Raw genomic sequence first — 41934 nt, forward strand, 5'->3', positions numbered from 1 at the left:
TATGCTTCCACATCTTGGACAATCCATAGTTTTTTTCAGCAAAGATAATAGTACTATATGAATTTAACAATACCATTAATTTTTGCTCTTTTTCCTTGGAGATCATACATCATACTTGGAATAATTAGTGAAATTTTTCTTCCAAGATAATGATTTTCAAGGAAATGAGCAAAGAAAATAACGCTTATTTTACTGATTATAAGCAAATTAAATTAACATTGAATTGAGAGTTTTCAACTCTGGATTCGCATTCATAATTAAAAAACAGCCCTGCAAGGGTACATTTATTCACCCTAATGCGAAGCGTTGGGAGAATGAATGTACCCCGATAAGGGCTGTAAGCCTGATATAATACTTGTTTCAATCTGAAAATATGATTGAAATTGTCTGATTTATACCAGATACATCTAAGCTCTTTTTATATACGGTTTGTGCTGTTATATTTAATGGAGTAAATCAGTCGTTTTACAGAAGAAGGCATTAATCCAGTTTGAATTTGACTAATTTGATCCCCTCTTCTTTTTTATCTCCCATGATTGCGTAGCCGTACTTATCGTTATTTTCGATAACGAAATCATACAGATCTTCGTCAAAATGCAGCATTTCGGCTGGATTTCCTTCCCAGTCGAAGACAGCAATCAGGGGACCGGATTTTTTATAGCGACTATCGTCCGTGTACTTAGCATAGATGCAAGCGTCAGTACATGCCATTCCCCAAATTCCGTTTACGACGTTTTCGGCACATTGAACAAAAGGATATTTTACGTTCTTTTTCGTTACTTTGTATTCAGGCTCAAAGAAACGTTTTGTAACCGAAGGCCGGATTGTTTCGTTACAGTCGAAAATTTCGAGGATACATCCGCTCCATGTGGCATGGACGAATTTTTTGCCGTCGGGCTTTACGGCTAATCGCCCCATGTAGGAGAAATAGGCATGTTCGACCGCTATAAATTCGTCCGGTTCGTTTAAACGGGGATATTCGTTACACGTACTGACCGTATCGATGGAGGCTGTTTTGATAAACCGGTAAGAATTCCCGAAGAAACTGCTATAGGCTGTGATAAACTGACCGTTTCCGATCGAAAAACACATATCGCCTCTGGTGTTCTTTGTTTCGGGAGGCAACATACATTCATTAGCTTCGATGATAATCTCGCCGTTGTGGTTACGAATAGCGTATTCCACCATCTTGGTTTGCATTTCATCGTAGCAGTACACTTTGCTTTCTTTCCGATCGGTCGAGTATCCCATAACAGGCCATAAGATTTCGCCGGGCCCCTGTCCGATGGTTCCGAAACTTTTTATATAGGCCCCGCTGTTTTTCGAAAACAAGTGAAAGACATAGTCATTCATATCTGTCTTTCCGGAGCAGATAAGCAATGTGTCGAGTTGATCGATGCTCCCGACATCGAAAATAAACGAATCGTTCAGGCATTCGACGGTTATCTCCTTTGTTTCGGGAAATACGGGAGCAGCATAGCCTTCATCTACCGATTCTGCAGATTTCTTGCACTGAACGAAGGCAAAGCAGGCAAGAAACAGAAAAAATACATGTTTCTTTTTCATATCTTATTTATATTTAGTGCGGCAAACTTACGATTTTTTCGTAATATAGACAAAAATAGCGTGCTGTTTTTTGCCGTATTACCGAATAGATTTCATAAAACGTTCTTATTCGGTTTCCGAAAAAGACATATAGAGGAGCAATTATAGTTCATACTCTACCCATATTCCTTCGGGGTTATAGGCAATTCCATAGATGGAGTGATTTTGGGGATTATACCTCATGGAGAAGAGAGGAATGTCTAATAGATAGCATTTCACCGGGTTTCCGTCCCAGTCGTATACGAGCAAATTGTCGCAATGATGATTTAAAAGTCCCGACTGATTGAATGTTTTGCCCGAATACAGCACATAAACGTATTGATCGTCGCAATCTACGGCACAAAATCCTGCTTTATTGTCCTTTGAAAGAGCGACAATTCCTCTCTCCCGAATTTGAAACAGCGGCGCATAGTAACATAACCGCTTGTACTCTTTCACGTCGTTTTCACGGATATGACAAAAAGAAAGAACACCGTGATTTTGCGTGGCCGCAATCATTTTTTTATTGTCGGGAGAATGAGCCATCAAAGTGCTGATATATAATATGGAAAGTTGGGTCTTCGGAATGTCTTTTGTTTCTTCAAATATCGGAAAGTCGACGGTTGAAATGACTTCTCCCTGTTTGTTTATAAGCGCCAACCAGTAATCGTTGAAGATACCTGTCGCCATATAGTTCGTATCTACGCAGTTCACCATAAACAACCGATTCGGCGACTTAATCTTCTCTACTTCTTGTATTTTTAACTGTGTGGAAGTGTCTGATGAAAGTAGAATTTCATTGATTCTCTTTTGCGATATGTCGAAGAATACGATTTTATCGTTTTTGTATTGAAAACTGCCGGGCATCTCGACATCGTGAGGCCCGGAACCTCTTTCTCCTCCTTTTCTTACGTTGCGCGATAAAGGATCGACGAGGTTAAATATATCCTTCAATTGATCATCGTAGATGAAACAATGACTACCGACTTGGATGGCATCGACCGGTTTTAATATCTCGTACTCTTCTAATTGAATAATCCTTGTGGGTTTGACTTCTATGACTTCTTTTCCGTTGAAATGAGCAACAGGATCGTCGACCTTGTTTGCACAAGAGAAGCAAACAGAAAGACACAGCAAATGCAAAATGTATGTTGCTTTACATAATTTCGTGATTTTCTTTTTCACTCTGTTTGTCTGAGGATACATAAAGCCCAATCACCCTTATTCGTCTTTTCTTTTTGCTTTATTGTGCTATTTACAAACTGCTTACTGCCCGATTTTTGTCAGTATCTCGCTGATATCGTATTTGTGAAGGACTTCATCCTCAAGATCGAACGTGTAAAGCGTACGGTTGCGGAGATCAATATCGAATGTCGTGATAAAATGTTGTAATTTTAGCTCGGCTAAAGGCTTACCTTCCCAATCGAACAAATAAATGCAGGGTAATTTTTTTCTGCCGGTTTCATATGTCTTTTCATCTTCACCAATGTAAAAAACTCCCCAAAAATCAGGAAAAGCTCTTATGTCGCCAAACGTATAAATTCTTTCCCATCGCTTTTTGTCTTGAATATCTTCGATATCATCTACCTTATTGCCGACACAGAGGGTTCGGGTAAACGTTCCGTCGAGCGAATACATGTTGATATAATTTAGTATGACAGGCATTTCTATGACGATGTTGCGATCCGGATTGAATTTGGTGATGGTCGACAAGATGTTGATATCTTGCATTTCTTCAAGTTTAATGCAATTCAATGAATCAAAAACAGCCGGATGCAGTTGTTTGTCTCCTTCGATAAGATATCTGGTCTGCTGAGTCTGCTGATGGTTGGGTTCTCTGCAAAAATAACGCGCGGAATCGATGATAAAGAAATTGAACAGAAAAGGCGGCAATGAATCGCGCATAAGACGCATGTCGAGCTTTCCGGTCTTAAGCGTTTGCGTTATATTGGCATTGAATACTCTCCCTCTTTGAAAGTCGTAGATGCCGGCATGCAACTCATCCCGCTCGTTGAAAAAAGTAGCCGAACTTACCCAAGGAGCCTGAATAAATTCATTCGGCCCGTTTCCTTTCGTTAGCAGGCTACCCAAGTAATCGTATCCAGGCAAGGAATAACAAGCCCAAAGATTCTTTTGTCCTTTTCCGGAAAAAATAATCATCGTATCGCAAATCTGAATATCCTGTATACCGATGATGTCGATATCGGGAACCGTCTCGCCCGAAAGGGTAAACGTCTGAGGAAATTCTTTTACATAAACGATCCGATCTTTGAACCCCATAAAGGAATTGGGAGCAATGTCGTGCGAAATTTGACAACTTGAGAACATGGAAAAAACCATGATAACGAAGCATAAAAATACGTTTTGTCTCATCTGTTTCAGGATTTAATTTATCGTGAAGTGTGTGTATGATGTTAGTTAATCCAACAATCCGTTTAAGTCGAGGTATGCGAATTGAATCTCATCGTCTAACGACATGATGATCCGGTTATGGTCTTTGTCGTAACACATGTCGGATATGCGATAATTTATTCCCAATGTTTTGAGGTGGTTACCTTTCCAATCAAAGACGACGAGTTTTGTTGGGAAATATTCGTCGGTAAGTCTGTCTCCACCTGAATATGAGGCTATGATTCTATTTTTGCATAAAACGACATTTCCATAATGTTGAAGTTCGTTTTCCTCCCTGCTTCCCCAATTATTCCCATAGATATTGAACTTTAGATTGCCGTCCAAATCTAAGACCGTTATCAAGTCGCGATTATGAAAAGCTTCTGCATAGATATTATCTTCAATCGATACGTCTAATGTAATGCGTCTTTTCCCCACTTTAGGATGGGAATAGTTCATCGGTTTTATCTCTCCCGTTTGCATGTTCCATTTTGCGGCAAGCTCATTGAATTTGCTTACTCCCTCAGGGACAATAATCCTTGCATAACATAGCGTATCATTGATATATTGATATTCAGATGGAAATTGTGTTTTATTCATTTTTAGTTTAACAAACGGCATATAATTCGGATTTTGGAAGATGCTGTCGAGATCGTATCCGAAGATTTTTTGTTTGCCGTGATCGGAAACAAAAATCTTCCGGTTCTTTTCATCGATACCGATATGTCCGATATTGGCAATCTCTCCCGGTCCCTGTCCACGAAAGGCCGTACTCGTCAAGTATTTGTATGTTTGCTTGTCGAACAGTAAAACCTGCTCTAAGTTAGACATGTGATCTGCTATGATTAAGTACTTGTCGGAAGTGTATAATCGAGCTGAAGAACTGATGAGTACATCTTCTTCGGGAATGTGAATTTCTTTGACCCGATCATGCACATTGACAACATGATCGTTGACGTTATAATATTTCTCGGTTACTTCATCCTGTACGCAGCGAGAAAATGTAAAGATTAATCCCAGACACAAGGTAAATGCGAATGTTTTCTTGAAAAAGTTTGTTTTCATTGTATTTTATTTTTAATCTAATAATCCTTCCAAGTTGAGGTATGCAAACCGAATATCTTCGTTTAAAGATATAATGAGCCGGTTATTGTCTTTGTTTCACGAGAATTTAATGATGCGATGATGGCTCTCCATGTTTTGAGACAATTGCTTTCTTGCTCGAATACAATAAGTTCGGCTGAGTCATTTGACTCTTCCTCAAAAGGCCACGTTTCCATCATGCTGAATGAACGATGCTCAGATACCGCTGAAGTCTACCCCCTCGAAGAGCAGCGAGGGGATACGCCAGCTTGACGAGAGGCGCGGGTCGTTGCCTATCTCGGCCAGACTCGACCAGAGCGTGAGCATGTTGCCCGTGATGTTCATCTCGTTGACCGGCTGCGTGAGTTGCCCTTTCTCGATCAGGAATCCTTCGATGCCGTAGGAGAAATCGCCCGTTGTCGTGTTGCAGTTGCCCCCGTTGAAACCGGTAACGAGAATGCCCTTGTCGACCGATGCGACGAGTCCGTTCATATCCTTCGTACCGAGCGGCATGGTCAGAATCGAGGGAGAGTTGACGGTTGGCTGTGTGCCCAGCTTATTGGCATAGTACGTATCGATGTAGTACGTCTGCAAGGTCCCTTGATCGAAGACTTTCCGTTGCTGCGTGGCGATGCCTTCATTGTCGAAGTAACGCGCGCCGGAAGATCGCAACAGATGCGGCTCGTCCGTAAGCGTCATTTTTTCGCCGAGCGCCTTTTGGTTAAGTTTGTCTAACAAGAACGAATTTTTCTGCTGGATGGATGATCCGTAGAGCGCGCTGATGACGGGCGAGAGCAGACGGGCAGAGCTTAAAAAGTCCACGACCATCGGCATACGTGCCGAAGCGACTTTGCGTTGCCCGAGTTTGCGGCGCACACGTTCCAGCGCTTTCGTGCCGATGCCTTCCTTGATCAGCGTATCGTAATAAAGCGAGGCATCGTACCAAAACGATTCGGGGCGCGCATCGCCTTCCCCTTTGATGCTTGCTCTGCCGCTGAGCGAGAAGAAGGAGTTGGAAGACTCTCCCTCGAAGCCATTGCTGGCCACCATGTAACGAAAGTTATCCCCATCGTTGTAAGATGACCCGGCCGAGAGAACACGTTCGTCCTTACCCATGATCTCGTCGCAAACTTTCATCGCTAATGTGACTTTATCGTCCGGACGAACAGATTCGAATTTTACATCGTAAAGTTGCAGGTCGGCTCCTCCTCCCTTGTAATACAGGGACGGATCGGGCAAGATACGCGCCTTGTCTTCGGCCAGATAACGTATCGAATCGATACCGTTACGGATAAACGTCTCCAGATCCTTCCGGTCTAACCGGTTCGTCGAAAACGAGCCGTAACGACCGTCGACGAAAAGATGGATCGACATGCCGTTTTCCGAAGCCTGCTGTAACTGGTCGATCTTCATATCGCGGATATCGAACGAGGTGTTCGAGTTGTTGTAAAGCGAAACGCGAGCGGCCTGACAGCCGTTTTTCAGGGCGTATTCCATAGCCCATCGCGCCAATTCTTTCTGAGTGTTCGTAATCATATCAACTTTCTCCTCCTACCGTTAATTTACTGACTAAGGCCGACGGCATCCCGACCGTCACGGGGCATGACTGTCCGTCCTTGCCGCACGTCCACGTTCCGTCGTCCGTCTTGAAATTGGAACCGACCATCGTAATATCGGCCAGTGCTTTCGGGCCGTTACCGATGATGTTGATGTCTTTGATCGGCTGTGTCAGTTTTCCGTCTTCGATCAGGTAACCGCTCTTGACGAAGAACGTAAAGTCGCCGGCGCCGATCTGTACCTGTCCGTTCGTGAAGTTCGACACGTACACGCCTTTCTTCACAGCCGCGATGATTTCTTCTTCGCTGTATTTGCCCGCCTCCATGTAAGTGGAGCGCATGCGCGGAAGCGGAACGTTGCGGAACGATTCACGCCGTCCGTTACCCGTCGGGGTCACCTGATAATGTTTCGCGCTGATGCGGTCGTGCAGATAGCTTGTCAGCACACCGTTGCGCACGATGTATGTTTTCTGTCCTTCCGTCCCTTCGTCGTCAATATTAACGGCTCCACGATTAAACGGCAATGTGCCGTCGTCTACGATATTGATGTTATCGTCGCACACTTTCTTATTCAGTTTGTCCGAGAAGATCGATGTCTGTTTACGGTTGAAATCGGCCTCGAATGTATGTCCGATCGCTTCATGCAGCAGAATGCCCGAACCTCCGGCACCCATCACGACCGGCATCTCACCGCCTTTGGGTTTGATGGATTGAAAGAGAATCGAGGTTCGCTCGATTGCTTCTTTGGCCAATGTTTCGATGACGTCGTCCGTCAGAAATTCAGCCCCCATGCGGAACGATCTCGAGGCGTAATTGCTTTCGATCTTGTCGCCCTCCTGCATGATACATAGCGCCGAGAGGCTGACCATCGGCCGATAATCGTAATACATCTGTCCTTCCGAGTTGCAGAACAAGATGTGTGAGGTCGTATCACTTAATCCTGCCGACACCTTCGTCACACGCGAATCGAGCGCAAAGATACGGTCGTTAAGTTGTTGGACATGGGGCATCTTTTCTTTGACGATCATCTCCTCCCACGACTTTTGTACGGCATAGTAGTTATGCTTGATCGACATGTCTGTCAGAGCTGCCGGCTCTTTCGGGATAGCACTCTCGGCGATGCGGGCAGCCGTGCGGGCGGCTTTCAGCATCTCATCGAGCGTGATGTTCTCAACATAAGCGTAGCCGGTCTGATCGCCGGAGAGTACGCGCACGCCCATCCCAAAGTCGATGTTCGAGGCAACCCGGTTGACTGCTCCGTCCTGAAGCCCGATACTGTTTGAATACGAATACTCGAAAAACAGGTCGGCATAGTCTCCTCCTTTTTCCAGCGCGGCGGTTAAGACTTGCCCGAGCTGTTGCTCCGTGACTCCGAACAGGTTCATCGCGAACGACAGCGTTCCCGAACTCTTAGCCACCGAAGCATTCAGGTCGCAGGCGGATAGGAGAGAAGGAGCAGCGATCGAACTCAACATCGCCCATCCTCCCGCTTTGATAAATTCACGTCGATTGATTGGCATAAATAGATCTTTTTTGGGTTCATGTGTGCAAAGGTAGAAAAGAAAAAGAAAAAATATAGGGTAGAGAATGTTAAAGATTCATCTTCGTCTGAAAACGGAATATACCCAACCGCTCTTTTTTCTCGATAAGAAGCCCTTGGTCCGTTTGGCATTCTGCCGGAGTTCGCTTATCTTTGCCCAAACAAAAAACAGAAAAACATTATGAACAGAAAAAACGTAATTATGCCCGTCGCAGCATTGTTGGCCGGAAGCCTTTTATTCTCTTCGTGTATCGGCTCCTTTAAGCTGACGAACGGACTGTTGAGCTGGAATCGCAGCCTCGACAATAAATTTGTAAACGAACTCGTCTTTGTCGCATTCTGCATCGTTCCTGTGTATGGCGTTACGATTCTGGCCGATGCGCTCGTGCTGAACTCCATTGAATTCTGGAGTGGAGACAATCCGATCGCCTCGATTCCCGAAACGCAAACCGTCGAATCCGAAAACGGACGATACACTATTCGCACCCAACCCGATGGCTACCACATCCAAAAAGAAGGTGAAACCGAAGGTATCGACCTTGTGTTCGACAAGGCTAACCGTACTTGGAGCGTGGTGAGCGGCGATCAATCGCATCGACTCTTCCGCTTCACCGATAAGCGTGATGAAGTGGTGATGTACCTGCCCGACGGCAGGGAGATAAACGTTGAACTGAGTCGTGCCGGGACACTCGCTTTCCGTCAGGCCGTAGAAAAACAGACTTATTTTGCAGCAAATTAATTTAACCCTATTTTATTTTCTATGAAGAACTATTTCTTGACGGGCATGTTCTGCCTTTCTCTTGCCGGATCTTTGTGCGCACAATCGTCCGGTCTGCCGTATTGGCAGGACATACAAACCGTAGCGGTAAACAAAGAAAAACCGCGTACCGAGTTCATGAGTTACGACGACGCGCAGGCTGCGTTGAGCACACCTTTCGAGCAGAGCAAGTATTACTTATCGCTTAACGGTACATGGAAGTTTCTGTTTGTCGACGGATACAAAAAACTGCCGGCCGATGCCACCTCAGCCAATGTCAATACCGCATCGTGGAGCGACATCAAGGTACCCGGCAACTGGGAAGTGCAAGGCTTCGGCACAGCCATTTACACGAACCACGGCTACGAGTTCAAACCACGCAATCCGGAACCTCCCACCTTACCCGAAGACAATCCGGTAGGCGTCTATCGTCGTGATTTCGAAATTCCCGCAAATTGGGACGGACGTGACGTGTATCTGCATATCGGTGGAGCCAAATCGGGACTGTATGTCTACATTAACGGCAGGGAAGTCGGATACAGCGAGGATTCCAAAAATCCGGCCGAGTTTCTGATCAATCCGTATTTGAAACAAGGAAAGAATATCGTGACCCTGAAAATATTCCGGTGGAGTACCGGATCGTACCTCGAATGTCAAGACTTTTGGCGCATCAGCGGTATCGAGCGCGATGTCTATCTCTGGTCACAGCCGAAGATCGCCGTGAACGATTTTCGTATCGTTTCTACGCTCGACGATTCGTACACGAACGGCATTTTCCGTCTTACTGTCGATGTAAAAAATCATTCTTCGAAAACCGAAAATGTAACCGTATCGTATCGGTTGACCGACAAAAACAAGAACGAAGTTGCGACAGGCAACCATACGCAGTCCGTAGAGGCCGGCATGACGCAGACTTTCTCGTTTGATCAAATGCTGGACAAAGTAGCACGATGGAGCGCCGAACATCCGAACCTGTACCGCGTCGTTATGACGGTCGAGGCCAATGGCAACGTATGTGAAGCCGTGCCTTATCACGTCGGCTTCCGCCGTTTCGAAATGAAGCAGACCGAAGCGCTTGCTGCCAACGGAAAGCCTTACACCGTGATGCTTTTCAACGGTCAGCCGATCAAGTTTAAAGGAGTAAACATCCACGAGCATAATCCCGAGACGGGGCATTACGTTACCGAAGCGTTGATGCGTCGCGATTTTGAACTGATGAAACTTCATAACCTGAACGCCGTACGCCTGTGTCATTATCCGCAGAGCCGCCGTTTCTACGAATTATGTGACGAATACGGACTTTATGTGTACGACGAGGCCAACATCGAGTCGCACGGAATGTATTACAACCTGCGTAAAGGAGGTACGCTCGGCAATAATCCCGAATGGCTTCTACCGCACATGGATCGGACGATCAACATGTACGAACGCAACAAGAATTTCCCGAGTATCACACTCTGGTCGCTCGGCAACGAGGCCGGCAACGGATACAATTTTTATCAAACTTACCTGTACATCAAGGATAAGGAGAAAAACGGAGCAGATCGCCCCGTGAATTACGAACGTGCGTTGTGGGAATGGAACACGGACATGTATGTGCCCCAATACCCGAGTGCCGATTGGTTAGAGAAAATCGGTCGTGAAGGGAGCGATCGTCCGATCGTGCCGTCGGAATATTCGCATGCCATGGGAAACTCGAGCGGGAATTTATGGAAACAGTGGCAGGCGATTTACACATATCCGAACCTGCAAGGCGGATTCATTTGGGACTGGGTCGATCAGGGTATTCAAGAGACCGATAAAAACGGACGCACATACTGGTCTTACGGAGGCGATTACGGCGTCAATGCGCCGAGCGATGGCAATTTCCTTTGTAATGGTATCGTCAATCCCGACCGGACTCCTCATCCGGCCATGGCCGAAGTGAAGTATGCTCATCAAAACGTAGGTTTCGAACTCGTCAACGCCCAAACAGGCGAAGTTCGTATCACCAACCGCTTCTACTTCACCTCCATCGATCACCGGTACAAAATTATCTGCCGACTCATGGTCAACGGAAAAACCTTACAGGAAAAGGTGTTGCCTATCACTCTCAGACCGCAGGAATCGACAACAGTCCGCACGTTTGTGCCTAAAGGCTCGTCGGAATGTTTTGTAAATCTGTCTGTCGTAACGAAAGAAAAAGACGGCTTAATCCCTGCCGGACACGTGATCGCCCATGATCAGTTCCGTCTTTCGGAACAGACGAATCGACCGCAATACAAAGCCGGAGGTGCTAAACCGCAGATCACGACCGAAGGTGACCGGATCGTCGTTTCGTCGCCGAAGGTGCAATTCGTCTTCGATAAAAAGAGCGGCATCGTCACCTCCTATAAAGTCGGCGGCAAGGAATATTTCCATGACGGTTTCGGTGTTCAACCCAACTTCTGGCGTGCTCCGACCGATAACGACTACGGCAACGGCGCTCCCGAACGCGAACAGATCTGGAAGCAGAGCAGCCGTAATTTTAACGTCACCGACGCAACGGCTCGTATCGAAGGGAATCAGGCGATCGTCAGCACGACGTTCCTGCTGCCTGCCGGAAATCTGTATATCGTAGATTATACCATTTCTCCGAGTGGGGTAATGAACGTATCGGCACGTTTTACATCGACCGAGATGAGCGCCGCTGAGGTAGAAGTGTCCGAAGCGACTCGCACGGCAACGTTCACTCCCGGCAAAGAGGCTGCCCGTAAAGATGCATCGAAGCTCAACGTGCCGCGCATCGGCGTACGTTTCCGCCTGCCCGCATCGATGAATACGGTGCGATATTTCGGACGTGGGCCGGAAGAGAATTACTGGGATCGGAAAGCGGGTACGCTTGTCGGACTCTATCAGTCGACGGCCGATCAGCTGTATTTCCCGTACGTCAGACCGCAAGAGAACGGACATCACTGCGATACGCGCTGGCTCTCCCTTACCGTCGGAAATGGTGGCGGATTGCTTATCGTGGCCGACAGTTTGATTGAGTTCAATGCGTTACGCAATGCGATCGAAGATTTCGACGATGAAGAAAAGACGCATCTCCCGCGCCAGTGGAGCAACTTTACTCCCGAAATGATCGCCGAACGCGATGAAGCGAAAGCGAAAAATCGCCTTCGTCGGCAGCATCACATCAACGACATCACACCACGCGATTTCGTAGAAGTATGTATCGACCTCAAGCAACAAGGCGTAGCCGGATACGACAGTTGGGGAGACCGTCCGTTGCCGGAACATTCTTTACCGGCTAACCGCAACTATCGGTGGGGATTTACTTTTGTTCCTGTCGGCAGTGCATCGGAAGCGCAGACAAAAAGCCAGATGAGCTACATGGGTAAAAGTCAATGATCCCGTTTAAGCAAGAGGTATTAAAGTTATCCGTATTTTAGGTCGCATTATTCAATAAGATTGTGCGCCTTGCTTATAACAATGAGTGAAGCAAAGCCCCGTCGTAACCCTCCCGGTCTGGTTATGCGGGGCTTCTCAATATAATGCTTCCACCGAGAGAGCGTACTCACCTGTATCGTCACTGAAAGTTTCCTTGCGAGTAACGCGGGGAATGCTGTCGAGTATCGCAAAATCAAGAGTTCTTGGGATGGGTTTTTTCGCGCAAAGTGAATATTAATCGGACACCGTAGGTAGCTCTTAACCGCGGTGTTCTATCATATAGCGGAATGCAGATTGGCAAAGGGGCAAACGTATCGGAGGTCATAAAGAAGATGTTGAGAAATGAATAGAGACTTGTTATTTCTTGTATGAAAAGCGTATAAGAACACTGTTGTTAATTTTGAAAAGAATATTCAATCAACAACAACTACACATTTGTTCTTGATTCATTTTGTGCTTTTATAGACTGCGCAGATAAGGCAAATCTATTATAAAAAACAGAAAACGTCATATCTCATCTTGTCGTCGTCGGGAGATTCCGCGTTGGGATGGTCTTTGATGATAAAAAAGCCTTTTTCAAAAACGCCCTATCCTCCGTTCAGATTGTACGTATCATTCGATAGCGGAAACTCATCTATCACGTTAAAGTCCTGATCGAAGACCGTCAGAAATAGTTGCTTCTTAAAAAACTGCTTGTCTATCGGCATTCCGGTGGTGAAATCGATTCCGTTTACATGAAGCCTGTAATAACGTTTCTTGTACGGGTCGTAATTGACCTCGTAGAAGTGCACGTTTTCGATCAAATGCCGGTACCAGTCTTCCATCGTGGTCGAATGCGTTTCCGACGCCGTATTACGCGTATAGCGGCTGTCTGCTCCGTAGCTTTTCACGATACCGCTATGCAGGTCGATGGTGTACACATTCGAGTTGAAAGGAAAATTGTAGATGACCAGCGGAAAATGGTAAGTGACGTTGAGATGTTGCATCCATCCGTACAAATGTCCGACTCCTTGCTCGGCACCGGTATAGGGAAGGACTGTTTTTTTGTGTTTCCTCTGCCGTAAATCGGCCTCATTGATGTAAAATATAGATTCGTCTCCCATTTTAACGGTAACATAATACATGGATCGGCTGTGTGTGTCGAAATATAATTGGATCGAAGCGTTCGAATAGTTCGATGTATTGATGATGTATTCTCCTTCGTCGACCGTTAATTCGTGTTTTTCGTGTATGATGCCGGTCGTGTCGAGCAAGTAAACGGTTTTGTCGGCCAAAATCCAGATCGAATCCGGCGATGTGGCGTATAATCCGTTTATTTCGCCGGCAACCGCTTGTCTTCCTTCGCGGTAGATTCTTATATCGCGAACCACCTTGTTCGTAAAATCAAAAACGTCTAAAGCATGCGTTTGATCGTTATAACCGATTAAATAATCGTTCGTATTCAGGCTGAATGCCGTTAGGGTAGGATAGTGGGGTAATGACGTATCGTCAAGGTCGATAGACAATGTATCCCGCTCCATTCCGATGATGGTTTGCGGGCTTTTCTTTCTCTCGATCACTTTCTTTTCGTGCGAACACGCGAGTGCCATCAACACGCCGGCAAGGATTAAACAGAACTGTTTCATTTCGTTTTATTTATACGTATGTCTTTTATTGTAGGGGTTGTACCGTGTGCCGCTTGCTTTCGGCGCGTCAAAGATACGTATCAAAAACGTTTTGCGTATCGCTATGGAGATATTATTCTGTCGCTTGTCGATGATGTGACCGCTCTCTTTGTCGACAGGCGCTCCAGCTTCTCTCTTTAGCGTGTTGTTTTTCAATCCTTCCTCTATATATCGAAAGGGTGTGCCCGAAACGTTTTTTCGGCACACCCTTTTGAAATCGATCGCTTAGTAATCTAAGAATTAATTATATTTATTCTTAATTGCTTCGTTTTGGGCGCATTCCTCGACTGTCGCGTTCGATGTGGTGACGATGATAACTTTCGGATCGTTTTTCCCGCTATCTTTCATCTGCCGGCTCTCCGCGTTCAATACGTGTATGTTTTCAATCTCTGCGGGAGGAATGCTTTTCATCCGTTCGGCGGAAATTTCTTTGCCGTTCAGATAGTACTTGATAGCCTTGTCGTTGTGATTGGTCTGCCGCGCCGGATCGTTCTTTATGGAGCATACGGCTCCTTTGGTTAAGCGGAAGTTAATCGGTACGGTATATTCGACCGATACGGGTTTGCCGCGTTGCTTTCCGGGTTTCCAGCGGGGCATCTCTTCGATGAGGCGGATCGCTTCTTTGTCTAACGACGGATCGACGCCCTGAACCACCTCTACATCGGACGTATTTCCCTGTTTGTCGATGATGAACTGACAAACAACGCGTCCCTGAATGCCGTTTTCCTGCGCGATCGCCGGATATTTGATATTCTGGGCGATGTATTGCATCAAAGCGCCTTGTCCGCCCGGAAATTGAGGCATCTCTTCCACAACGACAAAGAGCGATTCGCCTTCCGATTTAGTCGAGGGCCGGCGGTCGTTTGGCTTGTTTTTCTCGGAGGAGGCATATCCTACCACGACGACTTCGTCGAGGTTTTGTTTTTTACGCTTCATCTCGATTTTCCCGACATCGCCCGAAGTCTTCGGCACAAGAACCGCGGACGCCATCCCGACATACGAAAAGTTCAGCGTATCTCCGGCCTGCATGCGAATCTGAAATCGTCCGTTCTCGTCGCTGATCGTGCCGCTGTGTGTCCCTCTGACGACGATGCTCACGCCGTGCAGCGCTCCCCGCCCGTCGACTACGGTACCCGATACGACAAGGGTATCTCCTTTGTTCGTGTCGGACGGGTTTTCGGCATATCCCTGCAACATGGGCAGAGAAGCGTCGAGCAACCCGGACACGCGCTCGGTCATCGCGCCCGCGTTATTGGCTACGAGCAGCAACAAGGCCAAGGGCAGCACTAAGGTGTAGGCCACCAGCTTCACTTTGGGCGATTGCTTGGCGTTAAGCATCCGGATGCGCTTTTTCAGCGGCGAGGTGTTGAACTGATTGGCGAGCGCGGCCTGCACGGGCTGATGCGCCATGCGCAATAAATGATATTGGTAGCTGCGGGCGTCGGCGCCGTCCTTCACCACGCGATGGTCGACGAGAAATTCGAGGTTGCTGTGAATTTCTTTCTTGAGCATCCATGCCATCGGATTAAACCAGCAGACGGCACAGAACAACTCGGCCAGCAAGATGTCGAACGAATGGTGCTGACAGACATGTACCCGTTCGTGTGCCAAGATCTCTTTCAGCTCTTCTTCCCTGTGCATCTCGGGATGTATAAAAATCCAGTTGAAAAACGAGAAAGGAGTAGCCGGCCGCTGCAATCGACTGACGCGTGCGCCCTCCATCTCTATCTGTGGACTGCGCCACCGTAACCATACGAGCTGCGTCAGACGAACCATCAGCCGCAACAACAGCAATCCCGTCACCGCAAGATACAGCCATAGCGCGTAATCTCCCAGTGAATAGGTCGCGGGAGCTTCGACCGACGGCGTCACCGTCAGTTCCGGCATATATTGCGTATATGTAAATGCCGCTTCGGTCAGTGTGTGGCTATGCACAAACCATTTCGAGAAGTCGGTAAACGGATATACGACCGACAAGAATAAGATGCCTTGAAGCAAATACCGTCGCAAGGTAAAAAACGTGTCATTCCGATAACACCATCTGTATACCATATAAAACACGGCGATTGCCGCGTTCACCTTCAATAAATAAGTCCATGTTTCCATTGTTTTCTATTTTTGTTTTTCAATAATACGGATAATTTCTTTCAAATCATCGGCCGAAATCTTTTCTTCGCGAGCGAAGAACGAGACCATTTCTTTGTACGAGTTCTGAAAATAATCGCGAATAAATCCCGACATGAATTTACGTTTGTATTCTTTCTCCGAAATCAGCGGTTTGCACAAGTTCGTCGTTCCTACACGCCGCATCTTCAAATATTTCTTGCGATCCAAGTTTTTAATGATGGACGCAAAGGTCGTATAAGGCATCAACGGCTTCCCGCTTTGCTCGTGATAGCTGCGAATCGTGCCTTCTCCCTGTTGCCATACAATCAACATGGCTTCTTCTTCCTGCTGTGTTAATTTTTCCATGATTACAATTGTTTTATATTACTAATCGACCGCAAATATACGAAAGTTTCGTAGTGTTGGCGCGAAAGTAGTGTTAAAAGATGTTGTAGGCCGATCTTTTCTTCGTATCGCCCGTGAAGAAGCTATGAGATGACAGGTAATGTTTCGATAAATTCGCGGAATGTTCCGAACGGTACTTTTCGTTTCCGGAAGAAACCGATCAACTTATCCAAACGTACTTCGGCATTATTTCCGGCATTGTGCGTGACTGTGTACGGTAGTCCTTTGATTTGCTGTATGGGCATGAATTCCCACGGATGGAAGTAGGTGAGCAGGTAGCCATCGTGTTTGTATGTCCGAAGCGCCAGTCGTCGGTAGAGGGCACCGGGCAGATGATGAAAAGACAGCCAGAAAAGCGGGAAACGTATATTCGGTGTCGTTGAAGCAGGTAGCTGGAGCAGCCCGTTCTGCCAAAACCACGTGCGAGGTTCGTGCCAATGATTGTATCGTCCGGGCAAGTAAGTGGGGTTGAGGGAAGAGTTGTAGCGGTAGCCGGCCTCGAAAAGCGCGGCATCCGAGACGTTGGCCATGCGGGGCATGCGGAATCCTTCGACACGTTGGCCTGTGAGCGTCTCCAAAAAGTCTTTCGAACGTTTCAGGTGTGCTTCTTCAAAGGCGCTGTGCTCGTAACCGTGCGAGGCGATTTCGTGCCCGCTCTCACCGATCTCACGGATCAGCTCGGGAGCGTTCTCCGCGAATCGCGCGGTGCAGAAAAACGTCGCTTTTACCTCGTGGCGAGAAAGACAATTCAAAATCTTCCGGCAACCTTCGGACGAGATGCGGATCTGTTCTTCCCACGAAAGGGACAACCCGTATTCAAACGGCATGTCGAACTCTTCGATGTCAAAACTAAGCAGTATCATATACAATAAAATGGCATGTTATTTCGAAAGTCTCATGATTTGCGGACCGAAGGATTGAACTCGGGCACCCGCTCGTCTTTCGCGGCATAATCGCGGGTCATCATCTCATAGATCAGCTTGAACCAGATCAGCACGCACGGCAAAGCTTTCAGCGCGTAGGGCTGAACGTAAGGCCGATAGAGAAACGCGGGAAAGAGGTCGGACGGTGACATGCTGGTCAGGATAAAGGCAAAAATAAGCAATGCGATGTCTCCTTTCGAACGCTTCCACAGAACTCCCCAGAACCAAATAGCTACGCCTGTCAGGGCGATAATGTAACTGCTCGACTCGCTACCGGTACTGAACAGGACAACGAACAGCATGACGGAGACTAAAAACATCCGTCGGAAGGCCGGAAAGGCATATTGCTTGATGCGCAGATAGGGCAGGGCGAAAAGAATCAGTCCGGGGATGATCAACCACATGTCGGAGTAGTCCGGATTGCCTGATATTTTCCGAACGATGCCCAATAACGAGATATTTTGGGCGCGAGCGAAATGATTGACGGCATTTTTGGCGATTAAGTCCGGCAACCATTCGCCGTATTGATTGAGGATGTATTCGGGGGAAGAATATAACATGGGTAAGGCAAAAAATACGATGCTCCATCCGATCAGGGAGAGGATAAATTTTGTTTTGTGGCGCGAGAAAAAGAAAAATGCCAGTCCCACAATGCCGTAGATCTTAACCAATGTACCGACAACGATCAATAAAGCGGCCCATACGTCTTTCTCTTTTTCGATACAGACGAAGACAAGAATGAGCATGGCGCCAATGACAATATTGAACTGCGCCAAACTAAGCGCCGTGTACAGTTCGTTGGCACAAAACCACATCGTAAACAGAATCTTTTTTCTCTCGAAGGGAAGTGAGCGTACAGCCATAAACAGCAAAGCACTCATGGCGGCAAGCCACAGCAGATATCCGAATTTCACGGGGAAGATGGCAAACGGCGCGACAATGAAACTGAACGACGGCCCATAATGATTGACGTCGTGGTACAATTCCGGATACTCGGCATAGAGCGGTAATTGTTCTAATACATGCCAAAATACGTTTCGGAAGATGATGAAATTGTTGTTGGGATGTTTGAGCAGCCACGCGGCCAGCACTGCCAAGCCCCATACCACGCCAACAGTCGTGTAGCGGTCGAAAACAGGATGGCGAAATACGTTCTTGATGCTTTCTCTCCAATTCATGAGTACATTCTCTCTTTTCGTTTGATAGAAAATAGTTCTTTTTGAATATCCGTTGACTGATGCGACAAATATAGCCGTTTTTATATCGGCGTCCGTTGTTTTTACATAAATTATGTTTTGTTTATCTTGCAGGGGAAGGGGAGGTGTGATTTTGTTCCTTTTGTTTATTAGGTGTTTACCTTGTTTGATGTTCCCGACTAAAACGATTACTTATCGAATGTGGTGCTATGCTGTTTGATGGTCTGATAAAATCGGATAGAAAGGCCGGATAAGAGAGCCAAAAGCGAATCTTGAGATATCGAAAAAACACAGTACATTTGCATTGCTTAAAAAAACTTACAGGGGAGCATGTTTTCAAAACGTAATTCAAAATATAAATACATGCTGTTTTTCGTAAAAAATCGACCGACGGGCAGCTTTCGTAAGTGGATGGGAATGATTTTGTGTTGGATGATCTGTTTATCGGTCTTTCCTCATGACAAGAATAATAGCTGTCAGATTCAGGAACTACTTGATAAGGCTGAAGAGATGTTAAATGCCGATCCCTCTAAGGCGATATATTATTCGAGTCTGGCTATTACTGAAGCGCAGAAGATTGGAAATATAGGCTGTAAAACGATGGGACAAGCCATATTGGGTGAAGCTTATATGAATCAGGGCGATTTTAATATAGGTTTTGAAATATTGACTCATGCGATGGAGGCTTGTCCGTCGGATAGTCTGCATTTGAAAGCTTGCATATTTCTTCACCTGTCCGGAGCATACTTGAAACTGAAAGATTTGCATAAGGCTTTTATGTATGTGGACAAAGCAGCCGATATTTACCGGGCACAGAATGATTCGCTTCATTTGGCCCGTTGCTACAATGCACGAGGCTTAGTTTATATCCAGAAACCGGATAATGTTCGTGCCGAAGAAAATTTTAAGGCAGCTTTGAGCATTAATCGCAAGATGAACAATCTCTCATCGCTTGCAGCCAACTTGAATAACCTTTGTTTGTATGAGGGAAACAGTGCTGAAAAAGTCGCCTTATTAAACGAAGCGATTACGATAAATCGTTCATTGGGGAAGATTTGGTCTTTAGGTGAAAATTACAATAATCTCGGGACACAATATTTTTATGCGCACGATTACGATCAGGCTTTGTCTGCTTTGGATACGGCTATGAGCCATGCCACAAAGATCAATGCAAAAGAACTGATTGCAGACAACTATCGTTATCGGTCGTGGGTTTATGAAGCTCAGCGAGATTACAAAAAAGCTTATACATACTTATTCTTACTTTACGAGGCGGAAAAAGATTTGTTGATGATGAATGAGATGAGACAAATCGAATTAAATATCGTGCAAAAACATCTCCATGATAAGGAGCAACAGATGATTATGCAGGAACAAGCGTATCAAATCGACTTCCTTCGTTTGTGGGTATCTATCGCTGTATTAGTTGTAATTGTCCTTATGCTCGCACTCTCTTATGCGGTATATCACTATCGGCAGAAAAAGAAACTGGTGTTGCTCGAAGCATCCAGACAACTCGAGAATCATGAAAAAGAACTTATGGTGCTGAAGTTAAAACAGTCAGAAAGTGAAGCTCAAGCCGTACAGCAAGAACTTGAACACCGCCGGAAAGAGTTGACCAATCTTGCTTTTTTTATTCGTAGCCGGAATGATCTATTGGCACAGATACAGGAAAAAATAAGAGCGGGATATAAACTTTCTCCTACCGAAAGTGAACGTCATTTACGCAGTATTTATACGTATATCTCACAATTCAGCGCTCGTGATACGGAAACAGGTGTTTTAATAGACGATATAAATCGCCAGTTTATCGAACGTCTCTCACAGCTTCACCCTAATCTTTCCGGAAACGAGAAACGTTTATCTTCTTTACTGCGTGTCGGATTATCGACGAAAGAAATCGCCTCCATCATTCATTCTACACCTAAAACGGTCAACATGGCACGTTATCGTTTGCGAAAACACTTGAATCTCGAAACAGATGACAGTCTTACCGAGTATATGAAGCAGATATAAATGACCTCATTCATCTGTAAAAACTGATTACCAATTTGAATATGTTTTTAAGTATAGATAGATGTTTTTTTGAATCTATATAAAAGATCATAATGTAGTATATGTTATAATGATTATGTATTTGATAACAAGTTCTTTATTTTTTATTTTGTAGATATAAATATTTGCTTTTAGTGAACTTTGTAGATATAAAATAGGATTGAGAAAACTTGACAAATGAACCTTAAATATCTAATCTTGTCAAAAATTTTAATTTGAAATACTATGATATTAACGCAAAGTCAGAATCGGTTATGTATTGGTTTAAATTTTAAAGCAATGCTTGTAGGACTGTGTTTTCTCTTCTTGCCTTCGTGGAGTATTGCACAGCAAGCCTTCATTAAAGGAGTGGTGTATGATGATCAGAATGTGCCGGCTATCGGTGTAAATGTGGTCAAGAAAGGAAGTACTGAAGGAGTGATAACAGATTTGAATGGACAATTTGAAATTAGGGCTTCACAAGGCGATGTACTTATTTTTTCGTATATTGGCTTTGCCACACAGGAGATAACTTGTGATGGGCAGTCAAATATCGTTGTTCGGTTAAAAGAAGATACCGAGGTTTTGGAAGAGGTTGTTGTTGTCGGTTATGGAACAATGAAAAAGAGTGATCTTACGGGCGCAATTTCTTCGGTGAATGTGGAGGAACTGTCTGGCCGTGCGACAACCAATCCGGCTGAGGCGTTGCAGGGTAAAATTTCGGGTGTGAATATTCGTAAGTCAGGAGGAAATGCAGGAGCCGGAGTATCGGTTAAAATCCGTGGTGTGAAATCTTTCGGAGATAATGAGCCTCTGTATATTATCGATGGTTTTCCCGGAAATATCAATAATATCAATCCGCAGGATATTGCTTCCATGGAGGTGCTTAAAGACGGTGCCGCTGCCGCTATCTACGGTTCAACGGCTGCTAATGGAGTGATTATCGTAACAACCAAGAATGGGAAAAAAGGAGAGTTGAAGGTCGATTTTAATACATGGCTTAGTAGGGTGCATGTCGCCAATCGCTTGTCGATGCTTGATGCCAAGGGATACGTGCAGGTACATAGGCAGATGTATGAAAATTACAATCTGCAATTTCCCGGCAAAGCCATCGAATTACCTGAGTATATAACGAATCCCGGAGATTCGGATACGAACTGGCAGGATGAACTGTTTCGTACCGGTCTCTCACAACATTACATGGTCGGTCTGCGCGGAGGAAGTGAACTTGCTCGTTATGCCGTTTCCTTCAGTCATGCCGATGATAAGGGGGTATTATTAGGTAATCGGTTTAAACAGGAAAATGCACGGATGAAACTGTCGGCACGCAAAAATATCTTCGAAGTTGAAGCCAACATCGGTCTTCGTGCAACTCGGAGTTTACAGCCTCAATATTCATTGAAAGAGGCGTATATGATTTCACCCTTAGTGCCGGTTTATGATGAATCAGAACGTTATGGATATGGATTGACAAATAAGAAAGGACTACCGAGCAATCGGAATGTTCTGGCAGATCATCATTTCCGGAAAGCTGTTACGAACAGGTATCATATAACAGCAAACGCTTCGGTTACAGCTCATTTTACAGAATGGCTTAATTTTCGTTCTTCTTATTCCTATCGTGGAGATCATCAGCGGTATAGCTATCATATGCCTCCGTATGTCTCAGATGTCAAATCACCGACAGAATATCCGTTACATACCGAATCTTCTTCTTATTGGCAAGAACAAGTGATCGATCATATCCTGACATTCAATAAGACGTTCGGTGCTCATTCGTTTAATGCGATGGCTGGAAATTCGGTTACTTTGCAGGATTATACTTGGAATAGTGTCTCGGTAGAGGGTAAGACGCTGGTACATGAAGTGAAGAACGGAAAACTTGTCACTCATGAGAAACCGGGCGGTTTTCTTGATCCTTATTTCGAGACCATTAATGCCGGAAAAGGGGGCACATATACAGGTGAAGGTTCTCTTTATGCATATCGCAGGGTGTCTTTTTTCGGACGACTAAACTATGCCTATGACAGTAAGTATATGTTGCAGTTGACATTCCGTCAGGATGGTTCTTCCAAATTTGGTCGTGACAGCCGTTGGGGATTCTTTCCTTCGGTCGCATTGGGATGGCGTATTTCGGAAGAGGGCTTTTTCCCGAAGGATGGTATGTTTAGTCATCTCAAGTTACGTGCTAGCTGGGGACGTCTTGGCAATGAACAAGCTTTAGGGTATTATGATTTTCAGGCATTGATTTCTACCTATAATAATTTGTACGGAGGTTATGTACAGGGTTCAGGGGCGACACCTTGGCCGGGCAGTACAGCGAGAGGTTTGGCTAACCGTAACTTACAGTGGGAAACGACCGATACGAAAAATATAGGATTCGACTTCGGGCTGTTTAACGGGAAACTATCCGGCTCAGCCAATTATTATTACAATCGGACGGAAGATATGCTGATTACTAAAAAACTTGCCCCTTCGGTTGGATTATTTGATCCCATCATGAATGTCGGGAAGATACGCAACTCCGGTATTGAGTTGGAACTGAACTGGCAGGATAAAATCGGGGCTCTGCAATATCATACAAGTTTTAACTTAACGACTACGGCCAATAAAGTTGTTGAGTTGTCGGATCCGAAGCAAGCTCTATACGGTGATGGGCTGAAATGGGGAACGGAACATTTTCCGACACAGACAAGAGTGGGACATCCGATTGCAGGGTTCTATTTATATCGTACCGAAGGTATATTTCAAAGTGATACCGAGGCGGAAGCCTATAAAAACGATAAGGGAGAACGCTTACAGCCGAATGCGAAGGGCGGAGATATCCGTTTTGCCGATATAAATGGAGATGGTGTGATCAACGAGGACGACAAAGAATTTTGTGGGGCTGCTATTCCTAAAGTCGAAGCGAATCTAACATTCGGCGTTGACTATAAAGGATGGGACTGCTCGTTCTTGCTTAGTGGCGGCTGGGGCGGTAAGTTATACAATGCGAACCGTTATTTTTACGAAGGAATGAGTTCCGGCTCTAACTTCCTCGAAGCAACACTGAATGCTTGGACACCTGAGAATAAGCAAACGAATATTCCTCGTGCGGTATTGCAAGATATGAACGGGAATGCGCGTGAATCTGACCGTTTTCTCGAAACAGGCAATTATATTCGTATGCGTCAATTACAACTTGGATACACGTTCTCGCCATCCGTATTGCGTAAACTACGGATGGAAAATCTGCGCCTCTATACCAGTGTAGAAAATCTCTTTACAATTACCCCTTATACGGGAATTGATCCCGAATTTTCACGTAAGAGTGCTGCCAATCCGACATCGGATGTTCTGAACGCCGGAGTGGATACACATATCTATCCATTTACGCGATCATATGTCGTGGGGTTACAACTTTCATTTTAATAATTCCTTAATACATAATAGTCATGATACAAATTAGATATATAATATTGGTTCTTTTATTGTCCGGTACCTTTACGGGCTGTGATGATTTTTTGACAGTTAGTTCTCCCGACGAGTTAACATCTGAGTTGTTCTGGAGAAATAAGTCGGATGCAGAAGCCGGATTAGCCGCTGCATATTCGAAGTTGGAAGCTTCTACCGATACTTGGGAATTCCCTGAGGTTTTCTTCCCCGTAGAAGCTTATCGCGAAGATATTATCAAACCGGGAGCGGATGCATATAATTATCCGAATTGGATCGAATTGGCAAATTTTAATTACACTAACGGTAATTCTCAATTCTCGGCCTATTGGCGTGATAATTACTATGGTATCAATTATTGTAACCAAGTAATTGAAAATCTACCTCATATACCGGCTGATAAAATAACAGACACCGATCGTGCGATGATACAGAACGAGGCTTATTTTCTACGGGGATATTACCATATGAAATTGTTATTGAATTGGGAGCAGATCGTTATTCGAGACAAATATATTTCTTCGGTAGCCGAGCTGGATAGACCGTTGTCTACTCGTGCCGAAGCATGGGATTTTATTATCGATAATTTTAAAAAAGCAACAGCATTACCGGCCAATCGAACTTCCGAAACGATTGGACGAGCTACGCAGGGAGCGGCTTACGCGTATCTCGGATGGGCATATTTGACAAGAGCATACGAGGACGCAGGCCAGAAAGATGCGTCGCTAAATGCAGCAGTTGAAGCATTGAACCGGGTGACGGGATACGAGTTGGTGAAAGAGTTGCGTACCTTATTCGATGGCACAAATAAAAATTCGAAGGAGAGTATTTTTGAGATACAACTTACATTAAGTACGGCCAATGGAGCACGTTACCGCACACAGCTTCACCGATTTATCGGCTGTTCAGAATTACAGGGCTGGGATGAAGTGCTCCCGACAGATCTGTTGATACAAGCCTATCAAAAAGAAGGAAAGACGGCGACAGACGGTCGTTATGACGGTCGCTTGTACGAAACGATCTTTTTTAAGGATGAATATTTTAACGATCCTACCGCAAAACGCGTGTATGACAAGACTTATGACGAATGGTTTCAAGGTGCCGATAAACCGGCATTCCGCAAATATATGCCGGCGGATGCAGCCGGTTTGAGTGCTGCATATTTTGCTCCGAATATTGTTTTGATGCGCTATGCGAATGTTTTGCTTATGAAGGCGGAAGCTTTGAACGAACTTGGCCGTACCTCTGAAGCGATCCCACTTGTCAACGAGGTGCGTAAACGTGCGGGTATGCCTGCAATGAAGGGGGGGACTCGTGAGGCTGTGCGCGCACAGATTGAGCATGAACGTATGTTGGAATTTCCTCTGGAAAATATGCGTTTCTACGATCTCCGTCGTTGGGGAAAAACGAAAGAAGTATTGCATGCGGCAGGACGCTCGAACTTTGATCCGTCCAAGCACAATTTTTATCCGATTCCGATTCAGGAAATCAATTCGAACAATGCAATAAATTGATTGATAATGTTTTTTTGAGTATTGGATCAGTATTATGAAGAAGAGTATTGCGATTTTTCTCCTGTTAATACCTCCGACATTGTTTTCCCAACAATCCAGAGAGTGGGAAAATCAGATCGTGAATCAATTGAATCGGGAGGCGATGCATGCCCATTTCGTTCCTTACGCGTCGGAAGAAGGGGCTTTGCTGCAAGACAGCTCTCAACTACGAACATATTTATTGAATGGGACCTGGAAATTCCATTACTCGAAAAATCCGGCTTCTCGTCCCGTCTCTTTTTATGAAGATCGTTACGATGTGGCGGATTGGACAGAAATACAAGTGCCGGGGAGTTGGGAGTTACAGGGTTTCGACGCACCGATTTATACCGATACGCGTTATCCTTTTCCTCCCAATCCTCCTCATGTTCCTAAAGAATATAATCCTGTCGGATCGTATAAAACAAATTTCCGGATACCGGAATCTTTTGATGGATCCGATATTCTACTTCATTTCGGTGGGGTCGAATCAGCCTTTTATTGCTGGGTGAATGGTCAATTTGTCGGTTATAGTGAGGATAGTCGTCTGTCTGCTGAGTTTCTGATCAATCAATACCTAAAGCCCGGATTGAATAGTCTGGCGGTAGAGGTTTATCGGTATAGTGATGGTTCTTATCTTGAGGCACAAGACTATTGGCGTTACAGTGGAATCGAACGCGATGTTATGTTGATTGCACGTCCCAGAGTACGAGTCAAAGACTTTGAAGTGAAAGCTTCACTGACGAATCGTTATGTTGATGGAGATTTCGAGATCGATGTGTTGCTCGACAACCGGAGGGCGGTTCGTGGTACGGAAATACAGTTGAATCTGTTTGACGACAATAAACGACTGATCGCTTCTTCTCGTTTGAAAGCAAAAAATCAATCGGATACTCTTCTTTCTTTCCGGAAAATATTTCAGCAAGTGAAACCTTGGACTGCCGAAACACCACATTTATATACTGTCACGGTTTCAACGTTGGATCCGAAAGGACGAGTGACGGAATCGTTTGCACATCGTTTCGGTTTTCGCACTGTTGAGATAAAAAACGGCATGTTATTGTTGAATGGCGTACCTATCCTTATCAAAGGTGTGAATCGGCACGAACACAACATGTATACGGGACGTACAATCACCGTCGAAAGCATGGAGGAAGATATTCGTTTGATGAAATTGTTTAACATCAATGCGGTACGATGTTCACATTATCCCAATTATCCTCAGTGGTATGAGTTATGCGATAAATATGGTATTTATCTGGTCGACGAAGCCAATATTGAATCACACGGTATGTCCGATCACCCATCAGTTCAGACATTGGCCGATTGGGAGAACTGGGATATTCCTTTTCGAGAGCGTATGATGCGTATGATGGAGCGTGACAAAAACTTTACCTCCGTTATTACCTGGAGTTTAGGAAATGAGTCGGGATATGGGAAACATTTTGAGAATCTGTATCATGAAGCTAAACGACGCGATCCGAGTCGTCCCGTTCAGTACGAAGGAGGTCGCATGGCAGGTTTGTCCGATATTTATTGTCCGATGTATGCCCGAATCTGGGCTTTGCGCCAATGGGTGAACGAGCGGCAAAAGCGTCCTTTAATTTTATGTGAATATGCCCATGCGATGGGTAATAGTGTGGGAAACTTGCAAGACTATTGGGATTTAATTTATAAATACGATAATTTACAAGGAGGCTTTATTTGGGATTGGGTAGATCAGACTTTTGCACGGAAAGACGATAATGGTCGTGACATTTGGGCTTATGGTGGAGACATGGGGTTTGTGGGTATTGTCAACGACTCGAACTTTTGTGCCAACGGACTGGTTGCGGCCGATCGCAGTCTGCATCCTCATATATGGGAAGTAAAACATGTGTATCGCTATATCCATTTTGAGAATGTACCTTTCTCGTCCGATCTTATCCGAATCACCAATCGCCACGATTTTATCGATGCAGAGACCTATGATTATAAATGGCAACTGAAAGCGGACGGGCGTATATTATACGAAGGAATACTTGATGTTCCTTCTATCAAACCGCATCAGAGCATGACGGTGAAAGTGCCGTTGCCATCATTTCACAAGGAACCCAACACCGAATACTTCCTTCATCTGACAGCTTATACACGAACTGCTACCCCATTGATTCCTGCGAATCATACGGTTTCTACTGCTCAATGGCAATTGTCGGGAACGAGGATATCGGAGGAGACTCCTATTCAAGGGGTGTTGACATGCCAAGATCTGGATGAAAAGATAACTTTTCAAATGGCTCGTATTTCAATGACTTTCTCTAAGGTGAACGGGGAGTTGGTCAGTTATGTTACCGGAGACAAGGAACTCCTGATTGAAGGACTGCGTCCGAATTTTTGGCGTCCGATGACGGACAATGATGTAGCAAATAAAACCGGTGAGCGTTGCGCGATCTGGAATGAAGCCGGAGAGCGACTTATACTTCAAGATTTTGAATATACGCTTGCGCGTGATCGTCAGAAGGCTGTGGTAACGGCTTCTTATGCGATGCCGGAACAAATGTTTGTATGCCGTGTAACATATACTGTTTATGCAGATGGAGTTATTAAGGTGAACTTTGTATTTGAACCGGGCGAATACCCTCTTCCGGAGATGCCTCGTTTGGGAATGTATATGATCCTTAAAGAAGAGTTTGAAAACATGACCTGGTTTGGCCGAGGGCCTCATGAGAACTATTGGGATCGCAAAAACAGCGCTTTGGTCGACTTGTATCGTGCATCGGTTTGGGAACAATATCACCCGTATGTGCGGGCTCAGGAGACGGCCAATAAGACGGATGTGCGTTGGGCGGCTCTCCAAAACGATGAAGGAGTGGGACTGTTAATCCGCACAACCGGCGAGCCTCTCAGTGTCAGTGCATGGAATTTTCCGATGCAAGCGCTGAAATATATTCCTTCCGGGATCAAGCGTGTGCATGGCGGAAGCATTCAAAAGCAACCCATGGTATGGATTAATATCGACAGCCGGCAAATGGGAGTTGGAGGAGATACGACATGGGGCGCTCATACACATCCCGAATATACGATCACTCCGGTGAAACAAGACTACGGTTTTCTGATTGTGCCGATACAGAAACAAGATGAGTTGATATCAAAAACCAAACTATTGAGATAGAATAGCGAAAAATTATATGTTTGTTGTTATAGGAATTATGTTCAGCGGAATCGCTTTAGGGTATCTGTTTCGAAAGAAGACGATACTTCAGCGGTTCAGTAACCTGATTGGTTGGACGGTCTATTTGTTGCTTTTTTCTCTCGGAATTTCAGTAGGGAATAATCGTGAGATTATTTGTAATCTCCCGGCATTGGGCGGACAAGCCTTATGGCTGGCTTTTGCCGGTACGTTGGGAAGTGTTTGGGGGGCTTGGATCGTTTATCGGAATTTCTTCAAAAACAAATCATAGTCTGATTTATATATTTTTGATAGCAGATGAAGGGAAGCCTTATTGTTGTTGCTTTTTTTGTAGCCGGATGCCTGACGGGTTGGGCACTCGATGCTTACAATATTCGTATCGAGGATGATCCGACACGTTATATTCTCTATTTTCTGATGCTTCAAGTTGGATTAAGCGTAGGAAGTGATAAACATATCATACAAATACTGAAGACGGTACGTTTGCAATTACTACTGGTGCCAATCGCTACGATAATAGGCACCCTTCTTTTTTCAACTTTAGCGGCTTTTTGTATTTCCAAATGGAGCGTTTATGACTGCTTAGCCGTAGCGAGTGGTTTTGCCTATTATTCTTTATCGTCTGTGATGATTACTGATCTGAAATCCGTTTCATTGGGGGTACAATCAGCTGCGGAACTGGGTACGATTGCTCTCATAACTAATATTATTCGAGAAATGATGGCGCTTTTGGGGGCTCCTTTATTCGTTCGATTCTTTGGCCCTCTCGCACCGATCTGTGCCGGTGGTGCGACAACGATGGATACAACTCTGCCAGTCATTACGAAATATTCAGGAAAAGATTTTGTCTTTATAGCCGTCCTGCATGGTATACTCGTTGATTTGACCGTTCCATTTGCGGTGAGTCTCTTTTGTGTGTTGTAAACGCTTATGGGTGATAATGTTCTAGGTGTTGTTGAATCTCTATAGTTTTATTGTCATTGCCGATAAAAAACTATTGTCGTCCGGTAAAACTCAATATAAAAAGCCGTAAAAACGCGTTCGGGGAGCGAAGGTATTGATATACTTGATTTTCATATCCTCATTCGATCAAATTGTCCCCTTGTAGCTCCCTCCCACGGATAGGAGGGTTACTCTCACACAGAGGGGGGGATTGCATTAAATAGTCACTCCTTAGCAATTGATTTCAGTGAAAAATAGAATACAAAAGATTTTCCTTAATCTTTTCCGGCATTTTCTTTAGATTCCAAGCTGTTGCTGCCATGTAGGCATTAATATGTATCCCTTTTTCGCCTCACAGATAGTTCTGTTCCATACGGAAGTTTTTTCAGGACAGGACAAACCCAAAGATAATTCTATTTTGCCGCGAAAACCTCAATTTCCACCACGGAAACTTTTGTCTCTGCCACGGAAACCTCAGTCTCTGCCACGGAAGCCTCAGTCTCTGCCACGGAAACTTTTGTCTCTACTGCGGAAACCTCAGTTTCTGTCATGGAAACCTCAGTTTCTGCCGCGGAAACCTCAGTCTTTGCCGCGGAAACCTCAGTCTCTGCCACGGAAGCCTCAGTCTCTGCCGCGGAAACTTTTGTTTCTGCCGCGGAAACTTTTGTTTTTGCCACGGAAACTTTTGTTTCTGCCATGGAAACTTTTATTTCCGCCACGGAAACTTTTGTTTCTGCCATGGAAACTTTTGTTTCCGCCACGGAAACCTCAGTTTCTGCCACGGAAACTTTTGTTTCCGCCACGGAAACTTTTGTTTCCGTGACTGCGAGCATTGTTAAAATTCCGGAACGACAACGGTCCAATATCTCATCGCAATACTCATAGAAAGTGGCTGCAAGGACATTGAAGAGGTGAAATCCGGCTTCTTCCGCTTTGTTGTACCAACGATCCATGGAGAGCCCGGCTACGTCTTTAATAGAACATTAGTGGAAAATAATGTAAACTACAAAACCGCAAAAAAAAGAATTTATAGAGGAAATATAGAAATAATACTTAATTTTGCAGCCGTTTTGGTGATGCGTCGGTCATTCTGCCGTTCGCATAAAAGGGAATCCGGTCAAAATCCGGAACAGTGCCCGCTACTGTGGAACCCGTAAAAAGAAAAAGCAAACTTACACCACTGTCGTTATTGACGGGAAGGTCGCTTTTTGGGGTGTAGTCAGGAAACCTGCCAAGCGTAAAAGGACGAGTCTGTTCTCGGGGGCAAGAACAGCGTGATTGGAATCGAATGATGATTTAGTTTCGGTTATAAGGCGAGAAGCCTGCAAGCGGTCATACCCGTTTCGCAGGTATGTTTAGGTTATTGTTTATCGATTTTATAATGAGGATCCTCTTATTTACATTATATATATGTCTGTTCGGTGCGGAAGCGGTGGCGCAGAACAAATATGTGTTGTCCGGAACCGTCACCGATGCCACAGGACATCCTGTCTCGATGGCGACCGTCGCGATTGAGCATACTTCGCAGGGAGCGTTTACCGACGACAAGGGACATTATACCTTGGAACTCTTGGCCGGGAAGCATATCGTTGTCGTATCTTCGGTCGGATATAAAACAGAGAGGAAGGAATTGAACATCCGAAAAAACACGAAGCAGGATTTTACGCTCGAAGAAAATACTGTGGTTCTGAAAGCCGTGGAGGTCTACGGCAAGACACAGGCCCAACAGGTCCGAGAGGGAGTCTATGCCGCCAATGCGCTTGATGTGAAGCCGCTTACCAATACGATTCACAACCTGAATACGCTGGTCAACCGTACCACGGGCGTCAAAGTGCGCGAAGAGGGCGGGGTAGGGTCCGATTTCGAGCTGTCGGTCAACGGTCTTTCGGGTAACTCCGTGCGGTATTTTATCGACGGAGTACCGATGAGCGCCAAAGGGCGCGGCATATCGCTGGCTAATTTGCCGGTCAATATCATCGACCGGGTAGAGATATACAAAGGAGTGGTGCCTTCGCATCTGGGAGGCGATGCCTTGGGGGGCGCGATTAACGTCATCACTCGAAAGGAGCGAAAAAACTACCTCGACGTGTCGTACGGTGTGGGATCGTTTCATACGCATAAGGCCGATTTGTTCGGGCAATATGTGATGCCGAAGAGCGGTATTGTGATCCGTCCCGTCGTCGGGATGAATTATTCCAAGAACGATTACCTGATGAAAGGCGTCGAGTTGTGGGACGAGACCGAGCGACGCTTCCGGCCGTTCGACCGCAAGCGCTTCCATGACGATTATTTCTCGGTGCTGACACAGCTCGAAGCCGGGGTTACGCATCGCCCGTGGGCCGATGAATTTTTCCTTTCGGGATCGTTCTCGTCCGTACACAAGCAGTTGCAGACCGGTTCGATTCAAAGCATCGTATACGGCAAGGCCGAGCGCGAATCGGAAGCATGGAACGTCTCGGCACGGTATATGAAGAACGATTTTCTGTTGCCCGGTCTCAATGCCAACCTTTCCGTATCGCACACGTGGGACCATGCGCTGACGACCGACACGGCATTCCGCAAATACAACTGGGACGGCACCTATATCGAATCGTCGCGCAACGAAATCACGGGGCGTGACCGTACACGCCGGCATAACAAACGGCCGCTGACGACCGTGCGCGCCGGGTTCGATTACCGCATCGACGCGCGTCATGGTCTTAATCTGAATTATTTGATGAACCGCACGGGCAATGAACGATACGACGAGATCGATACCGACTTCGAACCGTCGAACGATATTTTTACGAAGCATATTTTGGGGCTTTCGTATAATCAGCGCCTCCTGAACGATCGTTGGCAAAACTCGTTCTTCGTGAAGAACTATACGAATTATTTGAATGTCACCCAGCAGGATTTGCCGTGGATTACCGGCTCGCGCGAGAAACAGGGCGCTTCGACAAAAAACTATACGGGCTACGGACTGGCCACGCGCTATGGTTTCGGCGAAGGCTTGTCGCTCAAGGCTTCGTACGAACACAGCATGCGTCTGCCGTTGGCACGCGAATTGCTGGGCAACGGCACGACCGTCTATGCCAACTTGCAGCTAAAGCCCGAGAGCAGCGACAATTACAACCTCGGACTGTTCGGCACGCTGAATCCCGCGCCCGGTCATCAGCTGTTTTACGAAGTGAACGGCTTTTTCCGCGACGTGAAAGACTATATCCGCGCCGTAATTTCCGAGGCCGAAGGACTGAGCCAGTACGACAATGTGGCCAGCGTGGCCATTAAAGGCATTGAGAGCGAAGTAAGATATACGTACGACGACTGGTTGCAGGTGATTGCCAACGGCAGCTACGAAGACGCCCGAAGCATGACGCGCTATTACCCCGACGGCAAGGAGATGATTACGTACAAAAACCGTGTGCCGAATCGGCCGTGGCTGTTCGGCAACGCGGAGGTGAACGTGAAGAAGCGCGACTTTCTGCTGAAAAAGAGTACGCTGCGCGCAGGCTATCACTTCGAGTATGTGCATTGGTTTTTCCTGACGTGGGAAGGATACGGCAGCCTTGCGAGCAAGTCGCGTATCCCGTCGCAATATTTGCACAACGTGTCGCTTTCGATGTCGTTCGATAACGACAAATACAACGTGTCTGTTACCTGTAACAACCTGTTCGATCGTTTGGCTTACGATAACTTTAAGTTGCAGAAGCCCGGCCGGTCGTTCTTTTGCAAATTCAGAATATTTATCAACTAATTATAATTTTACATTGAACAAAACAGAATGAAAACAATTCGATTTTATGTATGGATGCTGTTCGCAGCATTGACAAGCGTAACTTTTACGGCGTGTGAGGACGATAAACCTGCGCCGAAACCCGAACCCGATCCACTGTTGGAATCTCATTTCGATATTTGGGTATCGATTGGTGAGAATGCCGGGATGGGCTCTGCCGGAACTTTATTGGTGCAAAACACGAAATCGCTCGACGCCAAGGAGCAGATTAATTTTGTGAATACCGGAGCCGATGTAACGGCTAAACTGTATCAGGAAGCCATTATCAAAGGTGCTTATTATTATCAGGTTCCTAAAGAAAAAAATCGTTTCGGGAAATATCAGATTGTAGGCAGCAAAGTGAAAACCATTGCGGAGTTTCCGTTTCAGAAGAATACGTTGAAAGACCGCCGTTATACGCATGCGTGGGTCGATGATCATACGCTGGTGTTGATGGCTGCTAACGGAAAAGCCGATAAGGTGATCTGGATCAAGGTAAATACGGACCAGATGAAGATTATTGCCGAAGGCGAACTGAATCTGCCGAAATTGCAGGGAAAAGCCGGTAAACCGGGCAAATTCAGCACATCGGGAATTGCCAGCTTCAGAAAGAGTGACGGAAAAATCCTGTATTCATATCTGGATAACAACGATAAGGTACGTTTCTACATGGCTTTTATTAATCCGGCCGATATGTCGGTAGAGAAGACCGTGATGGAAGACCGTGCCGAGTTTATGGCCGGAACGGCTTACGGCGAACTTTTACAGAGAAAGAGTTTCTTTACGCCCGAAGGCGATTACTACCTGGCTTGCAACACCGTACTGAAAGGGGCAAAGAGCTACACCCAACAATATGGTTCATTGTTACGTATTAAGAAAGGAGCGACCGATTTCGACAAGAGCTACAAAGGATATAATTATCCGAAAGGAAAAATCGTAACCGTCGATTATATGGGCAATGAAAAGGCACTGCTTTACATTCAGGATCCCGAACATACAGGAGTAGAAAACTGGGGAGATGACTATAACTGCTACTACGCCGTCCTCGATTTGAAGACCGACAAAGTAGAAGAGATCAAGCATGATGGTAAAGTGTTGCCTTACAGCAGCGGTACGTTCTCGCAGCGTTCAATCGTGTTGGGCGACAAAGCGTATATTGGTGTGAATCCGAAAAACGAGCAGCCTTGTGTATATATCTACGATATCAAAACGGGTAAGGTAACGAAAGGCTTGACGATTGCCAAAGGGTATCTGTTCGGTCGTATCGTGGCATTGAAAGATAAATAAGAGTTCATATCCATGTAGCAAGTAGTAATGTATCAAAGAGGCAACGTATTCTTTACACGCTACTTTGACTACTTTGACTACTTTAACTACTTTGACTACTTAATAAAACTGTATCGAAATGAAGAAGGTAAAGGCGTTTTTCTTTTCCGTTCACCGGATATTCGGGACAATAGTCTGCGTATTCTTTTTTATGTGGTTCGTGTCGGGGCTGGTATTGATTTACCATCCGTTCCCGAACGTGACCGGGCAACAGTTGCGCGAACGGATGGAGCCGTTGCCTTCTTCATTGCCCGATGTGGAGGCCGTGTTAGCGCGTCTGCCCGAGCCCGCCTCGAATGTCGAGGCGGTCAGTGTGCGTCAGTTTCAGGGGCAGACGCTCTTCACCATCGAGACGGAAGACAGCACTTATGTGCGTTGCGCCGACACGTTGCAGACAGTTAGGCCCGTTACGCGTGAAACGATCGACGCCGTCGCACGACGGTGGGTCGATGCCGAGCCTGTGCGTGTCGACACGTTGCATAAACGCGACATCTGGATCATGTACTCGCGCTACCTGAGCGAGATGCCGATCTGCAAATTTTATTACGACGATGCCGAGAAGCATGAGCTGTACATCGCTTCCCGCACGGGAGAAGTGTTGCAGTTTACCACCGCCCGTCAGCGGTTCTGGGCGTTTCTCGGAGCCATCCCGCATAAGTTTTACCTGCCTGTGCTTCGCCAACATACCGACGCATGGGTCTGGTCGCTCACCATTGGTGGGATTATTGCGCTCATTGCCGCTCTGTCCGGGTTATATGCGGGCATATACATTTTATATAAGCGTTACAAGTCACGCGGCAAATTCGGCAGTCCGTATAAGAAACACTGGTATAAGTGGCATCATATCAGCGGACTGATTTTCGGCGTTTTTCTTGTTACGTTCGCTTTCAGCGGCGCGATGGCTTTGCAGCGCATTCCGCAGTGGGTCATCAAGACGCATGGCGACTATCGCGTCAGCGACGCGAAGTTTCGGGGGCGTCCGCTTCCGGTCGAACGTTATGCGCTCGATTACCGCCTTCTCGCGAAGGCTTATCCCGAGCTGAAAACGGTTGAATGGTCGCATTTCCGCGATGTCCCCGTCTATGACGTGGAAACGGCCGATCGTACGGTCAGCATCGATGCTTCGGGCACTGACGTGAAAGAGTTGAACCTGACCGACAAGCAGATTGCAAAGGCTGTGCGCCATATTCACGGTGAAGAGTCGGCGCTTACGGTTTCGCTTATCGACACGTACGAAGAGTATTACCTCTCGCGAAGCGGTCGATTACCTTTGCCTGCGTATAAGGTGGAGGTCGATAATGCGGATCGCAGCCTCTATTATGTCGATCCGGCTACGGGCGAGTTTCGTTATTTGAACCGTGCTCGCAAAGCCAAAAAATGGGTGTTCAGCGGGTTGCACTACCTGAATATTCATTGGTTAGTGGAACGTCCGGTCTTGTGGACAATCGCTATTTGGACGTTGTGCCTTGGTGGAGCGTATGTGTCGCTGTCCGGTATCTGGCTGGGCATCAAATATCTTCGGCGAAAGATGAGGAGAATTTAATTGTTTATTGTCAAGGGTTGATGGTTAAGGCTTTGCTTTTTATTTTTCGTTCTTAACTATTAATTTTTCACTTTTCACTTTTAATTTTTCACTTTTCACTTTTAGTTTTTCACTTATAAATAAGAAAGATAATGAAAACGTATTTATTGATGGGTATGCTTATGGTAATGAGTATATGCAAGGCGCATGAGGGAAGGAACTTCGTTCATTCCGACATGCTGAAAACGATGTCGGAAAACGACAAGGCGGCGATCGTAATGGTTTATTTCGGTACGACGCACGATGACACACGCGCTCTGACGATCGATCGTTTGACGGCACAAGTGCAGGAAACGTTTCCCGATTTTAAGGTGCGCGAAGCGTATACGTCGCGCACGGTGATTCAACGTCTCGCCAAAAGAGACATTGCGAAAAAGACACCGCTCCAAGAGCTCGACTGGTTGAAAAGACACGGCTACACGCATGTGATCGTACAGCCTACGACGCTGATCGAAGGCGTTGAAATGGAAGCCTTGCGTCGCGAGGTAGCCGGCGTATCGGGCGATTTTAAGGATATCCGCGTAGGGACGCCGTTGTTGTACGCTCCCGATGACTACCGGACAGTAGCAGCCACGCTCGGCGGCTCCGAGTCGGAGAAGGGTCGGGCTGTCGTATGGGTCGGTCACGGAACGTATATGCCCGCCACGGCACAATATGCCATGCTGGGCGATGTGATGAAGGCCGAAGGAAACGAGCATCATTTCGTCGTGACGCTCGAAGGCTACCCGATGCTTTCCGATACCGAAGCGCGGATCAAGAAGAGCGGGGCCGAACGTGTGCTATTATGTCCGCTCATGTTCGTAGCCGGCGACCATGCGAAGAACGATATAGCCGGCGATATGAAAGAAGAACTTGAAGCCAAAGGCTATCAGGTAGAAACAATACTGAAAGGATTGGGAGAATATGACGGTATTCGTGCCGTATTTATCGATCATATCCGCTTCAGTCTGCATCATAAGATGACGGATATCGTAGAAAGAAAAAAGATCTATGCGACGCCCGGGTACGAATACCGGCACGACGAATAGAGAGCCTATAAAACCGTTTGTATCGGTGCAAGTAATTGCTTAAAAGGGAATCCGGTGTGAATCCGGAGCTGTCCCCGCAGCTGTAAGTTCCATGAGCAACGAAAACGAAGGATACCACTGGCACGCCATAAAGCCGGGAAGGTTCGTTTTCGGGAACAAGTCAGAAGACCTGCCGTACAAATAGATAACATCAGATAGCTTTCGGGTAGAAAAGCGAATGAGGAAAAAATGCGTCCGTAGCGTATGCCGGACCACACTTCATATTCTTCACCATTCGACGCCACACGCCGAAGCTATGCTATGCAGAATAAAAGAAAACAGTTATTTTAATAGTATTAGTTTTTTATGAGAATCAAAAGTATTACGTTATGTGCTGTGCTTTTCGGTGCGTTATGTACCGCGCAGGCACAGGACCAGAAAGGTTACACGAACTTTCAGGACACCACCTTTCATCTCGACGAAGTTTCGATAACGGGGGCTCAGCAAAAGAAAGTATCCGTGATGAAACTCGACGTGCCGGCGTCGTTTCTGCCGGTATCGACCAACAGCTTGCCTTCGAAGGTGCTCGAACACCGCGGTATCCGTAACATTCAGGACGCTGTGCGTTTCTTGCCCGGCGTACGTGTACAAACCTCGTACGGGGCGTTTCAACAGATTTCGATCCGTGGGTTCGACCACTCCATCGTGATGGTCGACGGGGTACGTGATGAACGTTCGTCGATCAACAACTCCTACCCGTTCATGGATCTCTCGTCGATCGAGAGCATCGAACTCCTCAAAGGGCCGGCATCGGTGCTTTACGGACAGTCGGCCGTGGGCGGTGTACTCAACATCGTCCGTAAGGCGCCTTCTGAAAAGCAAAAAGTCGATGCGCGCATCGCTTACGGAAGTTATTACAATCTGGAGACGACGCTCGGTTTCGGAGGCAAACTTGCAGGGCCGCTCAATTATTTCGCGAACTTCAATTATCAGACGCAGGAAGGCTGGCGCGATAATGCCATGAGACGTTTGTCGGGGTATGTAGCCTTGGGAGGCAAGCTGACCCAGGCCGATGAGCTGGATATCCGTATCGCTGCTCACCGCGATTATTATCCGACCGAAATCGGTCTCCCCGATGTGATGGCTGCCGATATTTACAACACGGCCGATAACTCGAAGTACCTCAGCAAAGGGGATATGTTGCCCGGGTTAGACCGAAAGGCCCGTTATAACAGCGAATCGGATTTTATGTATAACCGTAATTTCAACGCTTCGCTTATGTGGAAACATACGTTTAGCGATGCCGCCAAACTGATGAATAAGTTTTCGTACACGAACGACGATATCGACTATTTCGGTACCGAAGACCTGGCCTATCTGACGAGCGAAGAACCGATCTATTCCCACTATTATATGAAAGGAAAGAAGAAAGTATATATTTCGCTCGATTCGCTTCGTTATGATTTCCCGTTGCGCTTTTCGCACATGGCGCAGACATACAACAATCAGTTGGAGCTGAACGGAAAGTTTTCGACCGGAAACATGAAGCACAATTATCTGGCGGGATATTCGCTGATTGCCCTGATTCGTGATTCATACAGCGGTTATGACTTGGGAAAGAATGTCTATGGACCCGGTCTGACCGGACGAGGTACCGTTCGTAATCCGCACAGTATCGGCTGGATGGAAACCAATTTCGGTAAAGTCTCCGTTCAACGTACCCAAATGCACGGGTTCTACCTGCAAGACTTGGTTGAATTCAGCGATAAGCTGAAAGTGTTGCTCGCGGCACGTTACGACTTGTACAGCTATAAGCGCGTAGCCGGTGTGCCGACCATCAACGGGCAACGCAGCTACGAGATGCCGGCCGATACGCTTTTCAGTCGTGTAACGACCGGAGCGTTCACGTATCGTATCGGTGCCGTTTATTTGCCTGTCGAGCAGCTTTCGCTCTATGCTTCGATCGGTTCGTACTTCAAACCGATTGTCAGCTTTTATCGCGACGATGTACGCTACTTCGACCGTCACGGTAAAGAATTTTTCCCTACGAAAAACGGCAAAGTATTCGATCCCGAGCAGGGTTTCCAGATCGAAGCAGGCGCACGCTACACACTGGCCGAGAAGCTCGAAGCCAATGTCAGTCTGTTTTATATCAACAAAAACAATATCCAATATACGTTGGGAAACAAAGGCGATATCGTCAAAGGCGATACGTTGGGGAAAGCGATTTTGGGGCAGGTAGGCCGTATGGACTCGAAAGGATTTGATGTCGAGCTGACGTACAAGCCGATCGTCGGAATGTCGCTGACAGCCGGATACGGTTATACCGACGCGCGTGTGCGCGAGGTCGCCGACAATCCGTACCTCGAAAGCTACCGTCTGAAAGGAAAACAATATGCCCGCATTCCCAAACATACATTCTATATCTATGGAGACTATGAAGTGGCCGACGGGATATTGAAAGGTTGGGGAGCAAACTTCGACGTGACCTATCAGGATAAGGTCTTCCGTAATGCCGACAATACGACATCGTTCGATGCTTATTGGTTGGCTAATGCCGGCCTTTCGTACCAGATGAAGAATAACGTTCGTTTGGGATTGAATGTAAACAACTTGTTCGATCAGGATTATTTCAATCAGTCGCTCGGTAACCAGTTTGTGCCCAGCATGCCGCGTAACTTCTTACTTTCGGCTTCGTATTCGTTTTAAATGGACAACGTAAAACGCATAACCCATTCTTTACTCTGAAGAGAGGTGGCGGTATCGGAGTTTTCGGCACTGCCGCTTCTTCTTCTTTTGTTTCATTCATATCATAATTCAAACACCATGTTTTCACGTATCATGTTTACCATTCACCGGGTGCTGGGCACGTTGCTCAGCGTCCTGTTTCTCGTGTGGTTTGTGTCGGGCATCGTGATGATATATCACGGATTTCCGTCGGCCGATCGCGACGAGAAAGCGGCCAAATTGGAGCCGCTCGGTACCGATCTTCCATCAGTCGATGAGCTGGCGCGACGCTTGCCCGACACTTGTACGATCGACGGATTGTCGGTCAGCCGTTATCTCGGACAGACTGTCTACGAGATTCGCAGCGGCAAAGAAACGTTTCGTCTGCCGGCCGACAGCGCCGAGGAGCTGCCTGTCATCGACGGAGCATATATCGCTCGTGTAGCGGCGCTCTGGTGCAGTACTCCCGTCAGCCGGATCGATTCGCTTCGCGCCTTAGACCAGTGGATACCCTTCGGACGGTTGAAGGAAGAGTTCCCGATTTATAAGTTTCATTTTGCCGATGACAACGGCACCGAGCTGTACATCTCGTCGCGCAGCGGTGAGGTGTTGCAATATACGACACGCTCCGAACGACTCTGGGCGTGGGTCGGAGCGGTCCCTCACTGGGTTTACTTTACCTTGCTGAGGCAAGATCGCGAATTGTGGATCAAAACCGTTATTTGGCTTTCGGGTATCGGATCTATCATGGTCATAGCCGGTCTTTATGTAGGCATTTACGTCAGTGTGAAGTCGCGCCGGCGGAAAAAGAAATGGTTCCCGTATAAGAAGAAATGGTATTACTGGCATCATGTGACGGGGATCGTCTTCGGTCTCTTCGCGCTGACGTGGGCATTCAGCGGGATGATGTCACTCACCGATCCGCCCGAATGGCTCGTGAAGGAGCATCAAAAATATCCTGTTCGTCAGACGATGGAAGCTCTGGCTCCGTCTCCTACTGCTTATCCGTTCGATTACAAAGCGCTGATCAGTCAGTACGACGGACGTCTGACCGAGATACGCTGGTCACACTTTTTCGGCTTACCTACGTATGAAATCGTGCTCTCCGGAGCCGAACGGCTGACCATCGACGCTACGACCGCCCAACCACTTGCCTTGAAGGAAGCGCAGGCTACCGAGGCGGTGCGCAGGATTCACGGCGATGACGCCGTCATCCGCACCGAACAGCTTAATGAGTACGACACGTACTACCTTGATCGGAAACGTCGGTTGGAGCTGCCTGTCTGGAAAGTCAGCGTTGAGAACGCCGATGGAACATGCTACTATATTACTCCGTCCGACGGTCGTTTGCGCGAATATAACACGCGTCGTCGTACACGTTTCTGGATGTATTCCGCTCTGCATGCGCTGCGCTTCAAATTCTTGACAGAAAATCCCGTACTCTGGACGACGGTGATGTGGACACTGCTGCTTGGCGGCACATTCGTATCATTGAGTGGCGTGGTGCTGGGAGTAAAATATATCGTGCGTCTCTTTCGGCGTAAAGCAAGGCATACTGCCGGTCATAAGTAGCGCTGTGAAGACGCCAGTAAAAGAATTCGTTAATGAAAAGAAAGGCGGTGTGTCATAACGGGCAAACTGTTTCGTCGCTTGCGGAATGCGAGCTTGTTCACATACTTTAGTATGCTCCCTTGTTCTTATTCTTAATATATTGAATTTCAATAATTTTATATGCCTAAAGAGTCGTTCCTTATAAAATCAACTTATGCCACAAAATATATTTTATGCTTCCGAAAAAACCAACCGAAAATAAAAT

At 46.3% G+C, this 41934-nt stretch carries 27 protein-coding genes and 2 riboswitches; of the genes, 14 read left to right on the plus strand and 13 right to left on the minus strand.

Annotated features, from left to right (window positions below; genetic code table 11):
• Window positions 1-480: 480 nt before the first annotated feature.
• From EII41_RS09405 to EII41_RS09430, 6 genes are all read right to left on the minus strand, one after another.
• Window positions 481-1566 (minus strand): BF3164 family lipoprotein, encoded by a 1086-nt coding sequence (locus EII41_RS09405; RefSeq protein WP_124790382.1) that lies wholly within the window; start codon window positions 1564-1566, stop codon window positions 481-483.
• Window positions 1567-1707: 141 nt separating this feature from the next.
• A complete protein-coding gene (locus EII41_RS09410) occupies window positions 1708-2769 on the minus strand; it encodes a BF3164 family lipoprotein (RefSeq protein ID WP_185711883.1) in 1062 nt (353 codons plus the stop codon).
• A gap of 81 nt (window positions 2770-2850) precedes the next feature.
• Complete coding sequence (locus EII41_RS09415; protein WP_124790384.1) at window positions 2851-3957, minus strand: BF3164 family lipoprotein; 1107 nt, start codon at window positions 3955-3957, stop codon at window positions 2851-2853.
• Window positions 3958-4002: 45 nt separating this feature from the next.
• A complete protein-coding gene (locus tag EII41_RS09420) occupies window positions 4003-5040 on the minus strand; it encodes a 6-bladed beta-propeller (protein WP_124790385.1) in 1038 nt (345 codons plus the stop codon).
• Window positions 5041-5274: 234 nt separating this feature from the next.
• On the minus strand, window positions 5275-6594 hold the full coding sequence (locus EII41_RS09425) for a TldD/PmbA family protein (protein WP_124790386.1): 1320 nt from the start codon (window positions 6592-6594) through the stop codon (window positions 5275-5277).
• Window position 6595: 1 nt separating this feature from the next.
• The gene (locus EII41_RS09430) at window positions 6596-8134 is read right to left on the minus strand and encodes a TldD/PmbA family protein (RefSeq protein WP_124790387.1); all 1539 of its coding nucleotides are present in this window, start codon (window positions 8132-8134) and stop codon (window positions 6596-6598) included.
• Window positions 8135-8335: 201 nt separating this feature from the next.
• Here EII41_RS09430 and EII41_RS09435 point away from each other — a divergent pair, with 201 nt between their 5' ends.
• Both EII41_RS09435 and EII41_RS09440 read left to right on the plus strand, forming a co-directional pair.
• The gene (locus EII41_RS09435; protein WP_124790388.1) at window positions 8336-8893 is read left to right on the plus strand and encodes a DUF3332 domain-containing protein; all 558 of its coding nucleotides are present in this window, start codon (window positions 8336-8338) and stop codon (window positions 8891-8893) included.
• Between the two features lie 21 nt (window positions 8894-8914).
• Window positions 8915-12280 (plus strand): glycoside hydrolase family 2 TIM barrel-domain containing protein, encoded by a 3366-nt coding sequence (locus EII41_RS09440; RefSeq protein ID WP_124790389.1) that lies wholly within the window; start codon window positions 8915-8917, stop codon window positions 12278-12280.
• Between the two features lie 626 nt (window positions 12281-12906).
• On the opposite strand, the gene EII41_RS09445 is transcribed toward EII41_RS09440, so the two are convergent.
• The 6 genes from EII41_RS09445 to EII41_RS09470 all read right to left on the minus strand — a co-directional run bounded on the left by EII41_RS09445 (window position 12907) and on the right by EII41_RS09470 (window position 18595).
• On the minus strand, window positions 12907-13944 hold the full coding sequence (locus tag EII41_RS09445) for a DUF4221 family protein (protein ID WP_124790390.1): 1038 nt from the start codon (window positions 13942-13944) through the stop codon (window positions 12907-12909).
• A gap of 6 nt (window positions 13945-13950) precedes the next feature.
• On the minus strand, window positions 13951-14139 hold the full coding sequence (locus EII41_RS09450) for a hypothetical protein (RefSeq protein WP_124751288.1): 189 nt from the start codon (window positions 14137-14139) through the stop codon (window positions 13951-13953).
• Window positions 14140-14223: 84 nt separating this feature from the next.
• Window positions 14224-16089, minus strand: coding sequence for a M56 family metallopeptidase (locus EII41_RS09455; protein WP_124790391.1), 1866 nt, complete (start codon window positions 16087-16089; stop codon window positions 14224-14226).
• Window positions 16090-16095: 6 nt separating this feature from the next.
• Window positions 16096-16455 carry a BlaI/MecI/CopY family transcriptional regulator gene (locus tag EII41_RS09460; RefSeq protein WP_014223794.1) on the minus strand — a complete coding sequence of 120 codons (360 nt, stop codon included), beginning with the start codon at window positions 16453-16455 and terminating at the stop codon, window positions 16096-16098.
• A gap of 122 nt (window positions 16456-16577) precedes the next feature.
• The gene (locus tag EII41_RS09465) at window positions 16578-17357 is read right to left on the minus strand and encodes a polysaccharide deacetylase family protein (protein WP_124790405.1); all 780 of its coding nucleotides are present in this window, start codon (window positions 17355-17357) and stop codon (window positions 16578-16580) included.
• A gap of 32 nt (window positions 17358-17389) precedes the next feature.
• The gene (locus tag EII41_RS09470; protein WP_124790392.1) at window positions 17390-18595 is read right to left on the minus strand and encodes a glycosyltransferase family 87 protein; all 1206 of its coding nucleotides are present in this window, start codon (window positions 18593-18595) and stop codon (window positions 17390-17392) included.
• A gap of 429 nt (window positions 18596-19024) precedes the next feature.
• Between EII41_RS09470 and EII41_RS09475 the strand changes: the two genes are divergently transcribed.
• The 6 genes from EII41_RS09475 (at window position 19025) to EII41_RS09500 (ending at window position 29704) form a co-directional block, all read left to right on the plus strand.
• Window positions 19025-20629 (plus strand): tetratricopeptide repeat protein, encoded by a 1605-nt coding sequence (locus EII41_RS09475; RefSeq protein WP_185711884.1) that lies wholly within the window; start codon window positions 19025-19027, stop codon window positions 20627-20629.
• Window positions 20630-20947: 318 nt separating this feature from the next.
• Window positions 20948-24058: a SusC/RagA family TonB-linked outer membrane protein gene (locus EII41_RS09480; protein ID WP_260425543.1), complete on the plus strand. Its 3111-nt coding sequence runs from the start codon at window positions 20948-20950 to the stop codon at window positions 24056-24058.
• A 23-nt stretch (window positions 24059-24081) separates the two neighbouring features.
• Window positions 24082-25593 (plus strand): RagB/SusD family nutrient uptake outer membrane protein, encoded by a 1512-nt coding sequence (locus EII41_RS09485; protein ID WP_124790395.1) that lies wholly within the window; start codon window positions 24082-24084, stop codon window positions 25591-25593.
• A gap of 34 nt (window positions 25594-25627) precedes the next feature.
• Window positions 25628-28762: a glycoside hydrolase family 2 TIM barrel-domain containing protein gene (locus tag EII41_RS09490; RefSeq protein WP_124790396.1), complete on the plus strand. Its 3135-nt coding sequence runs from the start codon at window positions 25628-25630 to the stop codon at window positions 28760-28762.
• A gap of 16 nt (window positions 28763-28778) precedes the next feature.
• The gene (locus EII41_RS09495; protein WP_124790397.1) at window positions 28779-29051 is read left to right on the plus strand and encodes a LysO family transporter; all 273 of its coding nucleotides are present in this window, start codon (window positions 28779-28781) and stop codon (window positions 29049-29051) included.
• 26 nt (window positions 29052-29077) lie between these two features.
• On the plus strand, window positions 29078-29704 hold the full coding sequence (locus EII41_RS09500; RefSeq protein WP_124790398.1) for a lysine exporter LysO family protein: 627 nt from the start codon (window positions 29078-29080) through the stop codon (window positions 29702-29704).
• Between the two features lie 431 nt (window positions 29705-30135).
• Here the strand turns inward: EII41_RS09500 and EII41_RS14565 are convergent, their stop codons facing one another.
• Window positions 30136-30675 (minus strand): hypothetical protein, encoded by a 540-nt coding sequence (locus EII41_RS14565; protein ID WP_260425545.1) that lies wholly within the window; start codon window positions 30673-30675, stop codon window positions 30136-30138.
• A 101-nt stretch (window positions 30676-30776) separates the two neighbouring features.
• A riboswitch (cobalamin riboswitch) is annotated at window positions 30777-30973 on the plus strand.
• A 130-nt stretch (window positions 30974-31103) separates the two neighbouring features.
• Here EII41_RS14565 and EII41_RS09515 point away from each other — a divergent pair.
• The 6 genes from EII41_RS09515 (at window position 31104) to EII41_RS09540 (ending at window position 41690) form a co-directional block, all read left to right on the plus strand.
• Entirely contained in the window at window positions 31104-33458 is a 2355-nt protein-coding gene (locus EII41_RS09515) for a TonB-dependent receptor (protein WP_124790399.1), read from the plus strand.
• A gap of 27 nt (window positions 33459-33485) precedes the next feature.
• Window positions 33486-34763 carry a hypothetical protein gene (locus EII41_RS09520; RefSeq protein ID WP_124790400.1) on the plus strand — a complete coding sequence of 426 codons (1278 nt, stop codon included), beginning with the start codon at window positions 33486-33488 and terminating at the stop codon, window positions 34761-34763.
• 118 nt (window positions 34764-34881) lie between these two features.
• Window positions 34882-36345 carry a PepSY-associated TM helix domain-containing protein gene (locus tag EII41_RS09525; RefSeq protein WP_124790401.1) on the plus strand — a complete coding sequence of 488 codons (1464 nt, stop codon included), beginning with the start codon at window positions 34882-34884 and terminating at the stop codon, window positions 36343-36345.
• 131 nt (window positions 36346-36476) lie between these two features.
• The gene (locus EII41_RS09530) at window positions 36477-37412 is read left to right on the plus strand and encodes a sirohydrochlorin cobaltochelatase (RefSeq protein ID WP_185711885.1); all 936 of its coding nucleotides are present in this window, start codon (window positions 36477-36479) and stop codon (window positions 37410-37412) included.
• A 6-nt stretch (window positions 37413-37418) separates the two neighbouring features.
• Window positions 37419-37604, plus strand: a riboswitch (cobalamin riboswitch).
• A 159-nt stretch (window positions 37605-37763) separates the two neighbouring features.
• On the plus strand, window positions 37764-40100 hold the full coding sequence (locus EII41_RS09535; protein ID WP_411292591.1) for a TonB-dependent receptor: 2337 nt from the start codon (window positions 37764-37766) through the stop codon (window positions 40098-40100).
• A 117-nt stretch (window positions 40101-40217) separates the two neighbouring features.
• Window positions 40218-41690, plus strand: coding sequence for a PepSY domain-containing protein (locus EII41_RS09540; RefSeq protein WP_124790404.1), 1473 nt, complete (start codon window positions 40218-40220; stop codon window positions 41688-41690).
• The last annotated feature ends 244 nt before the right edge of the window (window positions 41691-41934 follow it).

It is taken from the genome of Tannerella forsythia (assembly GCF_003860135.1).
GTDB lineage: Bacteria > Bacteroidota > Bacteroidia > Bacteroidales > Tannerellaceae > Tannerella > Tannerella forsythia_A.

Coding starts and splice junctions, on each gene's coding strand:
- EII41_RS09405 (WP_124790382.1), bottom strand. CDS start 1,566: ATGAAAAAGAAACATGTATTTTTTCTGTTTCTTGCCTGCTTTGCCTTC.
- EII41_RS09415 (WP_124790384.1), bottom strand. CDS start 3,957: ATGAGACAAAACGTATTTTTATGCTTCGTTATCATGGTTTTTTCCATG.
- EII41_RS09420 (WP_124790385.1), bottom strand. CDS start 5,040: ATGAAAACAAACTTTTTCAAGAAAACATTCGCATTTACCTTGTGTCTG.
- EII41_RS09425 (WP_124790386.1), bottom strand. CDS start 6,594: ATGATTACGAACACTCAGAAAGAATTGGCGCGATGGGCTATGGAATAC.
- EII41_RS09430 (WP_124790387.1), bottom strand. CDS start 8,134: ATGCCAATCAATCGACGTGAATTTATCAAAGCGGGAGGATGGGCGATG.
- EII41_RS09435 (WP_124790388.1), top strand. CDS start 8,336: ATGAACAGAAAAAACGTAATTATGCCCGTCGCAGCATTGTTGGCCGGA.
- EII41_RS09440 (WP_124790389.1), top strand. CDS start 8,915: ATGAAGAACTATTTCTTGACGGGCATGTTCTGCCTTTCTCTTGCCGGA.
- EII41_RS09445 (WP_124790390.1), bottom strand. CDS start 13,944: ATGAAACAGTTCTGTTTAATCCTTGCCGGCGTGTTGATGGCACTCGCG.
- EII41_RS09455 (WP_124790391.1), bottom strand. CDS start 16,089: ATGGAAACATGGACTTATTTATTGAAGGTGAACGCGGCAATCGCCGTG.
- EII41_RS09460 (WP_014223794.1), bottom strand. CDS start 16,455: ATGGAAAAATTAACACAGCAGGAAGAAGAAGCCATGTTGATTGTATGG.
- EII41_RS09465 (WP_124790405.1), bottom strand. CDS start 17,357: ATGATACTGCTTAGTTTTGACATCGAAGAGTTCGACATGCCGTTTGAA.
- EII41_RS09470 (WP_124790392.1), bottom strand. CDS start 18,595: ATGAATTGGAGAGAAAGCATCAAGAACGTATTTCGCCATCCTGTTTTC.
- EII41_RS09475 (WP_185711884.1), top strand. CDS start 19,025: ATGGGAATGATTTTGTGTTGGATGATCTGTTTATCGGTCTTTCCTCAT.
- EII41_RS09480 (WP_260425543.1), top strand. CDS start 20,948: ATGCTTGTAGGACTGTGTTTTCTCTTCTTGCCTTCGTGGAGTATTGCA.
- EII41_RS09485 (WP_124790395.1), top strand. CDS start 24,082: ATGATACAAATTAGATATATAATATTGGTTCTTTTATTGTCCGGTACC.
- EII41_RS09490 (WP_124790396.1), top strand. CDS start 25,628: ATGAAGAAGAGTATTGCGATTTTTCTCCTGTTAATACCTCCGACATTG.
- EII41_RS09495 (WP_124790397.1), top strand. CDS start 28,779: ATGTTTGTTGTTATAGGAATTATGTTCAGCGGAATCGCTTTAGGGTAT.
- EII41_RS09500 (WP_124790398.1), top strand. CDS start 29,078: ATGAAGGGAAGCCTTATTGTTGTTGCTTTTTTTGTAGCCGGATGCCTG.
- EII41_RS14565 (WP_260425545.1), bottom strand. CDS start 30,675: ATGGATCGTTGGTACAACAAAGCGGAAGAAGCCGGATTTCACCTCTTC.
- EII41_RS09515 (WP_124790399.1), top strand. CDS start 31,104: ATGAGGATCCTCTTATTTACATTATATATATGTCTGTTCGGTGCGGAA.
- EII41_RS09520 (WP_124790400.1), top strand. CDS start 33,486: ATGAAAACAATTCGATTTTATGTATGGATGCTGTTCGCAGCATTGACA.
- EII41_RS09525 (WP_124790401.1), top strand. CDS start 34,882: ATGAAGAAGGTAAAGGCGTTTTTCTTTTCCGTTCACCGGATATTCGGG.
- EII41_RS09530 (WP_185711885.1), top strand. CDS start 36,477: ATGAAAACGTATTTATTGATGGGTATGCTTATGGTAATGAGTATATGC.
- EII41_RS09540 (WP_124790404.1), top strand. CDS start 40,218: ATGTTTTCACGTATCATGTTTACCATTCACCGGGTGCTGGGCACGTTG.